The sequence below is a fragment of the Nonomuraea coxensis DSM 45129 genome (genome assembly GCF_019397265.1).
GTDB classification, from domain to species: Bacteria; Actinomycetota; Actinomycetes; order Streptosporangiales; family Streptosporangiaceae; genus Nonomuraea; species Nonomuraea coxensis.
In genome coordinates this window covers 6,721,164-6,777,494 of the sequence record NZ_CP068985.1, presented here as the reverse complement: position 1 = coordinate 6,777,494, position 56,331 = coordinate 6,721,164, and the positions used below count along the sequence as shown (strand labels likewise).

Genomic DNA, 56,331 nt, shown 5'->3' with positions numbered 1-56,331 from the left:
TCCGCCACGACGGCCACGTAGTTGGGGTGCCGCACCCACCGGTACGGCCCGCCGCCCACCAGCGGCAGCCCCGGCACCACGACCACCCGCGTGTTCCACTGCCGCCCCAGCGTCGCGATGCACCACCAGCGCAACGCCTGCGCGAGCAGCACCACGGCGAGCATCGGCCAGCCCAGCGCAGGCACGAACGGCCTGCCGAACAGCCACACCTCCGCCGGCGCGGCCACCAGGAGCCCCACGTGCGCCGCCACGATCCACGGATAGTGGCCGCGGCCGTGCTCGACGCCGCCCCGCGAGCGCGCCCACGCCAGGTTGCGCCGGGCCACGACCAGCTCGGCCAGCCGTTCCATGACGACCAGCCCGATCAGCACCAGGTAGGCGCTCACCAGTGCAGCAGGAGGAGCTCGGCGGAGAAGCCCGGTCCCAGGGCCATCAGCACCGCGGGCGCCCCCGGCCGGCCGCGCGTCTCCTGCAGCACGTTGAGCACCGACACCGACGACAGGTTGCCGTGCCGGCGCAGCGAGCGCCAGGTCACCTCGACCGCCTTGGGCGGGAGGTCCAGCGTCTCCACGATCTTCTCGATGACCTTGGGGCCGCCGGGGTGGCAGATCCACGTGCCGACCTGGTCGGGGGTCAGCCCGTAGTCGGCGAGGAAGGCCCGGATGTCGCCCGCCAGCACCTCCTCGACGAAACTCGTCAGGTCGGCGTCCAGCACCAGGCGGAAGCCGTGGCCGCCGACCTCCCAGCCCATCAGGTGCTCGGTGCCGGGATACAGGCGGCTGCGGGTCGCCACGACCTCCGGCCCCCGCCCGCGCCCGGTCGCCACGACGGCCGCCGCGCCGTCGCCGAACAGGCCGCTCGCCACGAGGTTCGCGATCGAGGTGTCGTCGCGCTGGATGGTGAGCGAGCACAGCTCCAGGCACACGAGGACCGCGACGTGGTCGGGCCAGCCGCGCAGGTAGTCGTACAGGCGGGAGAGGCCGGCCGCCCCCGCCGCGCATCCGAGCCCGAACACCGGCAGCCGCTTGATGTCCGGCCGCAGCCCCATCCGTTTGGCCAGCCGCGCGTCCAGCGAGGGCGTGGCGAGGCCCGTGGTCGAGCAGAACAGCAGGTGATCGACCCTCTTCGGCTCCACGCCCGCCTGGTCGAGCGCCGCCGTCAGCGCGCGCTCGGTCAGGTCGAGGCCGATCTCCACGTAGGCGTCGTTGGCCCGGCCGAACGAGTCGAGCTTGGCGTACTCCTCCAGCGGGAGCGCGAGACTGCGGCCCGTCACGCCGGTCGCCTCGTGGAAGCGCCGCAGGAGGTCCTCGTCACAGTCGGTCAGGCGGGCGAAGGCCTCCGTGATCTCCGCCTGCTCGTAGCGGTGATCGGGGAGAACCGTCTGTACCGCCGAGATATGCATGCACTTCCTCTGCCGCTGGAGGGGCCCGGCTAACATGCGCTCATGCTCCTCCCCGACCCGGCCCGGCCGCACCGGGTCGCCGCGCTGGCCTTCGACGGGATGGCGCCGTTCGAGCTGGGCTGCGTGGTGGAGCTGTTCGGGCTGCCGCGTCCCGAGCTGGCGGAGTTCGGCGTGCCCTGGTACGACCTCAAGGTGTGCGCGTCGTCCCCCGAGCCGCTGCGCGTGGTGGGCGGCTTCACCATGACCGCCGGGCACGGCCTCGACGCGCTGGCCGAGGCCGACACGGTGATCGTGCCCGGGGTGGCGGACGTGCGCGGGCCGGTGCCCGGCCCGCTCGTCGCCGCGCTGCGCCGGGCGCACGGGCGCGGCGCGCGGATGGTGTCGATCTGCTCGGGCGCCTTCGCGCTGGCCGCCGCCGGGCTGCTCGACGGCCGTCCCGCCACCACCCACTGGAGGTACGCCGCCCTGCTCCAGGAGCGCTTCCCCGCCGTCCGGGTCAACCCCTCGGTCCTGTACGTGGACGACGGCGACGTGCTGACCAGCGCGGGCAGCGCCGCCGGGCTCGACCTGCTGATCCACCTCGTCAGGACCGACCACGGCCCGCGCGTCGCCAACGCCGTCGCCCGCCGCCTGGTCGTGCCGCCGCACCGGGAGGGCGGGCAGGCCCAGTTCATCGAGGCGGCGGTCGCGCCGGTCGGCGGCGGTGACCCGGTGGCGCGGGCGATGGCGTGGGCCCTGGAGCACCTGTCCGGGCCGATCACCGTGGCCGACCTGGCCCGCGTGGCGACGATGTCGCAGCGTTCGTTCATCCGGCACTTCCACCGGCGGACCGGCACCAGCCCGCTGCGGTGGGTGATCGCGCAGCGGGTGGCGGCCAGCCTGCCGATGCTGGAGTCCACCGGGGCGCCGGTGGAGGAGATCGGGGCGGCGGTGGGGTTCGAGAGCGCGGTGACGTTCCGGCGCCACTTCACCAGGGCCATGCGGACGTCGCCGTCCGCGTACCGCAAGGCGTTCGCCGTCTAGCGATATCGAACTGGCGTTCGTATAGTGGTGACGGTTTCCTGCTGTGGCCGCCGCGGGAGGTCGCGGCAGGAAGAGGACACGACCTGGCCGCTTCGACCGGCACGGTGGTCATCGAGCGGGAAGGGCAGACCGCCCGCTCGATGACCGTCCATCGACCGCGCAAGGAGCGATCATGTCCGTCGACGCCGTGACCCACCTCAACTTCCGTGGCGACGCCCGCGAGGCGCTCGCCTTCTACCGGTCCGTGTTCGGCGGCGACCTGGTCGCGGTCACTTACAAGGACGCCGGGAACGTCCAGGACCCGGCCGAGGCCGACCAGATCATGTGGGGGCAGGTGAGCGCCCCCAACGGGTTCCGCGTTATGGCCTACGACGTGCCGTCGGGCCAGCCGTGGGACCAGGGTCAGAACGCGTTCTTCCTCGCGCTGCGCGGCCAGGACGCCGACGAGGTGACCGCCTGCTGGGACGGGCTCGCCGACGGGGCGAGCGTGCTGCGGCCGTTCGGGCCCGCCGACTGGGCGCCCCTCTACGGCATGCTGAAGGACCGCTTCGGCGTCACCTGGGTGGTGGACGTGGTGAGCCCGTACGTCCCGTCCTGATCAGGGATCAGAAGAACCCGCAGGTGGGGGCCGCCGTGGGGGCGGGGCGGTCGCCGGCGCCGTCGGGGGCGAAGATCTCCAGGCGGATGCCGTCGGGGTCCTCGAAGAAGACGCCGCCTGAGGGCGCGCCCTCGCCGTGGGGCACCACGCCGTCGTGGTAGACCGGTGCGCCGAGCTCCCTGACGACCTTCTCGGCCGCGCGCACCGCCGCGAGGTCGGCGACCTGGAACGACAGGTGGTGCAGCCCCGGCAGCCCGGTGGCGAAGCGGCCCTCGCTCTGCTGCCAGAGCGTCAGCACGAGCGTGCCGTCCTGGGCCAGGAAGGCGTACCTGCGCCCGTCGTGCTGCGACTCGCCCGCCACGGTGAAGCCGAAGACGCGCTGGTAGAACGCCTTGGACGTGTCGAGGTCGGTGACGTTGAGCCCGATGTGACCGGTCGCGAACGACATGTCGCCCCTACTTTCTCACGGATGCATGGCGGAGTTGCCGTTACAGGGACTATAACGGCGAAAGGGGCGATATGGCGTTAGGTGCGGGCTATTTCTTGTGCTCCCGGTAGTGCCTGGCCGCCCGCGCGCGGTTGCCGCAGGCCGTCGAGCACCACTCCTGGCGCGGGTGCTCCTTCAGGAAATAGAGCACGCAGCGCGGCGCGAGGCAGGTGCGCAGCCGGATCCGCTCCGGGCTCGCCAGGAACTCGACCGCGTCCGTGGCCAGCGCGCCGAGCAGCCGCTCCGGCTCCCCGGCGGGCACGGCGGGCACCGTGACGAGGGCGGGCCGCCCGTCCCAGGACAGTTGCGGAGCGCGCGGCGCGGCCAGCGCGCGGGCGTTGACCAGCGCCAGCGACTCGGCGAAGCCCGGCAGTCCGTCCGCGTCCGCCCGGCTGGGCGGCTCGGGGGCCACCGCGCGCGCGAACAGCGCGCGCACCGCCTGGCGCAGCCGGACGGTCTCGGCCCACAGCTCGGGCGTGGCGGTGAACCCGGGATCGACGTCCAGGCCGGCGGCGCGCTCGCGCGCCCAGGCGGTCAGGCCGCCGGGATCGGCCAGGCGGTCGACCTGCCCGGACCGCTCAGCCCTGATCGTGCTGACGAAATCGAGGGTCAGGGACATGCTCCCAACTTATTGCGGGCCGGACCGTCCGCCGTCCACGCCGAAAATTGCGCGATACGAAATCTTGCGGAATACGCATGATTCTCGCTAGGTTGGAGGGCGTGAGCGGGCTCAGGGAACGCAAGAAACGGGAAACGCGCGAGGCGCTGATGACGGCCGCGCTGCGGCTGGCGCTGGAGCGCGGGCTGGACCACGTCCGCGTCGAGGACATCGCGGCCGCGGCCGGGGTCTCGCCCCGCACCTACAACAACTACTTCGCCAGCAAGTACGAGGCCATCGCCGCCCGCCACACCGACCGCGTGCGCGGCGCGGTGGCCGCCCTGCGCGCCCGGCCGGCCACGGAGCCGTTCTGGGACGCGCTGACCGAGGCGCTGACCGAGCCGTGGGCCAGGCACGCGGGCGAAGGCTGCGCCGCGCCCGGCCCCGAGCTGCTGGCGAGCATCAGGATGTTGTCCACCGAGCCCGCCCTCCGGGCAGAGGCGCTGCGGGTGGCGCTGGCGGCCGACGGCGAGCTGACCGCGGCCGTCGCCGAGCGCACCGGCACCGATCCCGCCCGCGACCTGTACCCGTCCCTGGTGGCCGCCGCCGCGACCGCCGCCGTGCAGGCGGCCGTCGGGCACTGGCTGCGCGCCGACCCGCCGGTGCCGCTCGTGCCGTTGCTGCGCGAGGCGCTGCGGCAGCTCGCCGCCGGCCTCCCCGCCCCCCTTCGACCTGAGGAGACCTGATGGACGTCATGGACGTCGTCATCGCCGGCGCCGGCCCCAACGGGCTGATGCTGGCCCGCGAGCTCGCCCTGGCCGGGGTCCGGCCGGTCGTGCTCGAACGGCTGCCGCGCCCCAGCGACCAGCCCAAGGCCAACGGCATCGTCGGGCAGGTCGTCCGGCTCCTGGAGCAGCGCGGGCTGGCCGGGGCCGCGACCGCCGCCGTGCCCGCGTTCATCTTCGGCGCGATGCCGCTCGACCTGCGCGGGCTCGACGACAACCCCCTCCACGCCATGGGCATCAGGCAGCCGGACCTGGAGGCGCTGTTCGAGACGCGGGCGGCCGAGCTGGGGGTGGAGATCCGGCGCGGGCACGAGCTGACGGGCTTCACCCAGGACGACGCGGGCGTGACCCTCCAGGTCGAGGCCCGGGACGCGGGTGCGTACGAGCTGCGCGCCCGCTACCTGGTCGGCTGCGACGGGGCCCACAGCCGGGTCAGGAAGACGGCCGGGATCGGCTTCCCCGGCGTGAGCGGGGCCGGCATCGTCAGCCGGGCGGCGCACGTCACGATCCCCGGATCGGTCTTCCGCCCCGAGCGGATGGAGCTGGAGGTGCCGGGCGCGGGCTCGTACGGGCTGTACGCCTGGCACCGCACCGAGCGGGGCGCGTACGCGCTGATGCCCATGCCCGGCCCCGACGCGACCGGCACCTTCACCATCAGCAGCATGGAGTGGGACGTCGCCACGCCCGACGACGACGTCCCCCTGACGCTCGGCGAGCTGCGCGAGAGCCTGGCCCGCGTGCTCGGCGGCGTCGAGCTGCCCCTCGCCCCGCCCACCGGGCCCGGCCCGCACCTGCTCAGGCGGCTCAACGGGCGCGACACCCGCATCGCCGACCGCTACCGGGCCGGCCGGGTGTTCGTCGCGGGCGACGCCGCCCACGTGCACTCCGCCATGGGCGCGCCCGGTCTCAACCTGGGCCTCCAGGACGTGGTCAACCTCGCCTGGAAGCTGGCCGCCGAGGTGCGGGGCTGGGCGCCGCCCGGCCTGCTCGACACCTACGACGCCGAGCGCCGCCCGGCCGCCGAGCGGGTCGCGATGCACAGCAAGGCCCAGCTCGCGCTGGCTGCGCCGGGGCCCGAGGTGACCGCTCTGCGCGAGCTGTTCGGCGAGCTGCTGGGGGAGGCGGGCAACCGGCGCAGGATCGCCGGGCTGCTGGCGGGCTCGGACCTGCCCTATCCGATGCCGGCGCCGGCGCATCCGCTGGTGGGCCGGTTCCTCGCCGACCTGCCGTCCGGGCCCGCGGGCCGCGCGCGGGCGGTGCTGCTCGACCCCGATGGCGGGCTGCGGGTGCGTCACGACCGCGTCGAGGTGGTGCCGCACGACGGTCCGGACGCGGTGCTGGTGCGGCCCGACGGGTACGTGGCCTGGGCGGGACGCCCCGACGACACGCTCGACGCGGCCCTGGAGACGTGGTTCGGCGAACACCTCGTCCCGGCCGCGTGACCCCCGGCCGGGAGGGTCAGGCGGGGGCGCGGCCGACGCCGGCCAGGATGCCGGACCTCACGTAGTCGTGGTCGCCGCCGGGCGCGCCGTCCGGCGTCCAGCCGGCGACCGGCACCACACCGGGCCCGACCAGCTCCAGGTCACCGAAGAACGCGGCGATCTGGTCGCGGCCGCGCCGCGCGAGGCCGCCCGAGGGCGTGTTCGCGTACACCTGGCGGCCGGCCAGGACGGCGTCCTCGCCGGCGTCGCCCGCGTACAGGTGCGACAGCACGAGATGCCCGCCCGGCCCCAGCCGCTCCCTGACCCGCGCGGCGATGCGCTCCGCCTCGGCGTCGTCGGGGATGAAGTGCAGCACGGCGACCATCAGGACGGCGAACGGCCGCGACAGGTCCAGGTGCCCGGCCACCCGCGGGTCGTCGAAGATCGCGTCGGGGTCCTTGAGGTCGCCCTCCATGGCGATGACGTCGGGGGCCGTGGCGAGCAGGGCGCGGGCGTGGGTGAGGACGATGGGATCGTTGTCCACGTACACGACCCGCGAGCCCGGCCCGTGCCGCCGCGCGACCTGGTGCACGTTGTCCTGCGTGGGCAGCCCGGCGCCGATGTCCAGGAACTGGCGCACGCCCGCCTCGGCCAGCATGCGCACCGCCCGGCCGAGGAAGGCGCGGTTGGCGAGGGCGATCTCGCGGGCGTCGTTGCCGAGCCGCCGCCCGAGCTCGATCATCTTCTCGGCCGCCACGCGGTCCACGGCGAAGTTGTCCCGGCCGCCGAGGTAGTAGTCGTACATGCGGGCGACGCTCGGCACGCTGGGGTCGATCCCGGCCGGCACGCGGTCCGTCTCGGTCATGCCCCGACTGTAGGGGGAACTCGTACCCGGCGGAAGATCACACCCGCCGGAACGTGTGCCGGTACGCCAGCGGCGCCACCCCCACCGCCGCGTGCAGATGCTGGCGCAGCGAGACCGCCGTGCCGAACCCGGACCGCCTGGCCACCTCCTCCACCCCGAGGCCGGTGGTCTCCAGCAGGTGCCGGGCGTGCTGCACCCGCTGGGCCGTCAGCCACCGGGCCGGGCTCACGCCGGTCTCCTCCCGAAAGCGCCGGGTGAAGGTGCGCACGCTCATCCGGGCGTGCGCGGCGAGCGCGTTGAGGTCGAGCGGGCGGTCGAGGTGGGCGAGCATCCACTCCCGGGTGGCGCCGGTGCCGCCGGTGGGCTGGTGCGGCAGCGGGCGCTCGACGTACTGGGCCTGGCCGCCCTCCCGCCATGGCGGCATCACGCACCGGCGGGCGGTGCGGTTGGCGACCTCGCTGCCGTGGTCGCGCCGGATGACGTGCAGGCACAGGTCCATGCCGGCGGCCACGCCCGCCGAGGTCAGCACGTCGCCGTCGTCCACGAACAGGACGTCCGCGTCCAGCCTCACCTCCGGGAACAGCTCCGCGAACCGGGGCGCCTCCCGCCAGTGCGTGGTGGCCGGGCGGCCGTCCAGGAGCCCGGCCGCGGCCAGCACGAACGCTCCCGTGCAGATCGACATCACCCGCGGCCGGTCGCGCAGGGCGGCGCGCAGGCCGGCGGAGAGCGTGCCCTCCTTGAGCACCCGGCCCGCGTGGATGCCGGGCACGAGGACGGTGTCGGCGGTGTCGAGCACGTCGAGGTCATGGTCGGGCTGCACGCTGTAGCCCGCCGAGCAGCGCACCGGCCGGGCGCCCTCCGAGCAGGTCACCACCTCGTACAGCTTCTCGCCGTCAGGGGTCTCGGCGGCCCAGAAGACCTGGCCGGGGATGCCGAAGTCGAGAGGGGCGAAGTGGTTGAGCGCGAGCACGGCGACACGATGACGGCGCATGGCCGGATTCTTGCACATATTGGCTTTCCGGCCACTCGTCCCCGTCCGGGATGAACCCCCAGGATTGCCGCATGACCTCCAGCACCACCCCCGCCCGCGCGACCACCGCCGGGCCGGCCCGCCGCGGCCCCCACCGCGCCTGGTACGTGGCGGCCGTCGCCTTCGTGGCGATCCTGGGCGCGGCCGGCTTCCGCGCCACGCCGGGCGTGCTGATCACGCCGCTGCGCGCGGAGTTCGGCTGGTCCACCGGCACCGTCTCGCTGGCGGTGTCGGTCAACCTGGTCCTTTACGGCCTCACCGCCCCCTTCGCCGCCGCGCTCATGGACCGGTTCGGCATGCGCCGCGTGGTCGCGCTGGCCCTGCTGCTGATCGCCGCGGGCAGCGGGCTGACCGTCCTCATGACCGCGAGCTGGCACCTCCTGCTGCTCTGGGGCATCTTCGTCGGGCTGGGGACGGGCTCGATGGCGCTGGTGTTCGCCGCGACCGTGGTCGACCGCTGGTTCGTCCGGCATCGGGGGCTGGTCACCGGCATCCTGACGGCGGGTGGCGCGACCGGGCAGCTCGTCTTCCTGCCCGTTCTCGCCCAGTTGGCGGAGGGGCCCGGCTGGCGCTGGGCCTCGCTCGCGGTCGCCGGGGCGGCGCTGGCGGTGGTGCCGTTCGTGTGGTGGCTGCTGCGCGACCGCCCCGAGGACGTCGGCACGACGGCGCTCGGCGCGGAGCCGGGCCAGGCCCGCCCCGCCCCGGGCGGCGGCAACGCGGCGTTCCGGGCGCTCGGGGTGCTCGGCCGGGCGGCGCGCACGCGGCCGTTCTGGCTGCTCGCGGGCGGCTTCGCGATCTGCGGCGCGAGCACGAACGGCCTGGTCGGCACCCACTTCATCCCCGCCGCGCACGACCACGGCATGGCCGAGCCCGTCGCGGCCGGGCTGCTCGCCGTCATCGGGATCTTCGACATCGCCGGCACCGTCGCCTCGGGCTGGCTGAGCGACAGGATCGACCCCAAGGTGCTGCTCGGCCTCTACTACGGGCTGCGCGGGCTGTCGCTGATGGTGCTGCCCGGCCTGTTCGCGGCCACGGCCGAGCCCAGCATGCTGATCTTCATCATCTTCTACGGCCTGGACTGGGTGGCCACCGTCCCGCCCACCGTGGCGCTGTGCCGCCGCGTCTACGGCGCGGACGGAGCCGTGGTGTTCGGCTGGGTGTTCGCCTCCCACCAGGTGGGCGCCGCGATCGCCGCCGTCGGCGCCGGGCTCACCCGCGACCACCTCGGCGCCTACGACCTCGCCTGGTACGGCGCGGGCGCGCTCTGCCTCCTCGCCGCCGGCATGTCCCTGGCGATCAGGCATGCTAGGAACCGATGAACGATGAGTTGTACGTGCTGCCGCTGGTCGTCAGGATCGAGCGCGCCACGCCCCCCGAACGCACCGACGCGCTGGAGGCCGCCGCCATGGCGGTGCTCGGCCTGCTCGACGACCCGGGGGAGTGGGCCGCCGAGCTGCACGCCTGGCAGTCCACCGGGAAGATCCGCAAGGTCGTGCGCCGGGCGCGCGGCGCCGAGTGGCGGCGGGCGGTCGCGCTGCCCGGCCGCACGGTCGCGCACCGCACCGCCGAGGTCCGCGTCCACCCGCCGGTGCCGCTGGACGGCTGGCCGCGCGACCTCGCCCGGCTGCAGGTCGGCGGCACCGAGCTGACCGACGCCCACGAGCCGCCGCCCGCCGTCCCGCCGGTCCTGTGGGCCAACCCCGGCCTGGAGATGACCGCGGGCAAGGCCATGGCGCAGGCCGGGCACGCGGCCCAGCTCGCCTGGTGGGCCAGTGACGCCGCCGGGCGCGCGGCCTGGCGCGAGGCCGGGCTGACGGTCTCGGTCCGCACGGCCCCGGCGCGGGACGACTTCGACGCCATGGCCGCGGCCGGGCTTCCGGTCGTCCGCGACGCCGGGTTCACCGAGATCGAGCCGGGCTCGTGCACGTTCGTCGCCGACGCGCCGTGGCTGCGCGGCCGGGTCACTAGATCGTGAAGACGTCGGCCAGCACGCCGCCGGCCGCGGTGATCCTGGCCGGCGACGGGCTGTCGTAGACGACCATCAGCCGGCCGTCGGCCAGTCGCGCGAGCCCTTCCGGATGGTCGCAGCCGATCCCGTACGGCAGCTCCGCGACGACCTCCAGCTCGCCCGCCGGGACCACGCCCGACCGCCGCCCCGGCCACCAGCGCCGCACGTGCACCGGGCCGTCGAGCGCCATGGACGGGCCGGTGAGCAGCAGCAACCCGCCGCCGCCGTCGGGGCACAGGTCCCGCACGCCGAGCCCGCCGAGGTCGAGGAAGTGCTTGCGGTACGGCTCGCCGAGCCGCAGCCGCCCCCGTCCCGCCTCCTCCAGTCGCAGCTCCAGCAGCACCGCCCAGCCCCGCAGGACCGGGCCGCGCAGCCCGAGGTAGACCCGCTCGCCCACCACGGCGATGCCCTCGACGTCGAGCCCGTTGTCCTTGCCGGGAATCGCCAGGAAGGGCGCGAGATGCCGGTCCTCGCTCAGGTGCGCGGCGAGGCCGTGCTCCCCGGACAGCACCGCCCCCGCCCCCGGCTCCTCGCCGTGCAGGGGGAGCCGGGCGAGGATGTAACGGTTCTCCTCCCTGACCAGGGTGGCCAGGCGGGCGGCGGCCTTGGCCGGGTCCTTCGACTTGACCCGCTTGCGCTTGAGGCTGTGCGAGCCGACCACCCACAGGTGCCCGTCGGCCCGCGCCATGCCCTCGATGTCGGCCTCGTCGTCGGGGCCCGCGGGAAGGTCGATGAGGTCCGCGAGCCGGAAGGTGCGCTGGCCGCCGTAGTGGTCGCCGGTCCAGGCCAGGTGCTCGAAGGAGGCGGTCTCGTCGCCGGCGACCCAGATGCCGTGGGGGCTCTGGCGGATGGCCGAGAGGTTCGTATGGGTCTGGGACGCTCGCGAGGCGTGATCGAAGCGGAGCTCCACCTGTTGCACCACGCCATGATTGCACTTCGGTCGCATCACATACGTAATGGCGGGATATGTCGTACGCTCCCGTCGTGCTCGATGGGGAAGATGAGATCAAGGGTTCCCGTGTGAGAACCGCGACCAAGCCCAGAACCCTTACCTCTCCGCCCGTACGCTCCCGCATCGGTGACATCCGGATGCGGGCGGTGTACCGGGGCCTCGCCGTGGCCGCCGCCCTCGCGGCGGCCGCCGTGGCGGTGGTCGCGGTGCTCCCGTCGGAGCCGGACGAGGTCGTCGCGGGGCCGGTAACCGCGCCGCCGGCCGCGCAGCCCTCGTCCGGCCCCTCCGCGTCGGCGTCCTCGTCGGCATCGGCGTCGGCGTCGTCCTCTGCGTCGTCCTCGGCCTCCCCGTCGGAGACCGTGACCCCGGCCGCGCCCGCCGCCCGGGTCACGCCCACGCCCGGCGCGTCCCTGGCCCCCGGCTACACCGCCATGGAGGCCCTGTACGCCGACCCCCGCGTCCCCAAGCTGACCGCCAAGGTCAGGCGCATGTCGCTCCCGTCCCCCTCCCGCCGGGTGACCAAGGACCGGCGGAGCGGCCTCGCCGTGCCGAAGCTGCCGAAGCCCTGGAAGACGTACGGGCCGGCCCCGTTCACCACCAGGCAGGTGCTGCCGCGGCTGCGCGGCGGCAAGGTGCGGGGCATGTTCGTCACCTGCCCGCTGCCGATCCTGGAGCAGAAGTCGCCGCGCGACACCGCGCTGCTGGCCGCCCGCTGGACGCTCAACCACCACCCGAAGGGCTCCCGGATCACCTGGCTGGCCTCGCAGCCGGTCAAGCACGGCTGGCTGCTCGTCTACCGCGTCACGTACGGCAAGCGCTCCTCGCGCGCGGCGGTGGCCGTGGTGGACGGGGGAATGTCCAAGCCGGGTTTGGCGTTCGTGACAGTGCCTGACGCGCAGCGCAAGCAGTGGAGCGACATCGCCCGCGTGGCCTCGGGGGTGCGTGTTCTAGGCTAGAAGGATCATGGTTGCGGCGACGTGGGGAGTGGGACGCCGTGGAACGCTCTGGACCGCCGTCGGCACCAGGCAAGGGCAAGGGCAAGCCGCCCTGGCGGTCTGAGGGCCTGCCCGGCACGCCCGGCGGCCGGCCCAAGATCAACTGGTGGCGGTTCGTCGTCACGCTGCTGGTCGTGTACGCCGCCTTCTTCGTCGTGTCGTCGTTCGTGGACAACGAGTCGGTCGAGACCATCTCGTACACCGAGTTCACCAGCCAGGTCGAGGCCAAGAACGTCAAGGACATCTTCGCCCAGGGCCTGTCCGTCGAGGGCGACCTGAGGAACCCGGCGAAGAACCCCGACGGCGGCGAGACGTACACGAGGTTCTCCACCGAGATCCCCGCCTTCGCCAACACCGACCAGCTCGACCAGCAGCTCCGCAGCGGCCAGGTCGAGATCACCTCCAAGCCCCTCACCCGCGGCTTCTTCTCCAACCTGCTGCTGTCGCTGCTGCCCGTGCTGCTGCTGGCCGGCCTGTGGATCTGGATCATGCGGCGCGGCGCCAGCATGATGGGCGGCGGCGGGCTCGGCGGGCTCGGCAAGTCCAAGGCGGCCAAGCCGGTCGAGGCCGGGCAGGTGCGGGTCACCTTCGACGACGTCGCCGGCATTGACGAGGTCGAGAACGAGCTGGTCGAGATCGTCGACTACCTCAAGGACCCCGGCAAATACCGCAGGCTCGGCGCCAAGCTGCCCAAGGGCGTGCTGCTCGCCGGCCCGCCCGGCACCGGCAAGACGCTGCTGGCCAGGGCCGTCGCGGGCGAGGCCAAGGTGCCCTACTTCTCGGCCTCCGCCTCCGAGTTCATCGAGATGATCGTCGGCGTGGGCGCCTCGCGCGTGCGTGACCTGTTCGAGGAGGCGCGCAAGGTGGCGCCGTCGATCGTGTTCATCGACGAGATCGACGCCATCGGCCGGGCCAGGGGCGGCGCGGGCGGCATCGGCGGCCACGACGAGCGCGAGCAGACGCTCAACCAGATCCTCACCGAGATGGACGGCTTCTCCGGGGCCGAGGGCGTCATCGTCATCGGCGCCACCAACCGTCCCGAGATCCTCGACCCCGCGCTGCTGCGCCCCGGCCGGTTCGACCGCACCGTGCAGGTGGGGCTGCCGGACGCCGCCGGGCGCACCGCGATCCTCGGCGTGCACACCCGTGGCGTCCCGCTGGACCCCGAGGTCAGCCTCGACCAGCTCGCCAAGACCACGCCCGGCATGACCGGCGCCGACCTGGCCAACCTCGTCAACGAGTCCGCCCTGCTCGCCGCCAAGCGCGGCAAGGAGAAGGTCACCAGGTCCGACTTCACCGACGCGCTGGAGAAGCTGCAGCTCGGCGCGGCCCGCAGCATCGTGATGCCGGAGGAGGAGCGCACCCGCACCGCCTTCCACGAGGCCGGTCACGCGCTGCTCGGCATGCTCCAGCCGGGCGCCGACCCGGTCAGGAAGATCTCGATCATCCCGCGCGGGCGCGCGCTCGGCGTGACGCTGTCCACCCCTGACACCGACCGCTACGCCTACGACGAGCAGTACCTCCGTGGCCGCATCACCGGCGCGCTCGGCGGCATGGCGGCCGAGCAGGTCGTCTTCGGCGTCATCACCACCGGCGCCGAGAACGACCTCGAACAGGTCACCATGATCGCCCGGGGCATGGTGGGCCGCTGGGGCATGTCGGAGAAGGTCGGCCCGCTGACGATCCTGCCCAACGACGGCTCGCAGCCGCAGGCCAGCGCCGCCACCCTCGCCACCGTCGACGAGGAGGCGCGGCGCATCGTGGAGCAGTGCTACGAGCGCGCGGTCCAGGTGCTCAGCGACAACCGCGACAAGCTGGACGCGATCGTGGCCGCGCTGCTGGAGCACGAGACGCTGGACGAGGCCGACGCCTACGCCGCGGCCGGCCTGACCAGCCAGTCGAAGGCCGGCGTCACCTCCTGACTTTCCCGAGAATTAGCACAAAGCGGGCGTTGCCTGGCGACGTCACGGGAACCTGTAGCGTCAGGAGCCTTCGAGCGCCGAGGATCGGAGGAGAGCCGTGACGCCGTACGACGAACTCCTCGACCAGCAACTGCTCGAACAGCTCGGGCGGCCGGGCCTGGCGCAGACGGCCGCCATGCTCGGCACCGACGAGGACAAGGCGCGCGACGTCATCCAGGCCGTCACCGGCATCGTCATCGGCGGCCTCGCCCGCAACGTGCAGTACCCCGACGGGGCCGACGCCCTGGCCGGCGCGCTGGAGGACCACGTCGACGCCGACCCCTTCGACGGCGACGTCGCCTCGCTCACCCGCGACGGCCACAGCATCCTCGGCCACGTGCTCGGCGGGCAGGGCACCGAGGTCGCGGCGACCGGGCTCGGCCGGCTGTTCGGCGTCGACACCGGCGCCATGATGAAGCTGCTGCCGCTCGTGGCCCCCATGGTGATGTACCTGCTGGCCACCCGGGCGAACGGCCGCCACCTCGACGCCGACGCCCTGGTCGACGACCTCGAACGCGAGCGCGCCGCCCTGCCGGAGCGGCGCCGCGAACTCCTCGACGAACTGCTCGACCACATCTTCGGCCCCGGCCCCGGCCGTCCCGGCATCTACGGCGGACTGCCCGGAACGTCCCTTCCCGACTGGTGACCCCGATGGCGACCGGTAGGCTTGTCCGGTGATCGTTCTGGCCTCCGCCTCGCCCGCCCGCCTGGCCCTGCTGCGCAACGCCGGCCTCGACCCCAAGGTGATCGTCAGCGGGGTCGACGAGGACGCCTACTCCGCGCACAGCCCGGCCGCGCTCAGCCTCGTGCTGGCGAGGGCCAAGGCCGAAGCCGTCGCGGGCGGGCTCGACCAGGGCGTGGTCATCGGCTGCGACTCCATCCTGGAGCTCGACGGCCGAGCCTACGGCAAGCCGGCCTCCGAGGAGGAGGTCGTCGAGCGGTGGCGGCTCATGCGCGGCCGCACCGGGCGCCTCGTGACCGGCCACTGCGTCATCGACGTCGCCGCCGGACGGCAGGCCGCCGAGGTGGCGACCACCGTGGTGCGCTTCGGGCAGCCGTCCGACGAGGAGATCGCCGCCTACGCCGCCACCGGCGAACCGCTCGGGCTCGCCGGGGCGTTCAGCATCGAGGGGCGCGGCGGCTGGTTCGTCGAGGGCATCGAGGGCGACCACGGCAACGTGCTCGGCCTGTCGCTGCCGCTGCTGCGCGACCTGCTCGCCGACCTCGGATACGCGGTGACGGCGTTCTGGCGCTAGCCTGCCGGACATGCGATCATTGCGCGACTTCTCGGCCGGTATCGGCTTCTTCCTCAAGGGGTTCGGCTGGGTGGCCAGGAACGGCCGGTGGTGGGGGTTCGGGCTGATCCCCGCGTTCATCGCGTTCGCCGGCTACGTGGTCGCGCTGATCTTCCTGGGCACGTACGCGTTCGAGCTGGCCGAGTTCCTGACCCCGTTCGCCGACAGCTGGAGCTGGCAGGCGGCCTTCCGCACCCTGGTCGGGATCGTGCTGTTCCTCGGCGGGCTGGCGCTGGCCGTGGTGACGTTCACGGCGGTCACGCTCGCCATCGGGGAGCCGTTCTACGAGCGGCTGTCGGCGGCGGCCGACCCCCTGGACGACGAGAACGAGCAGCCGTGGTGGCGCACCCTGCCGCGCTCGATCAGGGACAGCCTCGTCACGCTCTTCTACGTGCTGCTGTTCACGCTGCCGCTGTTCGTGCTGGGGTTCGTACCGGTGCTGGGGCAGACCGTGGTGCCCGTGCTCGGGGCGGCGGTGTCCGGCTTCTTCCTGACCGTCGAGCTCACGACGCTGGCGCTGGAGCGGCGGGGCGTGGCGCGCAAGGAACGCTTCCGGCTGCTGCGCGCCAACCTGGGCGTCACGCTGGGGTTCGGGGTGGCGGTGTTCGTCCTGTTCCTGGTGCCGTTCGTGGCGGTGATCGCCATGCCCGCCGCAGTAGCCGGCGCCGCCCTCCTGGTCCGCACCCACATCACCCCTACCACCCCTGACCCGCACCCACCCCACCACCCTTGACCCGCACCCACCCCACCACCCCTGACCCGCACGGATTGCGGCATCCTCTGACTGGCACCCACCGCGCCGCCATTTGACGTCCCCGATCGCCGTCACTCATGGGGGCGTTGTCCACAGGGTGAGCCGCTGCCCGCACGCTTATCCCCAGAACCGCTTTCGGCTCATCCCGCCCCCACGCCGCCGGGCACCCTAACGGTCCATGACGACCAACATCTCCCCGCCCCCACCCCCCTTCTCCTCTTCCTCGACCTCCGCCTCCGGCCCCACCCCACCCTCACCCTCGCCCTCCCCCTTCCTCGCCCTCACCAGTCCGGCCGACATCCTGGCCGCCGTCCCCTACCTCGTCGGCTTCCACCCCTCCGCCAGCCTCGTCGTGGTGGGCCTGGAGCACGGCCGGGCCACGATGGTGGTCCGCTGGGACCTCCCCCTGCCCCCGGGCACCCTCGACGGCCTGGAGCCCCTGTTCGGACGGGCGAACGTCACCGAGATGGTCGCCATCGGCTACGGCCCTGGAGAGTCCGTCACCCCCGCCGTGGACGCGGTCAGACGGGTGGCGGCGGGGGCAGGCGTCCGCGTAGGGGAGGCACTGCGCGCCCACGAAGGCCGCTACTGGTCCTACGTCTGCGCCGTCCCCTCCTGCTGCCCAGCCGAGGGCACTCCGTACGACCCAGGAAGCAGCCGCATCGCCGCCGAGGCCACGGTGCACGGCCTGGTCGCCCTCCCCGATCGCGAAACCCTCGAACGCACCCTCGCCCCGGCCACGGGCCCGGTCCGGCTGGCGATGCGCCGCGCCACGTCCGACGCGGCCGACGAGGTGAAGGCCGCGCTGGCGGCGGCCACCAACCTTGACGCCTTCACCCGCGGCTTCGTCGCGGAGGGCCTGGCCCGCGTCCGCGAAGCCCTGGCGACCCATGAGGAGGGCGGCCGGCTCACCGACCGGGAGGCCGCCCGGCTGGGCCTCGACCTCACGCTCGTCCGGATCCGCGACGAAGCGTGGACGCTCATGCACGAGTCCCACGTGGGGCTGTGGAAAGACCTGACCCGCCGTCTGGAGCCGCGCTTCGCGCCGCCCGCCGCGTCCTTGCTCGCCATGGCCGCCTGGCGGTCGGGTGACAGCGTCCTGGCCACCGTCGCTCTCGAACGCGCCCTGGCCGTCGACCCGGGCTACTCGATGGCCAACCTGCTCATGCACGCGGTGCAGAACCTGCTCTCACCCGCGATCCTGCGCGACCGCATGCCGACCCCCGCCGAGCTGGACGCCGCCATGGGCGCCGCCCACGCGGGCTGGCTCCTGCCCTTGTCGGGCCTCCTGCTGGACGACGAGACCCCGGTCCCCGGAGGCTGAGCCTTCGCGCGTACGACGAGCAACAGGGGAAGAACAAACGCCCGCAACAACCGAGCCCACGCCCAAACACCTCACGGAAAGGCCGCCGATCTCCGAGCCTGCATGCCGCGAAAACCGCACCGAGCGATGGACCGAGCAACCGGAGGCGAGCATCCGGAGGCGAGCAACCGGAGGGGAGTGACCGGAGGGGAGCGACTGGCGGCGAGCAACCAGAAGGGAGTGGCTGGCGGCGAGCAACCGGAGGCGAGCAACCGGAGGCGAGCAACCAGAAGGGAGTGGCTGGCGGCGAGCAACCAGGGGGGATGACTAGAGGGAGCCTTCTTCGCGGCGGCGCCGTTCGTTGAATGCCCTCATCCGGGGCGGATATCCGGTGAGCTGGACGTCGTACACCGGCAGGGCCAGGTCGCGGGCGACCTTGTGAATCACCGCGGGAGCCCCGACCCGGCGCCTGGTCCACTCGCCGTCGTCGGCGACGGCCACGGCGGTCGTGTCAGTGGCGAACGTTTCCGGCTCGACGTAGAACTCGACGCCGCGCCGGGAACGGGCGAATGCGATCAGCGCCTCGATGTCGGCGTCTGTCGCTTCACGGTCGAACTTGGCGACCTTCGGGCCGCGCCATCGACGAAGGCCATACCGGTCTCGCCATCTCATAGGTCCTTTTTATATCGTCTGGCGCTTTCGCGCGTAAGGGAAATGATCTTTTCAAGGGGTGATCTCGGGGACAGCTCCGGGTTTCTCCTGATGGCCTCCGGCCGCTCGGCGACGCAGTATGGAAGACATCACCGATTACCGAAGGAGAGGCATGGCGACTATGGCGGGGGTACCGACAACCCCCGGGCCGGGAGAGGTGCCGCCAGCTCACCTGCGCGTCACCCACCAGGACCGGGAGCATGTGGTCGAGCACGTCAAGGCGGCGTACGCGGAGGGCCGGTTCGACAAGCTCGAATTCGACGACCGGCTTGAGCGGGCGATGACGGCGCGCACCCACGGCGACCTGATGCCCATCATGACCGAGCTGTACGGCACGCAGGCGGTGCCGCGGCTCGCTCCGCGACCGGCCCCGGCCTGTCCCTCGCGGCCGGCGGGGGCCGTGGAGGGCAACGAACGCCTCGGCGCCGCGGCCGGCCACCTGCTCCTGGCCCTGGGCTTCCCGATCGTCGGCCCGCTCATCCTGCTGCTCGCCGCCGGGAAGACGTCGCCCTACATCCGGCGGCACGCGGTGGAGGCGCTCAACTTCCAGCTGACGGTGGTCGGGGCGACGATCCTGCTCCCGTTCACGATCATCGGCGTGGTGCTGCTGCCCGTGATCTGGGTGGCGGCGTTCGTCCTCTCGATCGTCGCGGGCGTCAACTCCCTGACCGAGGGCGACTACCGCTACCCGCTGACCGTCCGCCTGGTCAAATAGCCGGAGCCCGCTCCGGCGGCCAACGGGGTCAGCGGGCCAGGACCTGATAGCGCACGCGCATGACGCCGGCGTTCGTGTTGCCGATGGCGGAGAAGGCGGCGGCGGACAGATCGAGACAGCGGCCGCCGATGTACGGGCCGCGGTCGTTGATGCGTACGGTGACCGACTCGCCGTTGTTCGGGTTGATCACCCGGACCTTGCTGCCCAGGGGGAGGGTCTTGTGGGCGGCCGTCATGGCGGACGGGTCGAAGCGCTCGCCGCTGGCGGTCATCTGGGGCTCGTCGTAGTACGAGGCGCCGCAGGTGCCGGAGGAGATGACCTTCGCCTTGCGCTTCTTGGCCACGGGCTTGGCCGGCTCGGCGTCGGCGGAGGACCGGGCGGTCTTGCTGCCGGCCTCGCTCGCCGTCGTAGCCTGCGGCGACGCTCCGTCTGTCGTCGTGCCCTGTGCCGAGGCGCCTTCTGAAGTCGTGGCCTGTGGGGCGGGGGTCGTGGGGTTCGGGTGGGAGGCGGCCGGCGGCTCCGGAGCCGGGGGGAGGGGCTTCGGGCTCGACTGGCGGCCCGCCTCGTTCGCGGTCTTCGCCGAGGGTGTGCCGCTCTTGGCGGCGGACTTGGCGGCGGTCACCGTGCGCTTGGAGGAGTCGTCGTTGGCGAGTGCCGCGTACGCGGAGGCCGAGGCGGTGGCGATGACGGCGGCACCCGCTGCGACGGCGGTCCAGCGGCGCTTGCCGGCGAGGAACGGTTTGTTGGAGTGCTGGCCCAAGGTAAACCACGGTCCTGGCTAGGGGATAGGGGAGGGAAAGGCCGGGCCGGGCGGGGGTGGGGGCGTACGGTGGCCGTTTCCGTCGGCGCGGCGGGGGATGCCGCGCGGTGAGGACGAACATACGGGACAAACAGCTAGTAAAGACAACATAATATGAGATCTAGTGACATATCTCACTTTGATCTCAAGATCGCATCAGCTGCCATTGATCTCTTCATTGCGCAGAAATGCCGATCGCTGCGCCTTGATCGCAAAAAGAGGGCTTGATCAGGGCGAACAGGCTGCTGTCCCTGATGAGGAAAAGGCCGCTGCGGTGAAACTCCAGGCCCGAGTCAGGGTCCCGGGAAAGAGCAAACGAGAAGATCGGGCGAGAAGAGCGAAAGGGTCCTCGAAGGCCCCGGCCGCCGGTGCGGGCAAGCCAGCCGCCCAGGGCCCGGCGACAAGACCCGGGCCCCGGCGGGAGGCTCAGGGGGTGCGGTGCGCGGAGGTCAGATCATGAGGGAGCGGACCGTGTCCACGGTGTCGGCGTCCTCCACGCGCTTGTCCGGCCGGTAGCGCAGCACCCGCGCGAACCGCAGCGCCATCCCGCCCGGGTAGCGGGGCGAGCGCTGCACTCCGTCGAAGGCGATCTCCACGACCAGCTCGGGGCGGAGCCGCACCGTCCAGTCGTCCGTCGGTCCCTCGGCCAGCTCCAGGAAGCGTTCGGTCTGCCAGGACAGCAGCTCGTCCGTCAGGCCCTTGAACGTCTTGCCGAGCATCACGAACCCGCCCTCCGGGTCGCGCGCCCCCAGGTGCAGGTTGGACAGCTTGCCCTCGCGCCGGCCGTGGCCCCACTCGGCGGCCAGCACCACCAGGTCGAGCGTGTGCCGCGGTTTGACCTTGATCCAGCCCGCGCCGCGCCGCCCGGCCGCGTACGGCGACGACAGCGCCTTCACCACCAGGCCCTCGTGCCCGGCCTTGACCACGTCGGTGAAGAACCGCTCGGCCTCCGCCACGTCGCCCGTCACCAGGCGCGGCGTCAGCAGGGTCGGCGGGACGGTGCGGGAGAGCGCTTCCTGGCGTTCGGCGTAGGGGAGGTCGAGGAGGTCGTCGCCGCCGGCGCGCAGCGCGTCGAAGAAGAACACGCTGAGCGGGGTCTGCTCGCGCAACCGCTCGACGTTGAGCTTGCTGGAGACCCGCGCGGCGGTCACCTGGAACGGGTGCGGGCGGCCGTCCGGACGCAGCGCGATCACCTCGCCGTCGAGCACCAGGTCGTCCGACGGCATCGCCAGCACGGCCTCGACCAGCTCGGGAACCTGCGCGGTGATGTCGTCGAGGGTGCGGGTGAAGACCCGGACCTCCTCGCCGGACCGGTGGGCCTGCACCCGGATGCCGTCGAGCTTCCACTCCAGCGCCGCGGGCGCGCCCGCCTTGTCCAGGGCGGCGGCGACGTTGGGGACGCTGCCGGCCAGCATGGGGGAGACCGGCCGCCCGACCTCCAGCCGGAAGGCGCGCAGCGCCTCCACGCCGCCGCTCAGCGCGGCCGCGCCGACCGCGGGCAGCCAGCCGCGCAGCGTCAGCGCCCGCCGGACATCGGCGGACGGGGCCCCGGACGCCTTGGCGACCGCCTCGATCATGACGCCGTCGAGCGCGCCCTGCCGCAGCTCGCCGTGGAGCAGGCGGCGGACGAACTGCTGCTCCTGGCTGGTCAGCCCGGCGAACAGCTCGCTCACCAGCGCCTTGCGGGCCGCCTGGGAGCCGGGGCCCGACACGGCCTTGATCCTGGTCAGCAGCGCGTCGACCGTGGTCAGGGTGGCGGTGGCGACGAGCTTGGGCGGCGGGATGTCCTCCAGGGTGCGCCAGCCGACGCCTACCTGGCGCTGGGGCAGCTCGCCCGACAGGTAGGAGATCGCGATCTCCGCCTCGTCGGGGCCGACCCTGCCCAGCAGCTCCGCCAGATGCGCGATCTTGCCCAGTCGGGCGGACGTGCGCGTCACCGCCTCGGAAACTCGGACCACGTCGATCAGAAGCACACGCCTATCGTGCCTCACGCGGCCGACATTCCCTACCTACCGGGCACCCACCGGCCGGCCGTCATCAGGGCAGGCCGGCCGGTGGAAGCGCGGGACTACCTGACGCCGAGCAGGTCGACGACGAAGATGAGGGTCTCGTTCGGCTTGATGGCGGCGCCGGCGCCGCGGCTGCCGTAGCCCAGGTGCGGCGGGATGACGAGCTTGCGCCGCCCGCCGACCTTCATCCCGGCGACGCCCTGATCCCAGCCCGCGATGACGCGCCCGCCGCCGAGGGGGAACTCGAAGGCGTCCCCCCGGTTCCAGGACGCGTCGAACTCCTCTCCCGTGGAGAAGGCCACGCCGACGTAGTGGACGCGGACGTTGTGGCCGGGCTTGGCCTCGGGGCCGTCGCCCTCGACCAGGTCGACGATCTCAAGGTCCTGGGGCGGGTTGCCCTCGGGGAAGTCGATCTCGGGCTTCTCGAGTGCCACGAAAGTGCTCCTGTCGGCGACTTGACGTTGTGATTCGGACCCGACGACTCTATGCGCTCGGGATATCGTCTGCGTTCATGGCGGCTCTGAGTCCCGACGCGATCCTGCTCACCGGCCGCGTGGCCGTCGTCACCGGCGGAGCGCGAGGCATCGGGCTGGCCGTCGCCGAGACCTTCGCCGCGTTCGGCGCGCACGTGGCCGTCTGCGACCGGGACAAGCCGCCGTTCGGGGAGCCGGCCATGACGCTCGACGTGCGCGACCCGGTGGCGGCGGAGGTGTTCGCCCGCGCGGTGGGCGAGCGCTGGGGGCGGGTGGACGTGCTGGTCAACAACGCGGGCGGCACCTTCCACGCCCCGTTCGAGAGCCTGTCGCCGCGCGGCGAGCGTACGCTGATCGAGGAGAACTTCACCCAGCTCACCGCCATGATCCGCAGGCTGCTGCCGCTGATGGCGCCGGGCTCGTCGATCATCAACGTGACGTCGAGCGAGGCGCACCAGGCGGCGCCGGGTTTCGCCGTGTACGCGGCCATGAAGGCGGCCGTGGAGAGCCTGACCCGGTCGCTGGCGCTGGAGCTGGCGCCGCGCGGCGTCCGGGTCAACGCCATCGCGCCCGACGCCCTGCCCACCGAGGGCGAGGAGGGCGTGCGCGAGCGTATGCTCGCCGACGGCTCCCTCCCCTACGAGCCCGTACGCCTCCCGCCCCTCGGCCGCCTCGGCGATCCGGTGGAGGCGGCGGGGGCGGCGGTGTTCCTGGCCGGCGACCTGGCCAGGTTCGTCACGGGCACGACGGTGCACGTCGACGGCGGCATCCACGCGGCCGGCGGCTGGCGCCGCACCTGACCCCCAGGGTACGGCTCACCAGCTCGTGTGCAGCGGCATGCCCTCCGCGTACCCGGACGAGCTCTGCAGGCCCACCACGGCCCGCTCGTGGAACTCCTCCAGCGTCGAGGCCCCCGCGTACGTGCACGACGACCGCAGCCCGGCCACGATCGCGTCGATCTGGTCCTCCACGCTGGGCCGCTTCGGGTCCAGGTACATCCTGGACGTGGAGATGCCCTCCTCGAACAGCGCCTTCCTGGCCCGCTCGAACGCCGAGTCCTCGGCCGTCCGCAGCCGCACCGCCCGCGCCGAGGCCATGCCGAAGTTCTCCTTGTACTTGCGGCCGTCGGCGTCCACGTGGGTGTCGCCGGGCGACTCGTACGTCCCCGCGAACCACGACCCGACCATCACGTTGGACGCCCCGGCGGCGAGGGCGAGCGCCACGTCGCGCGGGTGGCGCACGCCGCCGTCGGCCCACACGTGCCGGCCCAGGCGGCGGGCCTCGGCGGCGCACTCCAGCACGGCGGAGAACTGGGGCCGTCCCACGCCGGTCATCATCCGGGTGGTGCACATCGCGCCCGGCCCCACGCCGACCTTGAGGATGTCGGCCCCGGCCTCGACGAGGTCGCGCACGCCGGAGGCGGTCACCACGTTCCCCGCCGCGACGGGCACCCCGGGGCCGAGCGCCCGCACGGCCCGCAGCGCCGAGATCATCTTGTCCTGGTGGCCGTGCGCGGTGTCCACGACGAGGCAGTCGATGCCGGCCTCCAGCAGCTCCTTCGCCTTGGCGGCCACGTCGCCGTTGACGCCGACGGCGGCGGCGACGCGCAGCCGTCCCCGGTCGTCCACGGCGGGCTGGTAGAGGGTGGCGCGCAGGGCGCCGGTACGGGTGAGGATGCCCACCAGACGGCCGTCGCCGTCCACGATGGGCGCGAGGCGGTGCCGGCCGTCGTGCAGCCGGTCGAACGCCTCCCGGGGGGCGAGCCCGGCGGGCAGCGTCAGCAGCTCGCTGGACATGACGTGGGAGAGCTGCGTGAACATGTCCACGCCCTGGCAGTCGGCCTCTGTGACGACGCCGACCGGCCGGTTGTCCCAGTCCACCACGATGACCGCGCCGTGCGCCCGCTTGGGCAGCAGGTGCAGCGCCTCGCCGACGGTCTCGTGCGGGGTGAGCGTGAGCGGCGTGTCGTGGACGAGGTCGCGGCCCTTCACCCATGCGACGACGTTCGCGACGACGTCCAGGGGGATGTCCTGCGGGATGACGACGATGCCGCCGCGCCGGGCCACGGTCTCGGCCATGCGGCGGCCGGCGACCGCGGTCATGTTCGCCACCACGAGGGGGATGGTCGTGCCCGTGCCGTCGCTGGTGGACAGGTCGACCGCGAGCCGGGATCCGACGGCGGAACGCGACGGGACCATGAACACGTCGCTGTAGGTCAGGTCGTGCCGCGGCTGGACATCATTGAGAAATTTCACGTTCATCCATCTTATGTCGTGAGTGCTCCACCACGGAGTTTGCCCGTTCGCGGGGGCCTTATGATCGGCCCGAACACATTTGCCAGGGGGAGGGGGCTCGTGAACGTCACCGAGCGGGCGGAGCTGACGGTGGTCGGCTGGGTCGTACGCACCAGCAACGCCGACGAGATGGACCCGGCACGCGCCAGACTGCCCGCCCTGTGGCAGCGCGCGGGCGCGCCGGGGGTCTTCGCGCACGTGCCGGGGCGGATCGACGAGAACCTCTACGCGGTGCTGACCGACTACGAGAACGACCACAAGGGGGCCTTCACCGAGATCGTCGGCGTCGGGGTGCGCATCGCGCCGCGGCTGCCCGAGGGCATGGTGGCCGTGCGCGTGCCGGCCGGTCAGGCGCTGCTGGTCGAGGCCAGGGGGCAGCTTCCGCAGGCGCTGACGGAGGCGTGGCAGCGGGTGTGGCAGCACACCGAGTCCGGCGGGGTGCCGCCGCGCGCGTTCACGACGGACGTCGAGGTGCACCACCCCGACGGCGTCGACCTCTACCTCGCGATCTGAAGAAGATCCGCGGCTCCGGCCGGGCCGGCGCCGCGCCGGCGATCACCCGAGGATCCCCCGCTCGCGCAGCCGGTCCGCCTCCTCCCGCGTGAGGCCCCAGCCGGACAGGTCCGTCAGGCGGGTGGCGGGGGACAGGTCCTGGGCGGGCACGCCCAGCAGGCGCGGCGCGGGCCGGGGCTGGACGAGCCCGCCGACCTCGGTGAAGGAGTCGCGGGCGACGTTGTGCGGGTGGGCGGCGGCCTCGGACATGGACAGCACGGGCGACACGCACGCGTCCGAGCCGTCGAACACCTTCTCCCACTCGGCCCGGGTGCGCTTCCTGAACTCCTCGGCGAGCCGGGCCCGCAGCGCCGGCCACTGCGCCCGGTCGTCGCGGTCGGGCAGGTCGGTCAGGCCCATGAGCTCGACCATGGCCTTCCAGAACTGCGGCTCCAGCGACCCCACCGCCAGGTACTCGCCGTCGGCGGTCTCGTACGTGTCGTACTGGGGGGCGCCGGTGTCGAGCAGGTTCGTGCCACGCGGCCCCCAGAAGCCGCTCTGCACGCCCTGGTAGAACATCGCGAACAGGATCGACGCGCCGTCCACCATGGCGGCGTCGATCACCCGGCCCTTGCCGGTGCGCTCCCGCTCGAACAGCGCCAGCAGCACGCCGTAGGCGAGCATGAGGCCGCCGCCGGCGAAGTCGCCGAGGATGTTGATCGGCGGGGTGGGCTTGCCGCCCTCGCGCCCGAGCATCGACAGCACGCCGGAGATCGCGATGTAGTCGATGTCGTGGCCGGCCGTGGAGGCGAGCGGCCCGTCCTGGCCCCAGCCGGTCATCCGGCCGTAGATCAGCCGGTCGTTGACGGCGTGCAGGTCGTCGGGGCCGATGCCGAGCCGCTCCGCGACGCCGGGCCGGAACACCTCGATCACCACGTCGGCGTGCCGCGCCAGCTCCTTGAACGCGGCCACGCCCTCGGGCGACTTCAGATCCAGCCCGATCGAGTGCTTGCCCCGGTCCATCACGTCGGTGCGCGGCCGGTCGGAGACGGCCTTGACCCGGTCCACCCGCAGCACCTCGGCCCCGTGGTCGGCCAGCATCATCCCCGCGAAGGGCCCCGGGGCCAGCCCGGCGAGCTCCAGCACGCGCACACCGGCCAGCGGGCCGCGACGTCCATCAGTCATAGGCACAGTAGAACAACATTCGGTCATCTGGTGCAAGCAGGCTTCGCGAGCTTCCCTCGCACGCCCATCAGGTATGGGAAACTTGCCCACTGTTCGTGGTGGTCTACAGGGGACGGACATGGTATCGGATAGCAACCGGCTCATCGCCAGGCGCTACGAGTTAGTGCGCGAGCTGGGCCGCGGGGGGATGGGCGTGGTCTGGGAAGGCCGGGACACGCTGCTGAACCGTCAGGTGGCCATCAAGGAAGTCGTCCTGCCCGACGGGCTGCCGGCGGGCGACAGGGAACGTCAGCTCATGCGCACGGTCCGTGAGGCCCGCACCGCCGCCAAGCTCAACCATCCCGGCGTCGTCGCCGTCTACGACGTCGTCGAGGAGGGCGGCCGGCCCTGGATCGTCATGGAGCTGCTGAGCTGCCCCACGGTCGAGCAGGTCGTGCTCAGCACCGGCGCGCTGCCGATCCGCGAGGCCGCCGACGTCGGCCGCCAGGTGCTGTCGGCGCTGCGCGCCGCGCACGAGGCCGGCATCCTGCACCGCGACGTCAAACCGAGCAACATCCTCATGACCGACGACGGCCGCGCGGTGCTCACCGACTTCGGCATCGCCACGGTCGAGGGCGACGCCTCGCTCACCCGCACCGGCATGGTCACGGGCTCGCCCAGCTTCCTCGCCCCCGAACGGGTGCGCGCCGACGCCGCCGGGCCGGCCTCCGACCTGTGGTCGCTCGGCGCGACGCTGTACGCCTGCATGGTGGGCCGCTCGCCGTTCGAGCGGGGCGAGGCCATGGCCACGCTCAACGCCCTGCTCAACGAGGAGCCCGACTACCGGCGCATCCCGCCCGCCATGCACCCGGTGCTCCGCGGCCTGCTGCAGAAGGAGCCGGAGAACCGGCTGGGCGCCGAGGAGGCCGACCGGCTGCTGGCCGAGCTCGCCGCCGCCTCCCGCCCCGCCTACGACGACGGCGACGAGCCCCGGCGCGGGCGCGGCGGCCGGGGCCGGGCCCTGCTCGCGGCGGCCACGGTCGCCGTCGTGGTGATCGGCGCGGGCGCGTTCGGCTACTTCAGGTTCGCCACGCCCGCCGAGGGGGCGCCGCGCGCCAGCACCGCGGCCGCCGCCGCGACCGCCCCGCTCACCCCCGTCGCGACGCCCGGCACGCCCACGCCCAGCGCGAGCCCGACGGCCACGCCGCGCGTCACGCGGGCGGCGGCGCCGCTCGTACGCGCCTGGCGGTCGCCCGACGGCTGGACCGTCCTGCGGCCCTACGGCTGGCGGGGGGCGCGGCGGGAGGCGTACACGGAGTGGACGCGCCGCGACGGCAACGCCCACTTCGGCGTGCAGGCCGTCTACAGCAACACCGACCCCGCCGAGCTGATGATCACCACCCGCGACGAGCTGCGGCAGAGCGCCGAGGACGTCGTCACCCGCGGCCGGCGCACGGTCGACCACCAGGGCGTCAGGGCGCTGGAGTGGGAGCTCACCTACGCGGCGGGCGCCGAGGGCGGCGCGCCCTGGGTCACGCCCGGCGCCCGCTACCGCGAGCTGCGCAGGGCCGTCGTCGTCGGCGACACGGCCTACGTCCTGTCCTGGACCGTCGCCGAGGGCCAGTGGGCCCGCAGCCAGCGGCTGATGCGGCAGGTGATCAACAGCTTTACGGTGGGGGCATGAGCCCCTGGACCCTGCTCGCCCTGCCGCCGCTGCCCGAGGCGTTCATCCACCGCCTGCTCGCCCCGCTCGGCGACCGGGTGGACGTGCGGGTGCCGGCCGCCCGCGACCGTGACGCCCTCCTGGCGGCGCTGCCGGACGCCGAGATCGTGCTCGGCGACTGGACGGGCACGCTCGTCCTCGACGGGGCCGCCGTCGCCGCCGCGCCCCGGCTGGCCTTCGTCCAGCAGCCCTCGGTCGGCGTGGACGGCCACGACCTCGGCGCGCTGACGGCGGCCGGCGTGCCGCTGGCCAACACGCCCGGCGTCAGCGCCGTCGCCGTGTCCGAATGGTGCCTCGCCGCCGCCCTGGCGCTGGCGCGCCGGCTCGTCGCGGGCGACGCCGCGGTCCGGGCCGGGGAGTGGCCGCAGCAGAGCCTGCGGCCGTACGAGCTGCGCGGGCGCAGCGTCGGCGTCGTCGGCCACGGCCCGATCGGCGTGGCCTGCGCCGAGTTGTTCCGCGGGCTCGGCTGCGAGGTCCGCTTCTGGACCCGCACCCCCCGCGAGGACCCCGCCTACCAGGACCTCGGCGAACTCCTGGCGGGCAGCGACGTCGTGGTCGTCGTCATCGCGCTGTCGGAGGAGACCACGCGCCTCGTCGACCCGGCCAGGATGAAGCCCGGCGCGCTGCTCGTCAACGCCGCCCGCGGCGAGGTCGTCGACCAGGCGGCGCTGGTGCGGGCGCTGCGCGCGGGCCACCTGGCCGGGGCCGCGCTGGACGTCTTCGAGACCGAGCCGCCGCCGCCCGGCGACCCCCTGCGCGAACTGCCGAACGTGCTGCTCAGCCCCCATGTCGCGGGCGTCACCCTGGAGGCGAGCGGCCGGCTGCTGACCGCCGTCGTGGACAACCTCCTCGCCGCCGTCGAAGGCCGCGAGGTGACCGGTGTGGTGAACGGGCTTCCGGCCACGGTCAGGAGGAAGTTTCCCGACATGACTACCCGATAACCGATTCACTTGGCACGATAAACAGTTTTCGTGTCTTTAACGACCCCGGTCTGGTCCGAGCCGCTAGCGGGAGATACCGTGCTGACGGACGATCTCTACCAGCTCCAGGGGGTGCTTTGGTGACGACGACGATGTCGACACACCGACGGGCAGTAGAGCAGATCAGGCAGTCGTACGCGGAGATCCCCGGCGGCGCCGCGCCCCGCCTGGCCAAGTCGACGTCGAACCTCTTCAGGTTCCGCGACTCCGGCCGTACCGCGAAGCTGTCGGCACGCGACCTGGACGAGGTCATCAGCGTGGACCCCGAGACCATGACGGCCGAGGTCCAGGGCATGACCACCTACGAGCACCTCGTCGAGGCGACCCTGCCGCACGGCCTCATGCCGTACGTGGTGCCTCAGCTCAAGACCATCACGCTCGGCGGCGCGGTCACCGGCCTCGGCATCGAGTCGACGAGCTTCAGGGACGGCCTGCCCCACGAGTCGGTCGAGGAGCTGGAGATCCTCACCGGCGACGGCCGGGTGATCGTGGCGCGCGACGACAACGAGCACCGCGAGCTGTTCCGCGCCTTCCCCAACTCCTACGGCACGCTCGGCTACGCCCTGCGCATCAGGATCAGGCTGCGCAAGGTCCAGCCGTACGTGCGTCTCACCCATGTCAGGTTCACCGACGCCGCCAAGTGCATGCTCGCGATGCAGGAGATCTGCGAGAGCATGGTCCACGACGGCGAGCGGGTCGACTTCGTGGACGGCGTCTTCTTCGACCCCGGCGAGATGTACATCACCCTCGGCCGCTTCGCCGAGCGCGCGCCCTACGTCTCCGACTACACCGGCATGCGCATCTACTACCAGTCGATCAGGCAGCGCAACCGCGACTGGCTGACCATCCACGACTACCTGTGGCGCTGGGACACCGACTGGTTCTGGTGCTCGCGCGCCTTCGGCGTGCAGCAGCCCGTGGTCCGCTCGCTCATGCCGCGCCGCTGGATGCGCTCCGACGTCTACCGCCGCCTCGTCGCGCTCGACCGCAGATACGGCGTGACCGCCCGCGTCGACCGCTGGCGCGACCAGCCGGTCCAGGAGTCGGTCATCCAGGACGTCGAGACGCCCGTCGAGCGCGGCGCGGAGTTCCTGGAGTTCTTCCACGACAAGGTGGGCATGACCCCGGTGTGGATGTGCCCGCTCCGGGCCGGCTCGCGCTGGCCGCTCTATCCGCTGGAGCCGGGACGGCTGTATGTCAACTTCGGCTTCTGGGGTATGGTGCCGCTGCCACGGGGACAGTTCGACGGTTACTACAACCGGCTGATCGAGAACGCCGTGCACGATCTCGACGGTCACAAGTCGCTCTACTCGACGTCCTTCTACGGCCCTGAGCAGTTCTGGCAGTTGTACAACGGCGACGCCTACTGGCCGGTCAAGCAGGAATACGACCCGAACGGACGCCTGCTGGACCTGTACGACAAGTGTGTGCGGGGAAGGTGAGTCGATGGCTCTGGCAACCATCTTTGAGAAAATCGTCGGCAAGGACGCCAACATCGCGTTCATGGCCTATGACGGCAGCAAGGCGGGGCCGGACGCGGCCGACCTCGCGCTCGAGGTCAAGTCGCCGATCGCGGTGGCCTACCTGGCGCAGGCCCCGGGGGAACTGGGCCTGGCGCGGGCGTACGTCTCCGGCCACATGGACGTGCACGGCGACATGTACACCCTGCTCGACCGCATGTGGCACATCACCACCAACGACCTGACCCCCGCCGAGAAGGTGGCCGCGGTGCGGGCGCTCGGGGTCAAGCCGCTGCTCATGCGGGTCCCGCCGCCGCCGCAGGAGATACGGCAGAGCACGCTGGCCCGGCTGGGCTCCCGGCACGCCAAGCAGCGCGACGCCGAGGCCATCCACCACCACTACGACGTCTCCAACCGGTTCTACCGGTGGGTGCTCGGGCCGTCGATGGCCTACACCTGCGCCGCCTTCCCCGAGGAGGGCTCCTCGCTGGAGGAGGCGCAGTTCGCCAAGTTCGACCTGGTGGCCCGCAAGCTCGGGCTCAAGGAGGGCATGCGCCTGCTCGACGTCGGCTGCGGCTGGGGCGGCATGGTCATCCACGCCGCCAAGCACTACGGCGTCAAGGCGCTCGGCGTCACGCTGAGCAAGCAGCAGGCGGAGTGGGCGCAGAAGGCCATCGCCGACGAGGGGCTGCAGGACCTCGCCGAGGTCCGCTTCATGGACTACCGCGACGTCCAGGAGACCGGTTTCGACGCGGTCAGCTCCATCGGCCTGACCGAGCACATCGGCAAGGACAACGTGCCGGCGTACTTCGCCTTCCTGTACGGCAAGCTCAAGCCGGGCGGCCGGCTGCTCAACCACTGCATCACCCGCCCGACGGGCAAGGAGAAGACCTTCAACAAGGGCGGCTTCATCAACCGCTACGTCTTCCCCGACGGCGAGCTGGAGTCGGTGGGCTGGCTGATCCGCCAGATGGAGGATCTCGGCTTCGAGATCCACCACGAGGAGAACCTCCGCGAGCACTACGCCAAGACCCTCCGCCACTGGTGCGACAACCTCGACGCCAACTGGGAGGAAGCGGTCCAGGAGGTCGGCATGGGCACCGCCCGCGTCTGGGCGCTCTACATGGCCGGCTGCATCGTCGGCTTCGAACGCAACAAGGTGCAGCTCCACCAGGTGCTGGCGGTCAAGCTGGGCGACGACGGCCGCTCGGGCATGCCGCTGCGCCCGGCCCGCGACTGGCCCTGACCTTCCCGCAGGCGGCTAGGGGGCCGTCCTTCCCGGCGCCGGGGTGACGTCGAGGACGGCCTTTCCCGCCAGGCGGCGGTCGAGCAGGGCGGTGGCGGCCTCGCCGATCCGGTCCCAGGGGCCGCGCCAGCCCACTTCGGGCGACAGCCGGCCCGACGCCACGAAGGCGAGCAGCGTGGCGAGGTCCGGTCCCGGTTCGCTCACGTCGCCGAACGTGCTCATCGTCCGCGCGGGGCCGAGCGCGAACAGCGAGTACGGCGCGAGCACGGCGGGCTCGCCCGAGGCCCAGCCGATGGCCTGGATGTCGCCGCCGGGCGCGAGCAGCGGCCAGGCGGCGGCGAGCTGGGGTCCGCCGACGTTGTCGAGGATCAGGTCCACGGGCTCGCCGACGCCCTCCAGGCCGATCACCACCTGGGCCGCGCCCAGCCCGGTGAGTCCGGCGGCGCGGGCCGGCGAGCCGACGGAGGCGATGACGTGGGCGCCGCCGAGGGCGGCGAGCTGGACCGCGTAGCGGCCGACGCCGCCCGCCGCGCCGGTGACGAGCACGCGGCGGCCGAGGATCGGGCGGGTGCGCAGGGCGCGCAGCGCGGTCAGGCCGGCCATCGGGAGCGCGGCGGCGGCGGCCAGGTCCACGCCGTCAGGGACGGTGGCCACGGCCGTGACGTCCACCGCCATCCGCTGCGCCCACGCTCCCTCCCCGAACGCGGCGACCCGCGTGCCGGCGGCCGGGCCGGTGCCGTCCGTCGCCGCCCGCCGGACGGTCCCGGCCGCGTCGAAGCCGTGGACGGTGCCCGGCGGGCGTCCCGCGGCGCCGATGACCTCGCCGCGGTTGAGCGAGACGTGGTGGACGTCGAGCACGAGCCGGCCGGGGCCGGGCTCCGGCTCGGGCGCGGTGCCGAGGCGCAGGGCGCCGGGAGCGCCGGGGTCGGTGACGAGAGCGCGCATGGTCGAGCTGCCTCCACAGTAAGCGGACCGTCGGTCCGGATGGCTCCGTACGCTAGCATAAGCGGACCGGCGGTCCGCAACAATGAGGGGGAGACGGGACGTGAGGGCAGACGGGCGGGCGGAGCGGATCGACGCCACGCGCGATGGGCCGGAGCGGGCCGAGGGCGCGCGCGACCGGCCGGAGCGTGGGGACGCGGCGCGTAACCGGGTGGCGGTGCTGCGGGCGACGGAGCGGCTGCTGGCGGAGGGCGGCGGCGATCACGTGTCCATCGACCGGGTCGCGGCGCTGGCCGGGGTGGGGAAGGGCACCGTGTTCCGGCGGTTCGGCAGCCGCGCCGGGCTGCTGCAGGCGCTGCTGGAGGAGCGCTCGAAGGAACTGCGGGAGGCGGTGGCCGGCGGCCCGCCGCCGCTCGGCCCCGGCGCGCCGGCCCGCGACCGGCTGCTGGCCTTCCTCGACGGGCTGGGCGCGATCGCCGAGGGCAACGCGATCCTGCTGGCGGCGCACGAGCAGGCGTGCGCCGAGGAGAAGTACGACGACCCCAGCTACCGCTCCTGGCACCGCCACCTCAGCGACCTCGTCGCCGAGGCCCGCCCGGAACTGGACGCGGGCTTCGTGGCGCACGCCCTGCTCGCGGTCTTCGACGGGGCGCTGATCCGGCACGTGACGCCGCCGGAGGACCCGCGCCGGTTCACCCGCTCGGTGCGGAGCCTGGCCCTGGCGCTGCTGGGGGAGGACGGGTGAGGGACGACCGCCACCTCCGCGCCGAGGTGGCGGCCGGCTCATCGGGGAATGTCAGGCGGATCTGCTTCGGGCTCCCGGGACGAAGGGTCAGCGCAGCTCGCGCTTGAGGATCTTGCCGGTGGCCGTCATGGGCAGCGCGTCGCGGAACTCGATGATCCGCGGATACTTGTAGGCCGCCATGTTCTGCTTGCACCAGGCCATGAGCTCGTCCTCGGTGATCGTGGCGCCCGGCGTCCTGATGACGTACGCCTTGATCTCCTCGCCGTGCGACTCGTGCGTCACGCCCACCACGGCGGCCAGCGAGACGGCCTCGTGGGTCATGAGGACCTCTTCGAGCTCGCGCGGGTAGACGTTGAAGCCGCCGCGGATGATCATGTCCTTGGCGCGGTCGATGATGGCGTAGTAGCCGTCGGCGTCGCGGGTGGCGATGTCGCCGGTGCGGAACCAGCCGTCGTGCATGACCTCGGCCGTGGCCTCGGGGCGGCCGTAGTAGCCCTTCATGACGTTGTGGCCGCGGATGGCGATCTCGCCGGGGCCCTCGCCCTCGACCGTCTTCCAGTCGCCGTCCACGAGCTTCATCTCCACGCCCCAGATGGGGGTGCCGATGGTGCCCGGCTTCGCCGGCCGGCCCGGCTGGTTGAAGCTCGCCACCGGCGAGGTCTCCGACAGGCCGTAGCCCTCCAGGATGCCGACGCCGAAGGTCTTCTCGAAGTCCTTCAGCACCTCGACCGGCGAGGACGCGCCGCCCGCGACGGCGATCCGCAGCGTGCCGGGCACCTCGGCGCCCTCGGCGTGGATCTTGGTGAGCATGCCCCAGTACATGGTGGGGACGCCCGCGAAGAACGTCACGCCCTCCCTGCGCATGAGCTCCAGCGCCTCGCCCGGCTCGAAGCGCGGCATGAGCACCACGGTCGCGCCGCGCAGGAAGCCGGTGTTCATGACGGTGGTCTGGCCGAAGGAGTGGAACATCGGCAGCACGCCCAGGTAGACGTCGCCGCCCTCGGTGGCCGGGAACATGCGGTCGCTGACGATGGCGTTCATCAGCATGTTCTGGTGGCTGAGCTCGGCGCCCTTGGGCTGGCCCGTGGTGCCGGAGGTGTAGAGGATGACCGCGGTGTCGTCGGGCGCGGTCTGCACGGTCTCGAACTCGGCCGCCATGCCGCCGAGCGCCGCCCAGAACGACTCGCCGTACTCCGACTCGGTGGCGAGCGGGGTGGCGGGCAGCACGAAGAAGTGCTCGCAGCCCTCGGCGGCCTCGAACCCGGCCTTGCCGCGCTCGCCGAGCGGCAGCTCGGGCGTGCCCTCGAAGCAGAACAGCGCTTTGGCGTCGCTGTCGTCGAGGTGGTAGGCGATCTCACGGGACTGCAGCAGCACGTTGAGCGGCACCACCGTCGCCCCGGCCTTGAGGATGCCGTAGTAGACGAACGGGAAGTACGGCAGGTTGGGGCAGGCCAGCGCGACCTTGTCGCCCTTGCGGATGCCGCGTGACACCAGCAGGTTCGCCACCTGGTTGGCCACGGTGTCGATCATCGAGTACGGCAGTCGCATGTCACCGAAGACGATGGCAGTGCCGTCAGGGTTGTTCCTGGCGCTGTCCTCCAGGACGATCGACAGATTCAGCATGACGCCTTCCTCCTCTAGACCGGCTATCGCGCCATCTTCGCAGCAAGGGCATACCGACCGGTAGGTAACGGAGGTTACAACTGGATATGGACGTCCCCGCCCGCGTGAGCTAAGCAAGTAGTCAATTACTTGCCCCACGGAGGAACCATGGAGTACGACTACGTGATCGTGGGCGCCGGTTCGGCGGGCTGCGTGCTGGCCAACCGGTTGTCGGCCGATCCGGGCGTGTCTGTGGCCCTGGTCGAGGCGGGCGGCCAGGACGACAAGCTGGAGATCCGCATGCCCGCGGGTTTCGCCAAGCTCTTCAAGACCGACTACGACTGGAACTACACGACGGCCAAGCAGGACGAGCTGTCCGGCCGCGAGCTCTACTGGCCGCGCGGGCGGGTCATCGGCGGCTCGTCCTCGCTCAACGCCCAGATGTGGGTGCGCGGCTGCGCGCGCGACTACGACCAGTGGGAGGTGCCCGGCTGGTCCTACGCGGACGTGCTGCCGTACTTCACCAAGGCCGAGCACCGGGTCGGCAGCAACGCCGGCGACGTCTACGGCACCGACGGCCCGCTGCACATCTCCGAGCTGCGCAGCCCCAACGTCACCACGGCCGCGTTCCTGCGCGCCTGCGAGGAGCTGGGCTACCAGCGGCTGCGGGAGCTGAACGGCCCCTCCAACGAGGGCTACTGCCCGACCCCCGTCACCCAGTACCGCGGCCGGCGCTGGAGCTCGGCCGACGCCTACCTGCGCCCGGCGATCAAGCGGCCCAACCTGACCGTGGTCACCGGGGCGACCGTCGAGCGGGTGCTGTTCGACGGCCGCCGCGCGGTGGGGGTCGAGCACGGCGGCGGCGCGCGGCTCACGGCGCGGCGCGAGGTCGTCCTGGCCGCGGGCGCGATCGGCTCGCCGCACCTGCTCATGCGCTCGGGCGTGGGCGCCGCCGCCGAGCTGCGCGAGGCGGGCGTCGAGGTCGTGCACGACCTGCCCGAGGTCGGCAGGAACCTCCAGGACCACCTCGCCTCCGGCGTGTACGTCACCTGCCCCCAGCCGGTCACGCTCCACAAGGCCGAGTTCGTCGGCAACCTGCTGCGTTACCTCGTGCTGCGCTCCGGCATGCTCACCACGAACGTCGGCGAGGCGGTCGCCTTCCTGCGCACCTCGCCGGAGGAGCCCGCGCCGGACATCGAGCTGGTCTTCGCGCCGGTGCCGTTCGTGGAGCACGGTCTCGGCCCGAAGACCGGGCACGGCCTGACCGTGGGCGTGGTGCTGCTGCAGCCGGAGAGCCGCGGCCGGATCACGCTGAACGGCCGCGACCCGGTGATCGACCCCGCCTACCTGAGCGCGGAGGCCGACGTGCGGCGGCTGGTCGCCGGGCTGAAGGCGGCCAGGCAGGTGTTCGCGACCTCGGCGATGCGGCCGTACGCGGGCGGGCCCATGGAGCCCTACCGGGGGCAGGAGAGCGACGAGGAGCTGGCCCAGTGGGTGCGCGAGCGCGCCGAGACCCTCTACCACCCGGCCGGCACCTGCCGGATGGGCGTCGACGAGGGCTCGGTCGTGGACCCGTCGCTGCGCGTGCGCGGCGTCGAGGGCCTGCGCGTCGTGGACGCGTCGGTCATGCCGACGCTCAACCGCGGCCACACGCACGCCCCCGCCATCATGATCGGCGAGAAGGGGGCGGATCTCATCCTCGGAGGGGCCTGAGCCTCGGGCGGAGTGAGCCGCCCTTGACGTAAGTGGTCACTTGCACAATCGTGGAAGGCATGACGCTGTCCACCGACGTCGACCTGTCGCACATCCCCTTCTGGGCGCTGCCGCAGGCCGAGCGCATGGATGCCTTCCGGCGGCTGCGCGCGCTCGATCACCCGGTGTTCGTGCGCGAGCAGGCCGTGCCGTTCATCGGCGGCGGACCGGGCTACTACGCCCTCGTCCGCCACGCCGACGTGACCGAGGCCAGCAGGAACGCGGCCGTCTTCAGCAGCGAGCCGTGCTCCAACAGCATCCCGGACATGCCGCGCTGGCTCAGCGTGTACTTCGGGTCGATGATCAACATGGACGATCCGCGGCACGCCAGGCTGCGGCGGATCGTCTCCCGCGCCTTCACCCCGCGCATCCTCGCCAAGATGGAGGAGGACCTCGCGCGGGCCGCCGCCGAGATCGTGGACCGGGCGGTCGAGGAGGGGCCGGGCGACTTCGTCACCCAGATCGCGGCACGGCTCCCGGTCCGCGTCATCTGCGACATGATGGGCATCCCCGCCCAGTACCACGACATGGTGCTGCGGCGCACCAACGTCATCCTCGGCAACGCCGACCCCGAGTACACCGGCCTGTCGCCCGACTTCGGCCGCGTCAACGTGGCCCGCGGCCTGGCCAAGCTGCTGCACGCCGGCTACTCGCTCAACCGCCTGGCCGCCCGCCTCGGCGACGAGCGGCGCAAGCGGCCCACGGGCGACCTCGTCAGCCTGCTGGTCAACGGCGAGGAACGGCTGTCGTCGCAGGAGCTGGGCTCGTTCTTCATCCTGCTGGTGGTGGCCGGCAGCGAGACCACCAGGAACGCCATCGCCTACGGGCTGAAACTGCTCACCGACCATCCCGAGCAGCGCGAGCTGCTCCTGGCGAACTTCGACGCGCACATCGTGGCCGCCTGCGACGAGATCGTCCGCTACGCCACCCCGGTCATCCAGTTCCGCCGCACGCTCACCCGCGACCACGAGATGAACGGGACGGCGTACAAGAAGGGCGACAAGGTGCTGCTCTTCTACAACTCCGCGAACCGGGACGAGACCGTCTTCGACCACCCCGACAGGTTCGACATCACCCGCGACCCCAACCCGCACGTCGGCTTCGGCGGCCCCGGCCCGCACTACTGCCTGGGCGCCCACCTGGCGCGCAGGGAGATGACGGTGATGTTCCGCGAGCTGTTCACCCGGCTGCCGGGCATCCGCGCGGCGGGGGAGCCGGACTTCCTGCTGTCCAACTTCATCAACGGCGTCAAACACCTGCGCTACACCGTCTGACCGCCCTTCCGGGGCGAGTGCTAGGTTTCGCAACCATGGAGATCAGGACTGTCCACGCCAACGGGCTGGAGTTCGCGTGTCTGACCCTGGGTGAGGGTCCGCTCGCGCTGTGCCTGCACGGATTCCCCGACACCGCGCACACCTGGCGCCACCTGATGCCGGCGCTCGCCGAGCGCGGCTACCGGGCGGTCGCGCCGTTCCTGCGCGGCTACGCGCCCACCGAGATCCCGGCCGACGGGGCGTACGAGGAGGCGGCGCTGGTCGCCGACGTCCGCGCGCTGCACGAGGAGCTCGGCGGCGGCCCGGACGCCGTCGTCATCGGGCACGACTGGGGCGCCTTCCCCGTCTACCAGTGCGCCGACCGCTTCCGCCGGGCCGTCGCGCTGGCGGTGCCGCCGCCGGGCGCGCTGGCCGGGGCCTTCTTCGACTACGAGCAGCTCCGGCGCTCGTTCTACATCTTCCTCTTCCAGACCCCGCTCGCCGAGACCGCCGCGGCGGCCCCCGGCTTCCTCGACGGCCTCTGGCGCGACTGGTCCCCGGGGTACGACGCGACGCAGGACCTCGCCTTCGTCCGCCGCAGCCTGCTCGACGACCCGGCCAATCTCGCGGCCGCGATCGGCTACTACCGCGCCATGCTCGGCACCACCCCGCCCTCGGGCCGCTACCCGGCGCCGGAGCCGGTGACGCGCGGGCCCGTGCTCTACCTGCACGGCGCCCAGGACGGCTGCCTGGGCGCCGGGCTGGTCAAGGACGCCGCCGAGCAGCTGCCCGACGGCTCGCGTACCGAGGTGGTGGCGGACGCGGGCCACTTCCTGCACCTGGAGCGGCCGGACGAGGTCAACCGGCTGATCCTCGACTGGCTCGGGCCCGCCTGATCCTCCCTACGCCTTCCTGAGCGTCGTGCCCGCGCCGCAGCAGGGGTCCAGCACCGTCCCCACCCCGGCCGCCGCCGTGCCCGCCCCGGCGAGCCCGGCGAGCTCTCCCATGGCGGCGGCCGGCGGCGGGTGCAGGGTGCCCCGGACGGAGGCCGTCTTGTACGCGCGCCGGTGCAACGGCCGCGGGGCCGGCCGTACCGCGATCACCGCGCGCTCGTCCTCGATCGTGACCCGCCAGGCGGTCGCCCCGCCGGGCGGCCGCGCCCCGCCGCGCCGCGAGTGGTACGGCACCCGCGCCGGCCGCGGCCGGCAGCACGTCGTCGGCCGTCCGCAGCGCGGGCAGCCCCTCCGTGCCGGTGGTCTCGAACCAGACCTCGCGATGGCGCATCCCGCGGATCACGCCCGCGCCGGAACGCCGGATCTCCGTGGCCACCAGGGGCTCGATGCCGTGCACCGCCCTGGCCACGGCAAAAGTATGCGCGTGTCCTTCTCCCACGTCGCGACCAGGGACGGCGCTGATTCAGCCGTCCCGCATCGCCGGCGGTGGGTGCTCCGCGACCCGCCGGCGGATCGCTAGCCGAGGGCGAAGAAGAACGCGTACGTGGCGCTCATTCTAGCCACAGGATGAGGCTCGGAGTGATCACGTACGTACGGTGTACGTAAGAACCATTGACGTAAGTGCCTGCTTTTCGAATGATTGCCTCATGAGCGTCCTCGACTTCGACCTGTCGGACCGCGACTTCTGGGCCAGGCCCATGGAGGAGCGCGAGCAGGCCTTCGACCGTCTGCGTGCCCGCGAGACCCCCGCGTTCTTCGAGGAGATGGACGTCGGCATCGCCCCCAAGGGCCCCGGCTACCACGCGCTGGTCAAGCACGCCGACATCCTGGAGGCCAGCCGCAACCCGGAGGTCTTCTGCTCGGGTGACGGCGGCGCGACCAACATCCCCGACATGCCGGCCGAGTTCACCGAGTACTTCGGCTCGATGATCAACATGGACGACCCGCGCCACGCGCGGCTGCGCAGGATCGTCTCGCGGGCGTTCACGCCGAAGATGATCAAGCAGTTCGAGGCGGACGTCGACGCGGCGGCCACCGCCATCGTGGACGACCTGCTCGCCAAGGGCCCCGGCGTCGACTTCGTCACCGAGGTGGCCGCCCGGCTCCCCCTGAAGATCATCTGCGACATGATGGGCATCCCCGAGCGGGACTACACGTTCGTCTTCGACCGCTCGAACATCATCCTCGGCGGCTTCGACCCCGAGTACACCGGCGGCGACCTCGACCAGATCGCCACCCGCCTGCTCACCGCCGGCATGGAGCTCCAGCAGCTCGTCCAGGACCTCGCCGCCCACCGCACCGAGAACCCGACGGGCGACCTCACCTCGTCACTGGTCAACGCCAACATCGACGGCGAGCGGCTGACCATGCAGGAGCTGGGCTCGTTCTTCATCCTGCTCGTCGTGGCGGGCAACGAGACCACCCGCAACGCCATCTCCCACGGCCTCCACCTGCTCACCAGGAACCCCGGCGAGCGGGCCCGCTGGCTGGAGGACCTCGACGGCCGGGCCCCCGCCGCCGTCGAGGAGATCGTCCGGCTGGCCTCGCCGGTCAACTTCATGCGCCGCAAGGTCACCCGCGACTTCGAGATGAACGGCAACCTCTACCGCAAGGGCGAGAAGGCCGTCCTGTTCTACTGGGCCGCCAACCGGGACGAGGCGGTGTTCGAGGACCCGTACCGCTTCGACATCACCCGGCACCCCAACCCGCACGTCGGCTTCGGCGGGCCCGGGCCCCACTTCTGCCTCGGCGCGCACCTGGCCCGGCGCGAGATCACGGTGATGTTCCGTGAGCTGCTGCGCCGGGTGCCCCAGATCGAGGGCGGCGAGCCGGACCGGCTGCACTCCTCCTTCATCAACGGCATCAAGCACATGGAGTGCCGCTTCTAGCCCAGTCTGAGCTGGTTCATCACGACGCGGATGTCGGGCAGGAGCTGCTTGCTCTCGGCCGGGATCGACACGAAGACGATGGCGGGCACGCTGCCGCCGGTGTTGACCGCCATCGTCACGATCGTCGCCTTGTCGGTGCCCGACGTCAGCGAGTACGCGATCAGCCGCCCGCTCTGGTCGCCCACCTTGATCGCCTGCTGGGCGACCTTGCGGACCTTGTTGTCCGACGGGAAGAACCGCTTCCTGGCGTCCAGCACGACCTGCTTGATCACCGGCTCCAGGTCGTCCTTGTCGTAGTACGACGCCAGCCGCTCCGGCAGCGCCCCCGACATGACCATGGCCGCCTTGTCCTCCGTCACGGGGACGAACTGGCGGGTGGCGTAGCCGTAGGTCCCCTTGACCGTCGCGCGCTGGTCGAGCTGCCAGGTGCCGCCGAGACGCGGGACGGAGATGCCGGCCTCCTGGTCGGGCACCCGGCCGATCACCGGCGACGCCTTGCCGGAGTACTTCGGCAGCGGGCCGATCGAGTTTCCGGCCTTGGTCGCGCTCGCCTTCTGCGAGGCCGTGGGCCCGGCGGCGGCCGTGCTCGCCGCGTCCTCACCGGCCAGCGGCCCCGCCAGGAACGCCCACAACAGCGCGGCCACCAGCGCGATCGCCACCGAGCCGCCGAGGGCGTAGATCCAGATCGGCTTGCCCTCGTCGTCGTCGTCCAGCGGGTCCCGCTCGCCCATCGCCTGGTAGTTGTCGCCGAAGACGGTGTCCCAGAGCTCCTGCTGGCGCTCGGGCGGCGGGGTGCGCGAGCCGCTGATCTGGCCCGCGGTCACGAACCTGTGCTCCGGGTCCGAGGGGTCGCGGCTCAGGTTGGAGCCGGGGCGGGGGCCCTGCTGGGGCGGCTGCCCGTGCTCGCCGGGACCCGGCGGGGCGCCGATGTGGGTCTCGCCCTGGCGGCCGTAGGTGATCGTGCGCTCCTCGGGCGCCTGCGGCGGCGGGCCGTGCGGCCCGGACGGGCCCTCGTGCGGCAGGGTTCCGGCGGGCGCGGCGGCGGCCTGGCCGAACGAGGCCGGGGCCGACGCGGCGTCGTACGGGCGCTGCTCGGGCGCCTCGGCGGGCTCCGGCGCGCGGGGCGGCCAGGGCGCCGGCGTGGACAGGTTGGCCCACGCGCCGGCGGAGGGCGTCGGCGGCTGCTGCCAGGCGGGCACCGGATCGGGCACCCGGTGGGCCCCCGCGTCGAACGCCGGGTCCTGCATCCGGTTGGGACCGGAGTTCATGGCCGGGTCCTGCATCCGGTTGGGGCCGGAGCCCATCGCCTGGTCGGGATGGGAGCCGAGCAGGGGGTCGGGCCCGGGGGGCCGGCCGTTGCCGCGCTCGCCGGCCCACGCCGGGGCGCCGCCGTCCTTGCGCGGCGGCTCGGGCCAGCCGGAGTCCTGGCGGGGCGGCTCCGGCCAGGACGGGCCGGGGTCCTGGGCGCCGTAGGACCGCGCGGCGTCCGCGCGGCGGCTCTCGCCGGCCGCGCCGTTCCCCGGGCCGCTCCCGTTGGCGCCGCCGCCGTAACCCGCGCCGTTGGCGGGGCCGCGGGACGTGCGGGGCGGCTCGGGCCAGGAGCTCTCGGGGCGCGGCGGTTCCGGCCAGGCCGGGTCGTGACCGGCGGGCCGCGGCGACTCGGGCCACGACATGGGCACCTCGGACGCGGCGGGCGTGCCGGCCCAGGAGGGGGAGGAGTCGTGCTCGGAGGGCGTGCTGGCCCACGAGGGGGGTTGCTCCCTGCGGGGCGCATCCGGCCAGGACGGGGGCAGGTGTGGTCCGGAGTTATCCGTTGCCATGTCTGCCGGTCCTCCCGAAGTTCTGTCCGGATCAACCCTTATATCCGGATTTGACGTACCAGGCATGATCTCATGGGATTTTCCAGGAGATGCGGGTGGTTCCGCAGCGAAACGAGCGAAGCCATGCGGATCCGTGGGCGGGTCCTGCATGGGCAGGCCGTCCTCCGGTCGATCGCGCTCAGCTGGGTATACCACGGCGACAAGGGTAATCTTCTGGGACGAATGAGGTCACAACGGATACATCACCATCGGGTCTCGTCAACCCTGAAGCGTCCATTGTGCCGGTACCCGTCGATCGTCTGCCTGCATTCAGCCGAAGACGTGCGCTAGGCTTGACACATGCGTTCCGCGACCCTGCTTCTTAGCGGGCCGCGACGGCCCTGAGTCTCGCCGTCGCGGCTACCCCTCGTTGTGCACGGGGGGTTTTCTTATGGGTCCGAGTCAAGCCAGAAGGACAGTAGCCGTGAGTGAGTATGACCCGCAGGCACTGCAGGCCAAGTGGCTGCAGCGCTGGGAGGAGCAGGAGCCCTACCGGGCGAGCGAAGACCCCGCCGACCCCCGCGAGCGGCGCTACATGCTCGACATGTTCCCCTACCCGTCGGGCGACCTGCACATGGGCCACGCGGAGGCGTTCGGGCTCGGCGACGTCGTGGCGCGCTACTGGATGCAGCAGGGCTACAACGTCATGCACCCCATCGGCTGGGACTCCTTCGGCCTGCCCGCCGAGAACGCCGCGATCAAGCGCAACGCGCACCCGGCGGAGTGGACCTACGCCAACATCGACACGCAGGCCCACTCCTTCAAGCGCTACGCGCTGTCCTTCGACTGGTCGCGCCGCCTGCACACCAGCGACCCCGACTACTACCGCTGGAACCAGTGGCTGTTCGTCCGCTTCTTCGAGCGCGGCCTGGCCTACCGCAAGGGCGGCCTGGTCAACTGGTGCCCCAACGACCAGACGGTGCTGGCCAACGAGCAGGTCGTGGCGGGTAAGTGCGAGCGCTGCGGCGCCGACGTCATCCGCCGCGAGCTGACCCAGTGGTACTTCAAGATCACTGACTACGCGCAGCGGCTGCTGGACGACATGGAGCAGCTCCACGGCTGGCCCGAGCGGCTGCTGACCATGCAGCGCAACTGGATCGGCCGCTCCGAGGGCGCCGACGTGCTGTTCGAGATCGAGGGCCGCGAGGAGCCGGTCCAGGTCTACACCACGCGCCCCGACACCCTGTTCGGCGCCACGTTCTTCGTCGTCGCCGCCGACGCCGCGCTGGCCGAGGAGATCGTCACCGACGAGCAGCGGCCCGCGTTCGAGGCCTACCGCGCCGAGGTCGCCCGGCTGAGCGACATCGAGCGCCTGGCCACCGACAAGGAGAAGACCGGCGTCTTCCTGGGCCGCTACGCGATCAACCCGGTCAACGGCGAGCGCATCCCGGTCTGGGCGGCCGACTACGTGCTGTCCGACTACGGCCACGGCGCCATCATGGCGGTCCCCGCCCACGACCAGCGCGACCTCGACTTCGCGCGCAAGTTCGACCTGCCGGTCAGGGTCGTCGTGCACACCGGCCTGGCCGACCCGGGCGAGACCGGCGTGGCCACGCCCGGCGAGGGCACGCTGGTCAACTCCGGCCCGCTGGACGGCCTGAGCAAGGCCGAGGGCATCTCCCGGATCATCGAGCTGCTGGAGAAGGAGGGCAGGGGCACCGGCGCGGTCAACTACCGCCTGCGCGACTGGCTGCTGTCCCGCCAGCGCTACTGGGGCACGCCGATCCCGATCATCCACTGCCCCGACTGCGGCGAGGTCCCGGTCCCCGACGACCAGCTCCCCGTCACGCTGCCCGACCTGCGCGGCGAGGCGCTGGCGCCCAAGGGCGTGGCCCCGCTGGCCTCGGCCGCCGAGTGGGTCAACGTCGCCTGCCCCAAGTGCGGCGGCCAGGCCCAGCGCGACACCGACACGATGGACACCTTCGTCGACTCGTCCTGGTACTTCCTGCGTTACTGCTCGCCCGGCCACACCGACGGCCCGTTCGACGTCGAGCAGGTGCGCAAGTGGGGCCCGGTCGACCAGTACGTCGGCGGCATCGAGCACGCCGTGCTGCACCTGCTCTACTCGCGCTTCTTCACCAAGGTCCTGCACGACATGGGCATGGTGAACTTCACCGAGCCGTTCAGGCGGATGCTCAACCAGGGCCAGGTGATCAACGGCGGCAAGGCCATGTCCAAGTCGCTGGGCAACGGCGTCGACCTGGGGCAGCAGATCGACGCCTACGGCGTCGACGCGGTGCGCCTGACCATGGTCTTCGCCGGTCCGCCCGAGGACGACATCGACTGGGCCGACCTCTCGCCGCTGGCCTCGCAGAAGTTCCTGGCCCGCGCGCTGCGGGTGATGTCCGAGGTCACCAGCGAGCCCGGCACGCCGGTCGAGGGCGGCGACGCCGAGCTGCGCAAGGTCGTGCACCGCACGATCGACGAGGTCACCAAGCTGATCGACTCCTACCGCTTCAACGTGGCGGTGGCGCGCATGATGGAGCTGACCTCCGCGGCGCGCAAGGCGATCGACTCGGGCCCCGGCCCCGCCGACCCGGCCGTCCGCGAGGCCGCCGAGACGCTGGCCGTCATGCTGTCCCTGGTGGCCCCCTACACCGCGGAGGAGGGCTGGGAGCGGCTGGGCCGCACCGGTCCGGTCGCCTTCGCCGGCTGGCCGGTCGCCGACCCGGCGCTGCTGGTGCAGGAGTCGGTCACCTGCGTGGTGCAGGTGGCGGGCAAGGTCCGCGACCGCCTGGAGGTGTCGCCGGACATCTCCGAGGAGGACCTGCGTGCGCTGGCCCTGGCCTCGGAGAGGGTCTCGGCCTACCTGACCGGCATGCCGCGCAAGGTCATCGTCCGCGCGCCCAAGCTGGTCAACATCGTCCCCTGAGCCTCAGAGGGATCTGAGCGCCGGCAGGAGCTCCTTCTCGGCCCAGTCGAAGAAGGGCTCCTGCTGGTCGTGGCCGACCTGCACGAGCGCGACGTGGGTGAAGCCGGCGTCGGCGAACTTCTTGACGCTCCGCACGACGGCGTCCACGTCGTCGCCGCACGGCACGCTCTCGGCCACGTCGTCGGGCCGGACCGTGGTGGCCGCCGCGGCGAAGTTGACCGGGCCAGGCAGCTCGGCCATGACCTTCCAGCCGCCCACCGCCGACCAGCGCCACAGCTCGTGGGCGCGCTGTTCGGCGGCCTCGGCGTCGGTGCCGTAGGAGAGGGCGAGCTGGCCGTAGACCGGCTTGCCCCGCCCGCCCGCGGCGTTGAACTGCTCGACGACCTTCGGCATCGGCTCGTTGATCACCAGCGCGTCGGCCAGCTCGGCGGCGAGGGCGGCCGACTGCCCGCCCGAGGCGGCGATGCCGATCGGCACCTGCCGGTCGGGCAGGTCGTAGAGCTTGGCCGAGTCGACGTCGAAGAACTCGCCCTGGTAGGTGACGTAGTCGCCGCCGAACAGCTCCCTGATGATCCGTACGGCCTCGGCGAACATCCGGTGGCGGGTGTCGACGGGCGGCCATCCCTCGCCGATGACGTGCTCGTTGAGGTTCTCGCCGGCGCCGAGCCCGAGGGTGAACCTGCCCTGGCTGAGGACGCCCATCGTCGCCGCCTTCTGGGCCACCACGGCCGGGTGGTAGCGCATGATGGGGCAGGTCACGTACGTCATGAGCGGGATGCGCTCAGTGACCTGGGCCACGGCGCCGAGCACCGACCAGCAGTAGGGCGAGTGTCCCATTTCCTCGACCCACGGGAAGTAGTGGTCGGAGATGACGGCGTAGTCGAAGCCGATCCGCTCGGCCGCCGCGGCGTAGTCGACCAGCTCGCGAGCCGGCGTCTGTTCCGACATCAAGGTGTAGCCGATCTGTACCATGTGTCACGGCTACCCGGATATGTCCGGTTTAGTGGCGAGGTGCCGGAGCCCCGCACCTGGCCAGCTCCTCCAGGACCAGCCCCAGGCCGATGCCGAGCAGCCAGACGTCCTTGGCCACGCCGATGCCCTGCTGCGTCGGCCGGAGGCTGCCCTCGCGGCGCATGCCCGGCGTCAGGAGGTAGAGCCCCACCAGCCCGCCCGCGAACCCGGTCAGCGCCGCCCCGGCCAGCAGCGACGGCACGAACGGCAGCGCGAGCGCGGCCCCGAGCGCGAGCTCGGCCCGCGACAGGAGCCGAATGAAGCACATGGGCTCCATCGAGCCGAGGAACGGGTAGGCGCCCGCCGCCATGCCGTGCAGGCCGGCCGCCCGCTCCTCGTCGGCGCCGGCCATGTCGGCCCCCGAGTGCAGCATGTAGGCGGCCACCGCCAGCCGCGGCGGAAGCTGGTGCGCGCGGGCGAAGATCCTCATGTTCCCCTCCACGATCCGGTTGCCCGGCCACCTGCCCCCGCGCGTGCCGGACACCCCGGTCTTGCCATTCCTCGTACGTAGCCGGTCCGCCAGGAGGAGAATTCTTGGGCCGGGTTTGGCGCCGCACACTAATGTGCAGCTGTGACAAATGGCGCATACCTCAGATATCCGCACCTCCACGGTGACCTGGTCACCTTCGTCGCCGACGACGACATCTGGCTCGCCCCCCTCAGCGGCGGACGCGCCTGGCGGTTCACCGCCGACCGCGTGCCCGTGAGCGAGCCGCGGTTCTCGCCCGACGGCACCCGCATCGCGTGGACCGGCGGCAGGGAAGGCGCGCCCGAGGTGTTCGCGGCCGAGGTCGACGGACCCGAAGGCGAGCGGCTGACCTTCTGGGGCAGCGCCACGACCCGGGTGCGCGGCTGGAGCGACGACGGCCGGGTGCTGGCCGTCAGCTCCACCGGGGAGGGCTCGCGCAGCCGGACCTGGGCCCACGCCGTGCCGCTCGACGGCGGGCCGGCCGAGCGGCTGCCGTACGGCTGGGTCAGCGACGTCGCGATCTCCGGCGACCGGGTCGCCACCGTCTCGTCCATCTGGCGCGAACCCTCGCAGTGGAAGCGCTACCGGGGCGGCACGGCCGCCAAGATCTGGGTGGACGCGGACGGCGACGGCCAGTTCGCCCGCCTGTTCGCCGACAGCGCCGCCCAGCACTGGGCGGTCAACTGGATCGGCGACCGGCTGGTCTTCCTCGCCGACCCCGACGGCGTCGGCAACCTCTACTCCGCCCTGCCCGACGGCTCCGACCTGCGCCGGCACACCGCGCACGAGGAGTTCTACGCCCGCCACGCCACCGGAGACGGGACGCGGATCGTCTACAGCCACGCCGGTGACCTGTGGCTGCTGGAGAGCCTGGACGCCGAGCCGCGCCCGCTCGACATCCGGCTCGGCGGGCCGCGCCCCGGACGGGCCAGGCGGCCGGCGCCGCTGCGGGTCGGCTCGTACGCGCCGGACGCCACCGGCCGGGCCAGCGCCGTCGAGATCCGCGGCACCGCCCACTGGGTCGCCCACCGCGACGGCCCCGCCGGCACGCTGCGCGCCGAGCCCGGCGTCCGCGTACGGCTGCCGCGCGTGCTCGACGCCGACGGCCACGCCATCTGGGTCTCCGACGCGAGCGGCGAGGAGGGCCTGGAGATCGGCACGCCCGGCGGCGAGGTCCGCACGCTGGCGACCGGGCAGCTCGGGCGGGTGCTGGAGCTGGAGGCGGCACCCGACGGCAAGCACGCCGCCGTGGCCACCCACGACGGGCGGCTGCTCGTCGTGGACCTGGAGTCGGGCGCGCTGCGCGAGCTGGACCGCACCTCGCAGGGCGACCTCAGCGGGCTGACGTTCTCACCCGACTCCTCGTGGCTGGCCTGGGTCCATCCGCACGAGGAGCCGCTGTCGCAGATCAGGATGGGCCGGGTGGACGGCACCTCGGTGATCGAGGTGACGCCGGTGCGCTTCGCCGACTACGACCCGATGTTCACCCGGGACGGCAAGCATCTGGCCTTCCTGTCGATGCGCACCTTCGATCCCGTCTACGACGCGCACGTCTTCGACATGTCGTTCCCGCAGGCGTGCCGGCCGTACCTGGTGCCGCTGAAGGCGGACACGCCCTCGCCGTTCGACCCCTCGCTCCAGGGCCGCGGTTTCAACGGCGAGGACGACAAGCCCGGCAAGGACGACAAATCCTCCAAGGACGACACGCCGCCGCGGACCGAGGTGGACCCCGAAGGGCTCGGCTCGCGCGTGGTGCCCGTACCGGTGCCCGCCGGCCGCTACGGCAACCTGCGCACCGCCAAGGACGCCCTGCTGTGGCTGCGCCACCCGCTCGCCGGCCAGCTCGGCGACGGCAGCGACGCGACCCACGAGACCGTGCTGGAACGCTACGACCTCAAGAAGCGCGCCAAGAGCGAGCTCGGCAGGGAGATCCGCTCCTTCGAGGTGAGCGGCGACGGCACCCGCCTGGTCGTCCACGGCAAGAACGGCCTGCAGACCCGCGCCGCGAGCGAGGGCGACGAGGTCGTCACCATCGACCTCGACCGGATCACGGTGCAGCTCGACCCCGTCGCCGAGTGGCGGCAGGGCTACCGCGAGGCCGGCCGGCTCATGCGCGACCACTACTGGCGCGAGGACATGAACGGCGTCGACTGGCAGGCCGTGCTCGACCGCTACGCGCCGCTGGTCGAGCGCCTCGGCGCCCACACCGAGCTGATCGACCTGCTCTGGGAGGTCCAGGGCGAGCTCGGCACCTCCCACGCCTACGCCACTCCTCCCGCGGGCGGCTCCGACCCGCGCCGCCGCCAGGGCCTGCTCGGCGCCGACCTCGCCAAGGACGCCGACGGCGTGTGGCGGGTCGAGCGCATCCTCGCCGGCGAGTCCTCCGACCACGAGGCCCGCTCGCCGCTGCTCGCCCCCGGCGTCGCGGTCCGTCCCGGAGACGCGATCGTCGCCGTCGGCGGGCGTCCGGTCGATCCGGTACGCGGCCCGCTCGCCCTCCTCGCCGGCACCGCCGGCCATCCGGTGGAGCTGACCGTGCGGCCGGGGTCGGGCGGCGAGACGCGCCGGGTCGTGGTGAGCCCGCTCGCCGACGAGACGGCGCTGCGTTACCACGACTGGGTGGAGAGCCGGCGGGCCCACGTCAGGGAGAGCTCCGGCGGGCGGCTCGGCTACCTGCACGTGCCGGACATGGTGGCCTCAGGATGGGCGCAGTTCCATCGCGACCTGCGTACCGAGATGTCCTACGACGGGCTCGTCGTGGACCTGCGGGACAACGGCGGCGGGCACCTGTCCGAGCTGGTGCTGGAGAAGCTCAGCCGCAAGGTCAGCGGCTGGATGCGGGCCCGCGGGTTCGAGCCGCGCCGCTACCCGGCCGACTCGCCGCGCGGGCCGGTCGTCGCCGTCACCGACGAGTTCGCCGGCTCCGACGGCGACATCGTCAGCGCCGGGATCAAGATCCGCGGCCTCGGGCCGCTCGTCGGCACCCGGACGTGGGGCGGCGTGATCGGCATCGACGGGCGCTACCACCTGGTGGACGGCACCCGGGTCACCCAGCCGCGGTACTCGTTCTGGCTGGAGGGGCACGGCTGGGGGGTGGAGAACCACGGCGTCGACCCCGACGTCGAGGTGGTCGCCACGCCGCAGGACCGGGCCGCCGGGCGGGACCCGCAGCTCGACCGGGCGATAGAGCTGGCGCTCGCCGCCCTCGACGAGCACCCGCCCGCCACCCCGCCCGACCTTCCGCCCCTGCCCTGACCGGCCTCGCCGTACCGGCCCGCCTCCCGCCGGGGCGGGCCGGTCGCCGGGATCAGGCCAGGCGGGACAGCCGGTCCAGGATCTCGGCGAGGACGGGCTCGGAGGTGGCGAAGTTCAGCCGGACGTACTCCGCGCCGCCCGGCTCCGCGCCGCCCGGCCCGAACGCGGCCCCGTCCGAGAGCATGACCTTGGCCTCGCGTTCGAGGACCTCCGCCATCCCGGCCCGCCCCGTGTGCAGCCAGGCCAGGTACGTGGCCTCCGGCATCCGGTAGCCGAACGTCGCCGGCAGCCGCGCGGCGATGGTCCGCCGGTTGCGGTCCAGCAGCGCCCGCACCTCCTCCAGCCAGGCGTCCCCGTGCCGCCAGGCGGCGACGGTGGCCTCGACGCCGAACAGGTTCGGCGAGCCGAACAGGAACGGCGGCTGCGCCTCCAGCGCCTTGCGGACGCCCTCGTGCCCCAGGTGGGCGACCGAGCAGCGGATGCCGCCCAGGTTGAACGCCTTGGTGGCGGAGGTGAGCGTCACCGTACGAGCTGGGGCGATCGTGGCGAAGGGGATGTGCCGGTGCGGCGCGAAGGTCAGGTCGGCGTGGATCTCGTCGGCGATGACCAGCAGGTCGTGGCGCTCGGCCAGCTCGGCCAGCTCCTCCAGCTCCGCGCGGGTGAGCACGCGGCCGGTCGGGTTGTGCGGGTTGACCAGCAGGAGCACCCGGCAGCCCGTCAGGTCGGGGACGGCGAAGCGCCACGAGTCGCCGTCCGGCTCGGCCTGGATCGGGCGCACCGGGCGTTCCATGACCTCCAGCGTGCCGAGGAACGGGTGGTAGGCGGGGGTGTGCAGCGCCACGCCGTCGCCCGGCCGGGTCCAGAGGTGCAGCAGCACCTGGAGCGCCTGGTTGACGTCGGAGAAGGCGTGGACGCGGGAGATGTCGGGGGACCAGCCGTGGCGGGCGGCCATCCGCTCGCCGAACGCCTCCGCCAGCGGGCCCGCGTTCGGCGAGTCCAGCCAGGTCGGATAGCCGAGGTCGCCGTCGGCGCGCCGGTGCAGGGCCTCGATGACCGCCGGGGCGGTGGGCAGGTCCATGTCGGCGATCCAGGCTGGAATGACTCCGGCCTCAGCTTTCGACCATTTGAAGCCGTCATTTCGTGCTTTGAGGTCTTCCACGCTGTATGCCTTGTTCACCTAGGCATTCTAGGATTTGCATTGTCCTGAGGGGGTGTCGCGACCTGTGGCAGGCTGGGCGGCCATGACCCCCCACCCGAAGATCGAGGCGATCGTCGAGACGTACCTGTCGCTGGCCGACGCGGAGGCTCCCGGCCTGATCGAAGGGCTCTACCTGGAGGGCTCGGCCGCCCTAGACGACTACCACCCGGCCACGAGCGACGTCGACTTCGTGGCCGTGACCTCGGCCGCGCCGCCCGCCGAGGTGCTCGCCCGCATCCACACGAGCCTCGGCGCCCACCCGTTCGAGGGCGTCTACCTCACCTGGGACGACCTCCGCGGCAACCCCTGCGACCTGGACGCCCGCCCCGGAGCCCACGCCGGGCGGTTCGAGCCGCGCCGCGGCGTCACCCCGGTCACCTGGCACACCCTCGCGCGCCACGGCGTCACCTGCCGCGGTCCCAAGCCGGACGAGTTCGACATCTGGAGCGATCCAGACGTGCTCGCCGCGTGGACCGACGACAACCTCGACCGCTACTGGCGGCGCGTGGTGAGCCGGGCCGCCAGCCCGGTGCGGCCCTGGGGGCTCGCGGCCCTCGGCGGGTACGCGACCGTGTGGATCGTCACAGGTGTCTCCCGGCTGCACTACACGCTGGCCACCGGCGAGGTGACCTCGAAGACGGGCGCGGCCCGGCACGCGCTGACGGCGTTCCCCGAGCGCTGGCAGCGCGTGGTGCGCGAGGCGCTGAGGCTGCGCGAGCAGGACGACGCCTGGCCGACGATCGGCGGCCTGCTATCGGGGCTCGGCGAGCACGTCGGCACGCTCCGGCGCTCTCTCTACGGCTCGCCCTTCGACCGCCGCAGGGACGTGCTGGACTTCGCCCGGCAGGCGATCGAGGCAGCGCACGCGCTGTACGCGGCGCGCTAGGACGCTTCGCCGGGACCGCTTGGAAAGCGCTTCCCGAGGTTCCGCCGACGCGACCTTCCCAACAGGTCTTGGGAAAGCTACTATTCCAACATGCCTTGGGAAACCCGGGGCGGGCGATGACGTGGCTCCTGCTGCTCTGCGCGGGCTCGTGTTTCCTGTCACTCGGCCTGCTCATCCCCGCCATCCCCGTCCACGTCACCGGTGTCCTCGGCCAGGGTCCCGCCTGGGTCGGCGCCTGCCTGGCGGTCACGGCGGTGTGCGCGGTGCTCGCCAGGCCCCTCGCGGGACGGCTGGCGGACCGGCGGAGCCGCAGGTTCGCCGCGGCGGCCGGCGCCGCGCTGCTGGCGCTCACCTCCGGTGCCGTGCCGTGGACGGGCACGTTGCCGTCGTTCCTCGCCTGCCGCGCCGTCGCGGGAGTCGGCGAGGCCCTGATGTACGTCGGCCTGGCTGCCGCGGCCAGTGACCACGACCGTCCAGGCCCGGCGCTCAACGGCTTCTCCGTCGCGGTCAACGCGGGACTGCTGGCCGGCGCGCCGATCGCCGCGGCGGTCGCCGCACTGGCCGGCCCGCGGGCCGTGTGGACGCTGTCCGCGGCCGTGGCCGCCGCCGCCTTCACCGCCTGCCTGTTCCTGACCGACCCCCGGGACGGCGGCGACCCGGCAGCCGCCGGCGAAGGCCGCCGCTCCGGCACGGGCATCCACCGGGCAGGACTGGTGCCGGGGCTGGCGTACTGGGCGTCGGTGTGGGGATACACCGCCTTCAGCGCCTTCCTGCCGCTCCACCTGGCCGCGCTCGGCGGAGGCAGCGGCCCGCACTTCCTGGTCTACGGCTGTGTGCTGCTCGGCGTACGGGTGGGCGGCCATCGGGTGCTCGCCCGGATGCCCGCGGGCAGGACGGCGACCGCCGCGCTGCTGCTGACCGCCGCGGGGCTGGTCCTGTTCGTCGCGTGGCCCACCGTCACGGGGGCGTTGTGGGCCACGGCCGTGCTGGCGGCCGGGCAGGCGCTCGGCCTCCCGGCGTTCCTGACGATGGCGGTGACCGGCGTGCCCGCCGGGCAGCGCGGCTCGGCGGTGGCCACCACCACGGCCTTCTTCGACCTCGGCTTCCTGAGCGCGGCCCTCGCGCTCGGCGCCGTCGCACAGTCCCACGGCCTGGCCCGAGGATTCGCCCTCGCCGCCTGCGTCGCGGGCCTGGCCCCGCTGCTCCTGACCCTTCACCCGCAGAACGTCTCAAGGAGAACGACATGACCATCCCGTCCGCTGACCTGGCCGGCTACGCCGACGTCGTCTTCGACGTCGCCGTGCCGGTCGCCGCCGGCGACCGCGTGCTGATCAACGCCGAGATCGAGCACGCCCCGCTGGCCCGCGCCCTGACCGAGGCGGCGTACGCCAGAGGCGCCCGCTACGTCGACATCTGGTACTTCGACCCCCACGCCAAACGCTCCCGCGTCCGGCACGCCGACGCCGAGACCCTGCACGAGGTGCCGTCCTGGCTGGACGCCCGCAACGAGGAACTGGCCCGCCACTGCGGCATCCTGGTCAACATCCGCGGCGCCGCCGCACCGGACCTGCTCGCCGGGCAGGACCCCGTCAGGGCCGGCCGCGACCGCATGCCGCACCTGTCGTCCAGGCAGCGGCTCCAGCTCGGCAACCTCGTCCGCTGGGTCATGGTGCCGTGCCCGACGGCGGAATGGGCCCAGGCGATCTTCGGCGAGCCCGACGAGGCCCGGCTGTGGGAGCACCTGCGCCCCATCCTGCGCCTGGACCAGCCCGACCCCCGCGCCGCCTGGCAGCAGCGCCTCGCCGACCTGCTCGAACGCGCCGAGACCCTCACCGCGATGCGCCTGGACGCCGTCCGCTTCGAGGGGCCGGGCACCGACCTGACCATCGGCCTGCTGCCCGGCGCGCACTGGACGGCGGCGCGGCTCGAATCGGTCCGCGGGCACGTGTTCCAGGCGAACTTCCCCACGGAGGAGGTGTTCACCACGCCCGACTACCGGCGTGTCGAGGGCACCGTCCGCTCGACGCGTCCGCTCTCCCTCGACGGCACCGTCGTACGGGACCTGGAGCTGACGTTCAGCGCCGGCGTGGTGAGCCGGGTCCGGGCGAGCACCGGCGCGGACGTCGTCCGCACCCACCAGGCGACGGACGCCGGCGCCGCCCGGCTGGGCGAGCTGGCGCTCGTCGACGGCACCTCACCGGTCGGCCGGTCGGGCGTCACCTACCTGGAGACGCTCCTGGACGAGAACGCCACCTGCCACCTCGCGTGGGGCGCGGGGCTGCCTCCCGGCGTGCCGGAACACCTGCGCACCGGGGACGCCGCCGCGCTCGACGCGGCCGGGGTCAACACCTCCGGCGTCCACGTGGACTTCATGGTGGGCGGTCCCGAGGTCACCGTCACCGGCATCAGCCAGGACGGCGGCGCGATCGAGCTGCTGCGCGACGACGCATGGCAGGTATGAGCGGCATCGCGACCGGCTCCTGGACCTTGGCGGGCTGTTCCCCGACCGGCGCCTGACGTCCGGCGAGCAGGAACAGCAGCCACGCCACGGCGCTGACGACGGCGCAGCAGACCAGCGCCGCGTGGTAGCCGAGGGCCTGGGAGACGCCTCCGGCGGCGATGCCGGACACCAGCGCCCCGGCTGCCGCGGTGTTGGCGAACAGCGTGGTGGCCCGGCCGGGGGCGCGCGGGAACAGGTCCTGCATGTGGCTGATGCCCAGCGCGCCCACGAAGGCGATGGCGACGCCTCGGGCGAGGTGAACGAGCACCAGCGCCACGGTCGAGGTGAACGTCGCCAGGAGCGCGAGGTACGCCGTCATGAGCGCCATGCCGAGCAGGACCGCCCGCCGCCTGCTCCACCGGCCGGGGAGCAGCAGGGCGAGCGCCGCGGGGATCTCGGCCGCCGCGCACACGCTGAACATCCACCCGACCGTGCCGGCCGAGCCGTGCAGCCCTTGCGTGACGTACAGCGGCAGCACCACTGCCCCCGAGAACATCGCGGTGTGGAACAGGGTGAAGGCGGCGACCGGCAGCGCGGCGGCGCGCACGGACACGGCCGGGCCCCCGTCCGCCCCGGCGGATTCCGGTACGGGCGCGCGGCTGCCGCCGAGTCCGAGCACGGCCACGACCATCAGGCAGTACCCGGCGGCGGTGGCCGCGAGCACCGCGGTGTAGCCGCCCCCGCCCAGCAGCGCGCCGCCCGCCAGGGGGCCGACCGCCCAGGCGAGCGACCACGCCGAGCGCAGCACAGGAGTACGGGCCCCGGAACCGGACGTCGTCTCGTCCGCGTGGCTCCTGGCCAGAGCGAACAGCTGCGGGAACGCCGCGGCGCCCGGGCCGATGAACAGCACGGCGACGAGGAGCAGCAGCGGATAGGGCGGGCCGGTCAGGAGCAGCAGGTATCCCGTCCCGGCCAGGGACGCGGCCAGCATGGCCGGCCGCCGTCCAGGCCGGCGGTCGTAGAGGCGGCCGAGCAGGATGCTGACGGCCATGCCGCTCAGCGACGTCATGGAGACGAAGACGCCGATCTCCAGTGCCGATAAGCGCAGCCGTTCCGCGCCGAACAGGACGAGGTAAGGGCCGATCATGGCCTCGGTGACACCGAGCAGCAGAACGGCCGTCAGGAGGGTGATGAGCCGGCGCCGCGGCGTGGAGGCCGAAGTTGATCTCATCGCAGCCCGCTACCCAGCCGGCCCTGATCGCACGCCCGTCGCCGCGCCGCTCCTCGGGACGCCGCGCCGCGAGGCCGCCGCCGCGCGCCCCTGGCCAAGCTGGCCCGGGGCGAGCGTGCGATCACGCGCCGGCGTCGGCCCCTCTCCTCGGCTCACGTGAGGCGCGTGCGCAGCTCGTCGTACACGTCCGGCGGCAGCGGGCCCTTGCCGGCGGCGGCGACGTTGGCCTGGACGTGCGCGACCTGGGCCGAGCCGACGAGCACCGCGTCCAGCGCCGGGTGGCCGAGCAGGAAGCGGAGCAGCAGCTCCATCGGTGAGGCGCCGTCCGCCAGATCGTCCAGCCGGGCGGCGGTGAGCCGTTCGTGCAGGACGGCGAGCGGCCGGCGGATCTGTTCCGGGAGGACGTCGGGCGGCGGCGTGAGCGGCCGGGC

Annotated in this window: 51 protein-coding genes (2 of these 51 running past the window's edge); 29 read left to right on the top strand and 22 right to left on the bottom strand. The window is 72.8% G+C overall.

Going from position 1 to position 56,331, the window contains the following annotated elements:
- Together Nocox_RS31720 and Nocox_RS31715 are read right to left on the bottom strand one after the other, a co-directional pair.
- On the bottom strand, window positions 1–386 hold the 5' portion of the coding sequence (locus Nocox_RS31720; RefSeq protein WP_020544533.1) for an isoprenylcysteine carboxyl methyltransferase family protein. Its footprint begins 127 nt before the window's first position; the window shows 386 of its 513 coding nt (coding positions 1–386); its start codon is at window positions 384–386; the stop codon falls past the left edge of the window.
- The gene (locus tag Nocox_RS31715) at window positions 383–1,402 is read right to left on the bottom strand and encodes a type III polyketide synthase (RefSeq protein WP_020544534.1); all 1,020 of its coding nucleotides are present in this window, start codon (window positions 1,400–1,402) and stop codon (window positions 383–385) included. Before Nocox_RS31715 ends, Nocox_RS31720 begins: the two co-directional genes overlap by 4 nt.
- A gap of 42 nt (window positions 1,403–1,444) precedes the next feature.
- Between Nocox_RS31715 and Nocox_RS31710 the strand changes: the two genes are divergently transcribed.
- Complete coding sequence (locus Nocox_RS31710) at window positions 1,445–2,425, top strand: helix-turn-helix domain-containing protein (RefSeq protein WP_020544535.1); 981 nt, start codon at window positions 1,445–1,447, stop codon at window positions 2,423–2,425.
- A gap of 172 nt (window positions 2,426–2,597) precedes the next feature.
- Window positions 2,598–3,023, top strand: coding sequence for a VOC family protein (locus tag Nocox_RS31705; RefSeq protein WP_020544536.1), 426 nt, complete (start codon window positions 2,598–2,600; stop codon window positions 3,021–3,023).
- Window positions 3,024–3,030: 7 nt separating this feature from the next.
- Here the strand turns inward: Nocox_RS31705 and Nocox_RS31700 are convergent, their stop codons facing one another.
- Both Nocox_RS31700 and Nocox_RS31695 read right to left on the bottom strand, forming a co-directional pair.
- Complete coding sequence (locus Nocox_RS31700; protein WP_020544537.1) at window positions 3,031–3,471, bottom strand: VOC family protein; 441 nt, start codon at window positions 3,469–3,471, stop codon at window positions 3,031–3,033.
- An 88-nt stretch (window positions 3,472–3,559) separates the two neighbouring features.
- A complete protein-coding gene (locus Nocox_RS31695) occupies window positions 3,560–4,129 on the bottom strand; it encodes a CGNR zinc finger domain-containing protein (RefSeq protein ID WP_020544538.1) in 570 nt (189 codons plus the stop codon).
- 101 nt (window positions 4,130–4,230) lie between these two features.
- Between Nocox_RS31695 and Nocox_RS31690 the strand changes: the two genes are divergently transcribed.
- Complete coding sequence (locus tag Nocox_RS31690; protein WP_246649625.1) at window positions 4,231–4,854, top strand: TetR/AcrR family transcriptional regulator; 624 nt, start codon at window positions 4,231–4,233, stop codon at window positions 4,852–4,854.
- Window positions 4,854–6,335 (top strand): FAD-dependent monooxygenase, encoded by a 1,482-nt coding sequence (locus Nocox_RS31685; protein WP_020544540.1) that lies wholly within the window; start codon window positions 4,854–4,856, stop codon window positions 6,333–6,335. Before Nocox_RS31690 ends, Nocox_RS31685 begins: the two co-directional genes overlap by 1 nt.
- Window positions 6,336–6,351: 16 nt before the next feature.
- On the opposite strand, the gene Nocox_RS31680 is transcribed toward Nocox_RS31685, so the two are convergent.
- Window positions 6,352–7,179 carry an SAM-dependent methyltransferase gene (locus Nocox_RS31680; protein WP_020544541.1) on the bottom strand — a complete coding sequence of 276 codons (828 nt, stop codon included), beginning with the start codon at window positions 7,177–7,179 and terminating at the stop codon, window positions 6,352–6,354.
- Between the two features lie 37 nt (window positions 7,180–7,216).
- The gene (locus tag Nocox_RS31675; RefSeq protein ID WP_211212723.1) at window positions 7,217–8,170 is read right to left on the bottom strand and encodes a GlxA family transcriptional regulator; all 954 of its coding nucleotides are present in this window, start codon (window positions 8,168–8,170) and stop codon (window positions 7,217–7,219) included.
- A 71-nt stretch (window positions 8,171–8,241) separates the two neighbouring features.
- Here Nocox_RS31675 and Nocox_RS31670 point away from each other — a divergent pair, with 71 nt between their 5' ends.
- Together Nocox_RS31670 and Nocox_RS31665 are read left to right on the top strand one after the other, a co-directional pair.
- Window positions 8,242–9,528, top strand: coding sequence for an MFS transporter (locus tag Nocox_RS31670; RefSeq protein ID WP_020544543.1), 1,287 nt, complete (start codon window positions 8,242–8,244; stop codon window positions 9,526–9,528).
- Window positions 9,525–10,184, top strand: a complete 660-nt coding sequence (locus Nocox_RS31665) for a peptidyl-tRNA hydrolase (RefSeq protein ID WP_033409756.1) — start codon at window positions 9,525–9,527, stop codon at window positions 10,182–10,184. Before Nocox_RS31670 ends, Nocox_RS31665 begins: the two co-directional genes overlap by 4 nt.
- On the opposite strand, the gene Nocox_RS31660 is transcribed toward Nocox_RS31665, so the two are convergent.
- The gene (locus tag Nocox_RS31660; protein ID WP_246649624.1) at window positions 10,174–11,139 is read right to left on the bottom strand and encodes a DUF3616 domain-containing protein; all 966 of its coding nucleotides are present in this window, start codon (window positions 11,137–11,139) and stop codon (window positions 10,174–10,176) included. The two genes, Nocox_RS31665 and Nocox_RS31660, sit on opposite strands and share 11 nt — an antisense overlap.
- 167 nt (window positions 11,140–11,306) lie before the next feature.
- On the opposite strand from Nocox_RS31660, the gene Nocox_RS31655 reads away from it, so the two are divergent.
- The 6 genes from Nocox_RS31655 to Nocox_RS31630 all read left to right on the top strand — a co-directional run bounded on the left by Nocox_RS31655 (window position 11,307) and on the right by Nocox_RS31630 (window position 17,498).
- Window positions 11,307–12,125: a hypothetical protein gene (locus Nocox_RS31655; protein WP_026214613.1), complete on the top strand. Its 819-nt coding sequence runs from the start codon at window positions 11,307–11,309 to the stop codon at window positions 12,123–12,125.
- Between the two features lie 38 nt (window positions 12,126–12,163).
- Window positions 12,164–14,086 (top strand): ATP-dependent zinc metalloprotease FtsH, encoded by a 1,923-nt coding sequence (gene ftsH / locus Nocox_RS31650; protein WP_020544546.1) that lies wholly within the window; start codon window positions 12,164–12,166, stop codon window positions 14,084–14,086.
- A gap of 97 nt (window positions 14,087–14,183) precedes the next feature.
- Window positions 14,184–14,771: a DUF937 domain-containing protein gene (locus Nocox_RS31645; protein ID WP_020544547.1), complete on the top strand. Its 588-nt coding sequence runs from the start codon at window positions 14,184–14,186 to the stop codon at window positions 14,769–14,771.
- A 28-nt stretch (window positions 14,772–14,799) separates the two neighbouring features.
- Window positions 14,800–15,381: a Maf family protein gene (locus tag Nocox_RS31640; protein ID WP_020544548.1), complete on the top strand. Its 582-nt coding sequence runs from the start codon at window positions 14,800–14,802 to the stop codon at window positions 15,379–15,381.
- A gap of 10 nt (window positions 15,382–15,391) precedes the next feature.
- Window positions 15,392–16,153 carry an EI24 domain-containing protein gene (locus Nocox_RS31635; RefSeq protein WP_051112622.1) on the top strand — a complete coding sequence of 254 codons (762 nt, stop codon included), beginning with the start codon at window positions 15,392–15,394 and terminating at the stop codon, window positions 16,151–16,153.
- Window positions 16,154–16,352: 199 nt separating this feature from the next.
- Window positions 16,353–17,498 (top strand): DUF4192 domain-containing protein, encoded by a 1,146-nt coding sequence (locus Nocox_RS31630; RefSeq protein ID WP_084685740.1) that lies wholly within the window; start codon window positions 16,353–16,355, stop codon window positions 17,496–17,498.
- Window positions 17,499–17,804: 306 nt separating this feature from the next.
- Here Nocox_RS31630 and Nocox_RS31625 read toward each other — a convergent pair whose 3' ends face one another.
- Entirely contained in the window at window positions 17,805–18,149 is a 345-nt protein-coding gene (locus tag Nocox_RS31625; protein ID WP_020544551.1) for a hypothetical protein, read from the bottom strand.
- A gap of 196 nt (window positions 18,150–18,345) precedes the next feature.
- On the opposite strand from Nocox_RS31625, the gene Nocox_RS31620 reads away from it, so the two are divergent.
- Window positions 18,346–18,903 carry a DUF1707 and DUF4870 domain-containing protein gene (locus Nocox_RS31620; protein ID WP_246649622.1) on the top strand — a complete coding sequence of 186 codons (558 nt, stop codon included), beginning with the start codon at window positions 18,346–18,348 and terminating at the stop codon, window positions 18,901–18,903.
- Between the two features lie 28 nt (window positions 18,904–18,931).
- Here the strand turns inward: Nocox_RS31620 and Nocox_RS43810 are convergent, their stop codons facing one another.
- The 3 genes from Nocox_RS43810 to Nocox_RS31605 form a co-directional block, all read right to left on the bottom strand.
- Complete coding sequence (locus tag Nocox_RS43810; RefSeq protein ID WP_026214615.1) at window positions 18,932–19,663, bottom strand: septal ring lytic transglycosylase RlpA family protein; 732 nt, start codon at window positions 19,661–19,663, stop codon at window positions 18,932–18,934.
- A 488-nt stretch (window positions 19,664–20,151) separates the two neighbouring features.
- Entirely contained in the window at window positions 20,152–21,675 is a 1,524-nt protein-coding gene (locus tag Nocox_RS31610) for an ATP-dependent DNA ligase (protein ID WP_020544555.1), read from the bottom strand.
- A 95-nt stretch (window positions 21,676–21,770) separates the two neighbouring features.
- Window positions 21,771–22,145 carry an FKBP-type peptidyl-prolyl cis-trans isomerase gene (locus Nocox_RS31605; protein WP_020544556.1) on the bottom strand — a complete coding sequence of 125 codons (375 nt, stop codon included), beginning with the start codon at window positions 22,143–22,145 and terminating at the stop codon, window positions 21,771–21,773.
- A 77-nt stretch (window positions 22,146–22,222) separates the two neighbouring features.
- Here Nocox_RS31605 and Nocox_RS31600 point away from each other — a divergent pair, with 77 nt between their 5' ends.
- Window positions 22,223–22,984: an SDR family NAD(P)-dependent oxidoreductase gene (locus tag Nocox_RS31600; RefSeq protein ID WP_020544557.1), complete on the top strand. Its 762-nt coding sequence runs from the start codon at window positions 22,223–22,225 to the stop codon at window positions 22,982–22,984.
- Between the two features lie 15 nt (window positions 22,985–22,999).
- Here the strand turns inward: Nocox_RS31600 and Nocox_RS31595 are convergent, their stop codons facing one another.
- Window positions 23,000–24,439 carry a GuaB1 family IMP dehydrogenase-related protein gene (locus Nocox_RS31595; RefSeq protein ID WP_026214616.1) on the bottom strand — a complete coding sequence of 480 codons (1,440 nt, stop codon included), beginning with the start codon at window positions 24,437–24,439 and terminating at the stop codon, window positions 23,000–23,002.
- A gap of 99 nt (window positions 24,440–24,538) precedes the next feature.
- Between Nocox_RS31595 and Nocox_RS31590 the strand changes: the two genes are divergently transcribed.
- Complete coding sequence (locus Nocox_RS31590; protein WP_020544559.1) at window positions 24,539–24,991, top strand: GyrI-like domain-containing protein; 453 nt, start codon at window positions 24,539–24,541, stop codon at window positions 24,989–24,991.
- A gap of 42 nt (window positions 24,992–25,033) precedes the next feature.
- On the opposite strand, the gene Nocox_RS31585 is transcribed toward Nocox_RS31590, so the two are convergent.
- Window positions 25,034–26,155: a CaiB/BaiF CoA transferase family protein gene (locus Nocox_RS31585; RefSeq protein WP_026214617.1), complete on the bottom strand. Its 1,122-nt coding sequence runs from the start codon at window positions 26,153–26,155 to the stop codon at window positions 25,034–25,036.
- A 118-nt stretch (window positions 26,156–26,273) separates the two neighbouring features.
- Here Nocox_RS31585 and Nocox_RS31580 point away from each other — a divergent pair, with 118 nt between their 5' ends.
- From Nocox_RS31580 to Nocox_RS31565, 4 genes are all read left to right on the top strand, one after another.
- Window positions 26,274–27,818, top strand: coding sequence for a serine/threonine-protein kinase (locus Nocox_RS31580; protein ID WP_084685742.1), 1,545 nt, complete (start codon window positions 26,274–26,276; stop codon window positions 27,816–27,818).
- Window positions 27,815–28,798, top strand: coding sequence for an NAD(P)-dependent oxidoreductase (locus Nocox_RS31575; protein ID WP_020544561.1), 984 nt, complete (start codon window positions 27,815–27,817; stop codon window positions 28,796–28,798). Before Nocox_RS31580 ends, Nocox_RS31575 begins: the two co-directional genes overlap by 4 nt.
- Before the next feature lie 131 nt (window positions 28,799–28,929).
- Window positions 28,930–30,279: an FAD-binding oxidoreductase gene (locus Nocox_RS31570; protein ID WP_020544562.1), complete on the top strand. Its 1,350-nt coding sequence runs from the start codon at window positions 28,930–28,932 to the stop codon at window positions 30,277–30,279.
- A gap of 4 nt (window positions 30,280–30,283) precedes the next feature.
- Window positions 30,284–31,543: an SAM-dependent methyltransferase gene (locus Nocox_RS31565; RefSeq protein ID WP_020544563.1), complete on the top strand. Its 1,260-nt coding sequence runs from the start codon at window positions 30,284–30,286 to the stop codon at window positions 31,541–31,543.
- 15 nt (window positions 31,544–31,558) lie between these two features.
- Here the strand turns inward: Nocox_RS31565 and Nocox_RS31560 are convergent, their stop codons facing one another.
- Entirely contained in the window at window positions 31,559–32,488 is a 930-nt protein-coding gene (locus Nocox_RS31560; protein ID WP_020544564.1) for a zinc-binding dehydrogenase, read from the bottom strand.
- Window positions 32,489–32,588: 100 nt separating this feature from the next.
- On the opposite strand from Nocox_RS31560, the gene Nocox_RS31555 reads away from it, so the two are divergent.
- A complete protein-coding gene (locus Nocox_RS31555; RefSeq protein ID WP_020544565.1) occupies window positions 32,589–33,230 on the top strand; it encodes a TetR/AcrR family transcriptional regulator in 642 nt (213 codons plus the stop codon).
- Between the two features lie 87 nt (window positions 33,231–33,317).
- On the opposite strand, the gene Nocox_RS31550 is transcribed toward Nocox_RS31555, so the two are convergent.
- Window positions 33,318–34,853 (bottom strand): long-chain-fatty-acid--CoA ligase, encoded by a 1,536-nt coding sequence (locus tag Nocox_RS31550; RefSeq protein ID WP_020544566.1) that lies wholly within the window; start codon window positions 34,851–34,853, stop codon window positions 33,318–33,320.
- Between the two features lie 147 nt (window positions 34,854–35,000).
- Here Nocox_RS31550 and Nocox_RS31545 point away from each other — a divergent pair, with 147 nt between their 5' ends.
- Genes Nocox_RS31545 through Nocox_RS31535 form a run of 3 tightly spaced genes read left to right on the top strand, consistent with a single transcriptional unit; the run spans window position 35,001 to window position 38,733 of the window.
- Complete coding sequence (locus tag Nocox_RS31545) at window positions 35,001–36,545, top strand: GMC family oxidoreductase (RefSeq protein WP_020544567.1); 1,545 nt, start codon at window positions 35,001–35,003, stop codon at window positions 36,543–36,545.
- 59 nt (window positions 36,546–36,604) lie between these two features.
- Window positions 36,605–37,858 (top strand): cytochrome P450, encoded by a 1,254-nt coding sequence (locus tag Nocox_RS31540; RefSeq protein WP_020544568.1) that lies wholly within the window; start codon window positions 36,605–36,607, stop codon window positions 37,856–37,858.
- Window positions 37,859–37,893: 35 nt separating this feature from the next.
- Entirely contained in the window at window positions 37,894–38,733 is an 840-nt protein-coding gene (locus tag Nocox_RS31535; RefSeq protein ID WP_020544569.1) for an alpha/beta fold hydrolase, read from the top strand.
- A gap of 6 nt (window positions 38,734–38,739) precedes the next feature.
- Here the strand turns inward: Nocox_RS31535 and Nocox_RS31530 are convergent, their stop codons facing one another.
- On the bottom strand, window positions 38,740–39,024 hold the full coding sequence (locus tag Nocox_RS31530; protein WP_020544570.1) for a hypothetical protein: 285 nt from the start codon (window positions 39,022–39,024) through the stop codon (window positions 38,740–38,742).
- Between the two features lie 413 nt (window positions 39,025–39,437).
- Between Nocox_RS31530 and Nocox_RS31525 the strand changes: the two genes are divergently transcribed.
- Complete coding sequence (locus Nocox_RS31525) at window positions 39,438–40,679, top strand: cytochrome P450 (protein WP_219495525.1); 1,242 nt, start codon at window positions 39,438–39,440, stop codon at window positions 40,677–40,679.
- Here Nocox_RS31525 and Nocox_RS31520 read toward each other — a convergent pair.
- A complete protein-coding gene (locus Nocox_RS31520) occupies window positions 40,676–42,499 on the bottom strand; it encodes a hypothetical protein (protein WP_157383184.1) in 1,824 nt (607 codons plus the stop codon). The two genes, Nocox_RS31525 and Nocox_RS31520, sit on opposite strands and share 4 nt — an antisense overlap.
- 430 nt (window positions 42,500–42,929) lie before the next feature.
- Here Nocox_RS31520 and leuS point away from each other — a divergent pair, with 430 nt between their 5' ends.
- On the top strand, window positions 42,930–45,410 hold the full coding sequence (gene leuS / locus Nocox_RS31515; protein ID WP_026214620.1) for a leucine--tRNA ligase: 2,481 nt from the start codon (window positions 42,930–42,932) through the stop codon (window positions 45,408–45,410).
- A gap of 3 nt (window positions 45,411–45,413) precedes the next feature.
- On the opposite strand, the gene Nocox_RS31510 is transcribed toward leuS, so the two are convergent.
- Together Nocox_RS31510 and Nocox_RS31505 are read right to left on the bottom strand one after the other, a co-directional pair.
- Complete coding sequence (locus tag Nocox_RS31510) at window positions 45,414–46,382, bottom strand: TIGR03557 family F420-dependent LLM class oxidoreductase (RefSeq protein WP_020544573.1); 969 nt, start codon at window positions 46,380–46,382, stop codon at window positions 45,414–45,416.
- Between the two features lie 28 nt (window positions 46,383–46,410).
- Complete coding sequence (locus Nocox_RS31505; protein WP_033409784.1) at window positions 46,411–46,851, bottom strand: hypothetical protein; 441 nt, start codon at window positions 46,849–46,851, stop codon at window positions 46,411–46,413.
- 141 nt (window positions 46,852–46,992) lie between these two features.
- On the opposite strand from Nocox_RS31505, the gene Nocox_RS31500 reads away from it, so the two are divergent.
- Window positions 46,993–50,145: a S41 family peptidase gene (locus tag Nocox_RS31500; protein WP_020544575.1), complete on the top strand. Its 3,153-nt coding sequence runs from the start codon at window positions 46,993–46,995 to the stop codon at window positions 50,143–50,145.
- A 52-nt stretch (window positions 50,146–50,197) separates the two neighbouring features.
- Here Nocox_RS31500 and Nocox_RS31495 read toward each other — a convergent pair whose 3' ends face one another.
- Window positions 50,198–51,223: a MalY/PatB family protein gene (locus Nocox_RS31495; RefSeq protein ID WP_020544576.1), complete on the bottom strand. Its 1,026-nt coding sequence runs from the start codon at window positions 51,221–51,223 to the stop codon at window positions 50,198–50,200.
- Window positions 51,224–51,386: 163 nt separating this feature from the next.
- On the opposite strand from Nocox_RS31495, the gene Nocox_RS31490 reads away from it, so the two are divergent.
- The 3 genes from Nocox_RS31490 (at window position 51,387) to Nocox_RS31480 (ending at window position 54,690) form a co-directional block, all read left to right on the top strand.
- Window positions 51,387–52,229: an aminoglycoside adenylyltransferase domain-containing protein gene (locus Nocox_RS31490; protein WP_020544577.1), complete on the top strand. Its 843-nt coding sequence runs from the start codon at window positions 51,387–51,389 to the stop codon at window positions 52,227–52,229.
- Between the two features lie 116 nt (window positions 52,230–52,345).
- The gene (locus Nocox_RS31485) at window positions 52,346–53,476 is read left to right on the top strand and encodes an MFS transporter (RefSeq protein WP_020544578.1); all 1,131 of its coding nucleotides are present in this window, start codon (window positions 52,346–52,348) and stop codon (window positions 53,474–53,476) included.
- Entirely contained in the window at window positions 53,473–54,690 is a 1,218-nt protein-coding gene (locus Nocox_RS31480) for an aminopeptidase (RefSeq protein WP_020544579.1), read from the top strand. Before Nocox_RS31485 ends, Nocox_RS31480 begins: the two co-directional genes overlap by 4 nt.
- Here the strand turns inward: Nocox_RS31480 and Nocox_RS31475 are convergent.
- Both Nocox_RS31475 and Nocox_RS31470 read right to left on the bottom strand, forming a co-directional pair.
- On the bottom strand, window positions 54,635–55,900 hold the full coding sequence (locus Nocox_RS31475) for an MFS transporter (RefSeq protein WP_020544580.1): 1,266 nt from the start codon (window positions 55,898–55,900) through the stop codon (window positions 54,635–54,637). The genes Nocox_RS31480 and Nocox_RS31475 overlap by 56 nt on opposite strands.
- Window positions 55,901–56,052: 152 nt before the next feature.
- Window positions 56,053–56,331, bottom strand: the end of a protein-coding gene (locus tag Nocox_RS31470) for an aldo/keto reductase (RefSeq protein WP_020544581.1). Its footprint extends 633 nt past the window's final position; the window shows 279 of its 912 coding nt (coding positions 634–912); the start codon falls outside the window, past its right edge; it ends in the stop codon at window positions 56,053–56,055.

Coding starts and splice junctions, on each gene's coding strand:
- Nocox_RS31715 (WP_020544534.1), bottom strand. CDS start 1,402: ATGCATATCTCGGCGGTACAGACGGTTCTCCCCGATCACCGCTACGAG.
- Nocox_RS31710 (WP_020544535.1), top strand. CDS start 1,445: ATGCTCCTCCCCGACCCGGCCCGGCCGCACCGGGTCGCCGCGCTGGCC.
- Nocox_RS31705 (WP_020544536.1), top strand. CDS start 2,598: ATGTCCGTCGACGCCGTGACCCACCTCAACTTCCGTGGCGACGCCCGC.
- Nocox_RS31700 (WP_020544537.1), bottom strand. CDS start 3,471: ATGTCGTTCGCGACCGGTCACATCGGGCTCAACGTCACCGACCTCGAC.
- Nocox_RS31695 (WP_020544538.1), bottom strand. CDS start 4,129: ATGTCCCTGACCCTCGATTTCGTCAGCACGATCAGGGCTGAGCGGTCC.
- Nocox_RS31685 (WP_020544540.1), top strand. CDS start 4,854: ATGGACGTCATGGACGTCGTCATCGCCGGCGCCGGCCCCAACGGGCTG.
- Nocox_RS31680 (WP_020544541.1), bottom strand. CDS start 7,179: ATGACCGAGACGGACCGCGTGCCGGCCGGGATCGACCCCAGCGTGCCG.
- Nocox_RS31675 (WP_211212723.1), bottom strand. CDS start 8,170: ATGCGCCGTCATCGTGTCGCCGTGCTCGCGCTCAACCACTTCGCCCCT.
- Nocox_RS31670 (WP_020544543.1), top strand. CDS start 8,242: ATGACCTCCAGCACCACCCCCGCCCGCGCGACCACCGCCGGGCCGGCC.
- Nocox_RS31665 (WP_033409756.1), top strand. CDS start 9,525: ATGAACGATGAGTTGTACGTGCTGCCGCTGGTCGTCAGGATCGAGCGC.
- Nocox_RS31655 (WP_026214613.1), top strand. CDS start 11,307: ATGCGGGCGGTGTACCGGGGCCTCGCCGTGGCCGCCGCCCTCGCGGCG.
- Nocox_RS31635 (WP_051112622.1), top strand. CDS start 15,392: ATGCGATCATTGCGCGACTTCTCGGCCGGTATCGGCTTCTTCCTCAAG.
- Nocox_RS31630 (WP_084685740.1), top strand. CDS start 16,353: ATGACGACCAACATCTCCCCGCCCCCACCCCCCTTCTCCTCTTCCTCG.
- Nocox_RS31625 (WP_020544551.1), bottom strand. CDS start 18,149: ATGAGATGGCGAGACCGGTATGGCCTTCGTCGATGGCGCGGCCCGAAG.
- Nocox_RS31600 (WP_020544557.1), top strand. CDS start 22,223: ATGGCGGCTCTGAGTCCCGACGCGATCCTGCTCACCGGCCGCGTGGCC.
- Nocox_RS31585 (WP_026214617.1), bottom strand. CDS start 26,155: ATGACTGATGGACGTCGCGGCCCGCTGGCCGGTGTGCGCGTGCTGGAG.
- Nocox_RS31580 (WP_084685742.1), top strand. CDS start 26,274: ATGGTATCGGATAGCAACCGGCTCATCGCCAGGCGCTACGAGTTAGTG.
- Nocox_RS31575 (WP_020544561.1), top strand. CDS start 27,815: ATGAGCCCCTGGACCCTGCTCGCCCTGCCGCCGCTGCCCGAGGCGTTC.
- Nocox_RS31570 (WP_020544562.1), top strand. CDS start 28,930: ATGTCGACACACCGACGGGCAGTAGAGCAGATCAGGCAGTCGTACGCG.
- Nocox_RS31565 (WP_020544563.1), top strand. CDS start 30,284: ATGGCTCTGGCAACCATCTTTGAGAAAATCGTCGGCAAGGACGCCAAC.
- Nocox_RS31560 (WP_020544564.1), bottom strand. CDS start 32,488: ATGCGCGCTCTCGTCACCGACCCCGGCGCTCCCGGCGCCCTGCGCCTC.
- Nocox_RS31550 (WP_020544566.1), bottom strand. CDS start 34,853: ATGCTGAATCTGTCGATCGTCCTGGAGGACAGCGCCAGGAACAACCCT.
- Nocox_RS31545 (WP_020544567.1), top strand. CDS start 35,001: ATGGAGTACGACTACGTGATCGTGGGCGCCGGTTCGGCGGGCTGCGTG.
- Nocox_RS31540 (WP_020544568.1), top strand. CDS start 36,605: ATGACGCTGTCCACCGACGTCGACCTGTCGCACATCCCCTTCTGGGCG.
- Nocox_RS31535 (WP_020544569.1), top strand. CDS start 37,894: ATGGAGATCAGGACTGTCCACGCCAACGGGCTGGAGTTCGCGTGTCTG.
- Nocox_RS31525 (WP_219495525.1), top strand. CDS start 39,438: ATGAGCGTCCTCGACTTCGACCTGTCGGACCGCGACTTCTGGGCCAGG.
- Nocox_RS31520 (WP_157383184.1), bottom strand. CDS start 42,499: ATGGCAACGGATAACTCCGGACCACACCTGCCCCCGTCCTGGCCGGAT.
- leuS (WP_026214620.1), top strand. CDS start 42,930: ATGGGTCCGAGTCAAGCCAGAAGGACAGTAGCCGTGAGTGAGTATGAC.
- Nocox_RS31510 (WP_020544573.1), bottom strand. CDS start 46,382: ATGGTACAGATCGGCTACACCTTGATGTCGGAACAGACGCCGGCTCGC.
- Nocox_RS31505 (WP_033409784.1), bottom strand. CDS start 46,851: ATGAGGATCTTCGCCCGCGCGCACCAGCTTCCGCCGCGGCTGGCGGTG.
- Nocox_RS31495 (WP_020544576.1), bottom strand. CDS start 51,223: ATGGACCTGCCCACCGCCCCGGCGGTCATCGAGGCCCTGCACCGGCGC.
- Nocox_RS31490 (WP_020544577.1), top strand. CDS start 51,387: ATGACCCCCCACCCGAAGATCGAGGCGATCGTCGAGACGTACCTGTCG.
- Nocox_RS31485 (WP_020544578.1), top strand. CDS start 52,346: ATGACGTGGCTCCTGCTGCTCTGCGCGGGCTCGTGTTTCCTGTCACTC.
- Nocox_RS31480 (WP_020544579.1), top strand. CDS start 53,473: ATGACCATCCCGTCCGCTGACCTGGCCGGCTACGCCGACGTCGTCTTC.
- Nocox_RS31475 (WP_020544580.1), bottom strand. CDS start 55,900: ATGAGATCAACTTCGGCCTCCACGCCGCGGCGCCGGCTCATCACCCTC.